At 56.4% G+C, this 57,671-nt stretch carries 44 protein-coding genes and 2 pseudogenes (1 of these 46 running past the window's edge); 33 read left to right on the top strand and 13 right to left on the bottom strand.

The features are described 5' to 3' along the window. A protein-coding gene (locus GOW98_RS20590; protein ID WP_170335568.1) for a LysR family transcriptional regulator crosses the window boundary here: on the bottom strand, nt 1-784 show its 5' portion. It extends 92 nt beyond the left edge of the window; 784 of the gene's 876 nt are visible here — the first part of the coding sequence; the start codon lies at nt 782-784; the stop codon falls past the left edge of the window. A gap of 126 nt (nt 785-910) precedes the next feature. On the opposite strand from GOW98_RS20590, the gene GOW98_RS20585 reads away from it, so the two are divergent. Next, the gene (locus tag GOW98_RS20585) at nt 911-1,993 is read left to right on the top strand and encodes an amidohydrolase family protein (RefSeq protein WP_170335566.1); all 1,083 of its coding nucleotides are present in this window, start codon (nt 911-913) and stop codon (nt 1,991-1,993) included. Between the two features lie 17 nt (nt 1,994-2,010). Continuing rightward, the gene (locus GOW98_RS20580; RefSeq protein ID WP_170335564.1) at nt 2,011-2,364 is read left to right on the top strand and encodes a Rieske (2Fe-2S) protein; all 354 of its coding nucleotides are present in this window, start codon (nt 2,011-2,013) and stop codon (nt 2,362-2,364) included. A 92-nt stretch (nt 2,365-2,456) separates the two neighbouring features. Here the strand turns inward: GOW98_RS20580 and GOW98_RS20575 are convergent, their stop codons facing one another. The 3 genes from GOW98_RS20575 to GOW98_RS20565 form a co-directional block, all read right to left on the bottom strand. Continuing rightward, on the bottom strand, nt 2,457-5,561 hold the full coding sequence (locus tag GOW98_RS20575) for an efflux RND transporter permease subunit (RefSeq protein ID WP_170335562.1): 3,105 nt from the start codon (nt 5,559-5,561) through the stop codon (nt 2,457-2,459). 56 nt (nt 5,562-5,617) lie between these two features. After that, the gene (locus GOW98_RS20570) at nt 5,618-6,652 is read right to left on the bottom strand and encodes an efflux RND transporter periplasmic adaptor subunit (protein WP_367646877.1); all 1,035 of its coding nucleotides are present in this window, start codon (nt 6,650-6,652) and stop codon (nt 5,618-5,620) included. A gap of 436 nt (nt 6,653-7,088) precedes the next feature. Then, nucleotides 7,089-8,603 (bottom strand): SGNH/GDSL hydrolase family protein, encoded by a 1,515-nt coding sequence (locus GOW98_RS20565; protein ID WP_170335558.1) that lies wholly within the window; start codon nt 8,601-8,603, stop codon nt 7,089-7,091. Nucleotides 8,604-8,796: 193 nt separating this feature from the next. Here GOW98_RS20565 and GOW98_RS20560 point away from each other — a divergent pair, with 193 nt between their 5' ends. Together GOW98_RS20560 and GOW98_RS20555 are read left to right on the top strand one after the other, a co-directional pair. Continuing rightward, nucleotides 8,797-9,483, top strand: coding sequence for a TetR/AcrR family transcriptional regulator (locus GOW98_RS20560; protein WP_170335556.1), 687 nt, complete (start codon nt 8,797-8,799; stop codon nt 9,481-9,483). Between the two features lie 87 nt (nt 9,484-9,570). Beyond that, on the top strand, nt 9,571-10,569 hold the full coding sequence (locus GOW98_RS20555) for a GlxA family transcriptional regulator (protein ID WP_170335555.1): 999 nt from the start codon (nt 9,571-9,573) through the stop codon (nt 10,567-10,569). 75 nt (nt 10,570-10,644) lie between these two features. Here the strand turns inward: GOW98_RS20555 and GOW98_RS20550 are convergent, their stop codons facing one another. Both GOW98_RS20550 and GOW98_RS20545 read right to left on the bottom strand, forming a co-directional pair. Beyond that, on the bottom strand, nt 10,645-10,839 hold the full coding sequence (locus GOW98_RS20550; protein ID WP_170335553.1) for a MarR family transcriptional regulator: 195 nt from the start codon (nt 10,837-10,839) through the stop codon (nt 10,645-10,647). A 186-nt stretch (nt 10,840-11,025) separates the two neighbouring features. Further along, nucleotides 11,026-11,970, bottom strand: a complete 945-nt coding sequence (locus GOW98_RS20545) for a PDR/VanB family oxidoreductase (protein WP_170335551.1) — start codon at nt 11,968-11,970, stop codon at nt 11,026-11,028. Nucleotides 11,971-12,106: 136 nt separating this feature from the next. On the opposite strand from GOW98_RS20545, the gene GOW98_RS20540 reads away from it, so the two are divergent. The 10 genes from GOW98_RS20540 (at nt 12,107) to GOW98_RS20495 (ending at nt 23,973) form a co-directional block, all read left to right on the top strand. Continuing rightward, nucleotides 12,107-13,012: a LysR substrate-binding domain-containing protein gene (locus tag GOW98_RS20540; RefSeq protein WP_170335549.1), complete on the top strand. Its 906-nt coding sequence runs from the start codon at nt 12,107-12,109 to the stop codon at nt 13,010-13,012. A 102-nt stretch (nt 13,013-13,114) separates the two neighbouring features. Beyond that, the gene (locus GOW98_RS20535; protein ID WP_170335546.1) at nt 13,115-14,272 is read left to right on the top strand and encodes an aromatic ring-hydroxylating oxygenase subunit alpha; all 1,158 of its coding nucleotides are present in this window, start codon (nt 13,115-13,117) and stop codon (nt 14,270-14,272) included. A 129-nt stretch (nt 14,273-14,401) separates the two neighbouring features. Further along, complete coding sequence (locus GOW98_RS20530; protein ID WP_170335544.1) at nt 14,402-14,641, top strand: hypothetical protein; 240 nt, start codon at nt 14,402-14,404, stop codon at nt 14,639-14,641. 690 nt (nt 14,642-15,331) lie between these two features. After that, nucleotides 15,332-16,882, top strand: coding sequence for a sugar ABC transporter ATP-binding protein (locus GOW98_RS20525; RefSeq protein ID WP_170335542.1), 1,551 nt, complete (start codon nt 15,332-15,334; stop codon nt 16,880-16,882). A gap of 23 nt (nt 16,883-16,905) precedes the next feature. Then, a complete protein-coding gene (locus tag GOW98_RS20520; RefSeq protein WP_217359667.1) occupies nt 16,906-18,192 on the top strand; it encodes an ABC transporter permease in 1,287 nt (428 codons plus the stop codon). Between the two features lie 82 nt (nt 18,193-18,274). Beyond that, complete coding sequence (locus tag GOW98_RS20515) at nt 18,275-19,234, top strand: substrate-binding domain-containing protein (RefSeq protein WP_170335540.1); 960 nt, start codon at nt 18,275-18,277, stop codon at nt 19,232-19,234. Nucleotides 19,235-19,346: 112 nt separating this feature from the next. Continuing rightward, the gene (locus tag GOW98_RS20510; protein WP_170335538.1) at nt 19,347-20,156 is read left to right on the top strand and encodes an IclR family transcriptional regulator; all 810 of its coding nucleotides are present in this window, start codon (nt 19,347-19,349) and stop codon (nt 20,154-20,156) included. 253 nt (nt 20,157-20,409) lie between these two features. Then, on the top strand, nt 20,410-20,874 hold the full coding sequence (locus tag GOW98_RS20505; protein ID WP_170335535.1) for a (2Fe-2S)-binding protein: 465 nt from the start codon (nt 20,410-20,412) through the stop codon (nt 20,872-20,874). Beyond that, entirely contained in the window at nt 20,874-23,048 is a 2,175-nt protein-coding gene (locus GOW98_RS20500; protein WP_437436871.1) for a molybdopterin cofactor-binding domain-containing protein, read from the top strand. Before GOW98_RS20505 ends, GOW98_RS20500 begins: the two co-directional genes overlap by 1 nt. Before the next feature lie 328 nt (nt 23,049-23,376). Then, nucleotides 23,377-23,973 (top strand): TetR/AcrR family transcriptional regulator, encoded by a 597-nt coding sequence (locus GOW98_RS20495; protein WP_170335531.1) that lies wholly within the window; start codon nt 23,377-23,379, stop codon nt 23,971-23,973. A gap of 251 nt (nt 23,974-24,224) precedes the next feature. Here the strand turns inward: GOW98_RS20495 and GOW98_RS20490 are convergent, their stop codons facing one another. From GOW98_RS20490 to GOW98_RS20475, 4 genes are all read right to left on the bottom strand, one after another. Beyond that, nucleotides 24,225-25,916 carry a BCCT family transporter gene (locus GOW98_RS20490; RefSeq protein ID WP_170335529.1) on the bottom strand — a complete coding sequence of 564 codons (1,692 nt, stop codon included), beginning with the start codon at nt 25,914-25,916 and terminating at the stop codon, nt 24,225-24,227. Nucleotides 25,917-26,051: 135 nt separating this feature from the next. After that, complete coding sequence (locus tag GOW98_RS20485; RefSeq protein ID WP_170335527.1) at nt 26,052-27,482, bottom strand: carnitine 3-dehydrogenase; 1,431 nt, start codon at nt 27,480-27,482, stop codon at nt 26,052-26,054. After that, nucleotides 27,479-28,408 carry a 3-keto-5-aminohexanoate cleavage protein gene (locus GOW98_RS20480; RefSeq protein ID WP_170335525.1) on the bottom strand — a complete coding sequence of 310 codons (930 nt, stop codon included), beginning with the start codon at nt 28,406-28,408 and terminating at the stop codon, nt 27,479-27,481. The genes GOW98_RS20485 and GOW98_RS20480 overlap by 4 nt, the downstream gene beginning before the upstream one ends. A gap of 16 nt (nt 28,409-28,424) precedes the next feature. Next, nucleotides 28,425-30,371, bottom strand: a complete 1,947-nt coding sequence (locus tag GOW98_RS20475; protein WP_170335523.1) for an acetoacetate--CoA ligase — start codon at nt 30,369-30,371, stop codon at nt 28,425-28,427. 113 nt (nt 30,372-30,484) lie between these two features. On the opposite strand from GOW98_RS20475, the gene GOW98_RS20470 reads away from it, so the two are divergent. The 9 genes from GOW98_RS20470 to GOW98_RS20430 all read left to right on the top strand — a co-directional run bounded on the left by GOW98_RS20470 (nt 30,485) and on the right by GOW98_RS20430 (nt 40,620). After that, nucleotides 30,485-31,426, top strand: coding sequence for a GlxA family transcriptional regulator (locus tag GOW98_RS20470; RefSeq protein ID WP_254438095.1), 942 nt, complete (start codon nt 30,485-30,487; stop codon nt 31,424-31,426). Between the two features lie 176 nt (nt 31,427-31,602). Then, nucleotides 31,603-33,090 carry a YfcC family protein gene (locus GOW98_RS20465; protein WP_170335521.1) on the top strand — a complete coding sequence of 496 codons (1,488 nt, stop codon included), beginning with the start codon at nt 31,603-31,605 and terminating at the stop codon, nt 33,088-33,090. A gap of 9 nt (nt 33,091-33,099) precedes the next feature. Then, nucleotides 33,100-34,473, top strand: coding sequence for an amino acid permease (locus tag GOW98_RS20460; protein ID WP_170335519.1), 1,374 nt, complete (start codon nt 33,100-33,102; stop codon nt 34,471-34,473). After that, nucleotides 34,470-35,696, top strand: coding sequence for an arginine deiminase (locus tag GOW98_RS20455; protein ID WP_170335517.1), 1,227 nt, complete (start codon nt 34,470-34,472; stop codon nt 35,694-35,696). Before GOW98_RS20460 ends, GOW98_RS20455 begins: the two co-directional genes overlap by 4 nt. Before the next feature lie 56 nt (nt 35,697-35,752). Then, nucleotides 35,753-36,751 carry an ornithine carbamoyltransferase gene (argF, locus tag GOW98_RS20450; protein ID WP_170335515.1) on the top strand — a complete coding sequence of 333 codons (999 nt, stop codon included), beginning with the start codon at nt 35,753-35,755 and terminating at the stop codon, nt 36,749-36,751. A gap of 3 nt (nt 36,752-36,754) precedes the next feature. Then, a complete protein-coding gene (gene arcC / locus GOW98_RS20445) occupies nt 36,755-37,693 on the top strand; it encodes a carbamate kinase (protein WP_170335513.1) in 939 nt (312 codons plus the stop codon). A gap of 234 nt (nt 37,694-37,927) precedes the next feature. Next, entirely contained in the window at nt 37,928-38,716 is a 789-nt protein-coding gene (locus tag GOW98_RS20440) for a DUF3604 domain-containing protein (RefSeq protein WP_170335510.1), read from the top strand. A gap of 57 nt (nt 38,717-38,773) precedes the next feature. Then, nucleotides 38,774-39,616, top strand: a complete 843-nt coding sequence (locus GOW98_RS20435) for a peptidyl-prolyl cis-trans isomerase (RefSeq protein ID WP_170335508.1) — start codon at nt 38,774-38,776, stop codon at nt 39,614-39,616. Further along, complete coding sequence (locus GOW98_RS20430; RefSeq protein ID WP_367646876.1) at nt 39,613-40,620, top strand: HupE/UreJ family protein; 1,008 nt, start codon at nt 39,613-39,615, stop codon at nt 40,618-40,620. Before GOW98_RS20435 ends, GOW98_RS20430 begins: the two co-directional genes overlap by 4 nt. Nucleotides 40,621-40,738: 118 nt before the next feature. Here GOW98_RS20430 and GOW98_RS20425 read toward each other — a convergent pair whose 3' ends face one another. Together GOW98_RS20425 and GOW98_RS20420 are read right to left on the bottom strand one after the other, a co-directional pair. Next, nucleotides 40,739-41,701: an ion transporter gene (locus tag GOW98_RS20425; protein ID WP_217359666.1), complete on the bottom strand. Its 963-nt coding sequence runs from the start codon at nt 41,699-41,701 to the stop codon at nt 40,739-40,741. A 210-nt stretch (nt 41,702-41,911) separates the two neighbouring features. Next, nucleotides 41,912-43,252: a tetratricopeptide repeat protein gene (locus tag GOW98_RS20420; RefSeq protein ID WP_170335504.1), complete on the bottom strand. Its 1,341-nt coding sequence runs from the start codon at nt 43,250-43,252 to the stop codon at nt 41,912-41,914. 181 nt (nt 43,253-43,433) lie between these two features. Between GOW98_RS20420 and GOW98_RS20415 the strand changes: the two genes are divergently transcribed. From GOW98_RS20415 to GOW98_RS20395, 5 genes are all read left to right on the top strand, one after another. After that, nucleotides 43,434-43,625 carry a hypothetical protein gene (locus tag GOW98_RS20415; RefSeq protein ID WP_170335503.1) on the top strand — a complete coding sequence of 64 codons (192 nt, stop codon included), beginning with the start codon at nt 43,434-43,436 and terminating at the stop codon, nt 43,623-43,625. Beyond that, a complete protein-coding gene (gntH, locus tag GOW98_RS20410) occupies nt 43,615-44,766 on the top strand; it encodes a guanitoxin biosynthesis MBL fold metallo-hydrolase GntH (protein ID WP_367646875.1) in 1,152 nt (383 codons plus the stop codon). Before GOW98_RS20415 ends, gntH begins: the two co-directional genes overlap by 11 nt. 68 nt (nt 44,767-44,834) lie before the next feature. Then, nucleotides 44,835-45,644, top strand: a complete 810-nt coding sequence (locus tag GOW98_RS20405; protein ID WP_217359665.1) for an OprO/OprP family phosphate-selective porin — start codon at nt 44,835-44,837, stop codon at nt 45,642-45,644. After that, a complete protein-coding gene (locus tag GOW98_RS20400) occupies nt 45,595-47,373 on the top strand; it encodes a hypothetical protein (RefSeq protein ID WP_170335498.1) in 1,779 nt (592 codons plus the stop codon). Before GOW98_RS20405 ends, GOW98_RS20400 begins: the two co-directional genes overlap by 50 nt. 4 nt (nt 47,374-47,377) lie before the next feature. Then, nucleotides 47,378-48,637 carry a HupE/UreJ family protein gene (locus GOW98_RS20395; protein WP_170335496.1) on the top strand — a complete coding sequence of 420 codons (1,260 nt, stop codon included), beginning with the start codon at nt 47,378-47,380 and terminating at the stop codon, nt 48,635-48,637. A gap of 168 nt (nt 48,638-48,805) precedes the next feature. Here the strand turns inward: GOW98_RS20395 and GOW98_RS20390 are convergent, their stop codons facing one another. Further along, on the bottom strand, nt 48,806-49,723 hold the full coding sequence (locus tag GOW98_RS20390) for a LysR family transcriptional regulator (protein WP_170335494.1): 918 nt from the start codon (nt 49,721-49,723) through the stop codon (nt 48,806-48,808). Between the two features lie 111 nt (nt 49,724-49,834). Here GOW98_RS20390 and GOW98_RS20385 point away from each other — a divergent pair, with 111 nt between their 5' ends. From GOW98_RS20385 to GOW98_RS20365, 5 genes and pseudogenes are all read left to right on the top strand, one after another. Next, entirely contained in the window at nt 49,835-52,297 is a 2,463-nt protein-coding gene (locus GOW98_RS20385) for a CoA transferase (protein WP_170335492.1), read from the top strand. A 406-nt stretch (nt 52,298-52,703) separates the two neighbouring features. After that, a pseudogene (locus GOW98_RS20380) lies at nt 52,704-53,399 on the top strand (GDP-mannose 4,6-dehydratase); the annotation flags it as partial. Between the two features lie 4 nt (nt 53,400-53,403). Then, nucleotides 53,404-54,301: pseudogene (locus GOW98_RS20375) on the top strand (GDP-L-fucose synthase family protein). A gap of 451 nt (nt 54,302-54,752) precedes the next feature. Continuing rightward, a complete protein-coding gene (locus GOW98_RS20370) occupies nt 54,753-55,802 on the top strand; it encodes an NAD-dependent epimerase/dehydratase family protein (protein WP_170335490.1) in 1,050 nt (349 codons plus the stop codon). 963 nt (nt 55,803-56,765) lie between these two features. Further along, a complete protein-coding gene (locus GOW98_RS20365) occupies nt 56,766-57,431 on the top strand; it encodes a sugar transferase (RefSeq protein WP_170335488.1) in 666 nt (221 codons plus the stop codon). Nucleotides 57,432-57,671 lie beyond the last annotated feature (240 nt).

Genomic DNA, 57,671 nt, shown 5'->3' with positions numbered 1-57,671 from the left:
GTACGATGGAGTGAATGGGCTGCGGGATCACCGGAGCATCCGTTACCCGTTGCAATGTCGGATACTCTGCGCACAGACCCGGGGCGGCAAAGCCGGGGAAATAGGCGGTTCCACCATTGGCTTTCAAGAAATCCAGCGCAAGATCATCGCTGCCCACCAGGGTCGAGCTTTGCGGTTGATCCGAAAAGGCCTCGTCATGCTGGCGATCGAAATAAGACGTGTAGGCGACCTGAATGTAGCGTGACCAGGGGACATCCTGGACCCGGTCACAATCGGTGGACAGCATCACATAGCTTTCGCTGCCCAATTCACTGACAAACATGTCCGGCGCCTGCTGCGGGACAAAAACGATGCCGATATCGGTCTCGCCAGTCAGAACATCCCGCTGAATTTGTTGCGAGAAGTTCGCCTCGAGATACAGGTCCAGATGCGGGGTGCGTTCCCGGACCACCTTGGTCCAGTCGATCAGCACCGATCGCGCGAGGCTAAACTGAACCGAAATCCGCAAACGCTGCCTGTTGCCACCGCCACCAGCCTCTACATCGCGCCGCGCCAGACTCCAGGCGGCCAGCAGTGACCGGCAATGAGTTTCAAAACGCCGCCCCGAAGCCGTGGGTTCGGCCCCGCCCCGCCCGCGCTCGAACAGGCGCGTGTCCAGCTCTTGCTCCAACTGGCGGATGCGGGCGCTGACCGTAGATTGGGTCACATTCAGACGTTCGGCGGTGCGGTTGAAGTTCCGCGTCTCCAGAACATCCATGTAGGTCACTAACAACTGACGGTTCATTTAATCGGAAATCTCGATTGATAGATGAGTTTCAATTGCATTTATTTGTCAAAAATTCGCAGATATCAAGCGTCGTTGAACAAGCTAAAAAGCCCGCCCTTTTGGCGCCAGCAACAGGAGAAGTTCATGTTCATCGTCGATTGCGACTGCCACAATTATTGGTGCAGCGCCACGGTTCTGGAACCCTATATGGAAGGTCTTTTCAAGGACATGTTTGTCCGCGGTGAGCGCACCGGCCCACGCGGCGCTTTCCCCCACGGCCACCGCCCCTGGTTCCACCCCGAGGGCTTTGCCCGCCATGATGTGAACCCGGTTGAGGAAGATGATAACTATCTGATCATGAAAGAAAAGCACCTTGATAAATACAATATCGACGTTGCGATTCTGACCGGCGACGAGCCGATCGAAGCCTCGACACTGGCCAACCCCTTTTACGCTAATGCGCTGTGCAAAGCCTATAACGACTACATGATCGATTACTGGCTGCCCAAGGACGAGCGGTTCTGGGGTTCAATTGTAGTTGCGCCGCAGGACCCGCACCTCGCCGCTGCTGAAATTCGCCGCGTTGGCGGTCATCCTCGCATTGTTCAAGTCTTGGTGAGCCACGGCGCCGCGCGCCCCTATGGCGACCCGTTCTATCACCCGATCTACGAAGCCTGTGCCGAAATGGGCTTGCCGTTTGCCATGCACCTTGGTGGACAGGGTGGCATCAACTCAAACCCTGTTGGGGCCGGGCCTTCGACCTTCTTCTGGGAAACCCACGCGATCCTGCCACAGACGGCAATGACCCACATGGCCAGCCTGATCGCTCATGGCGTGTTCGAGAAATGGCCCGAGTTGAAAGTGGTGATCATCGAATGTGGCGTCGCCTGGGTGCCGTCGGTTCTGTGGCGTCTGGACGCGAACTACAAGGCGCTGCGCAAAGAAACGCCGTGGCTCAAGCGTCTGCCGTCCGAGTACTTCAAGTCGAACATTCGTATGTCGACCCAACCGCTGGAGCAACCCCAAAACATCCAGCACCTGTGGGCCACGCTTGAGGCGATGGATGGCGAAAACACCCTGATGTTTGCGTCGGACTATCCGCACTGGGATTACGACGACGTCAACAAACTGCACGTCCCGCCTGCATGGCGCGAGAAGATCTTCGGGCTCAACGCTCTGGACGTCTACACCCGCCTGCCGCGCCCGATGGCGCACGCCGCTGAATAAAGAAGGAGCCTTCGACCATGGCAAACAAGCTTTTCGCCTGCAAAACCGATGAGGTTCCCACCGACGCGGCCAAAATCGTGACCGTATCGAACATGCCCATCGGCGTGTTCAAACTGGATGACGGCTATCACGCCCTGCTGAACATCTGTCCCCACAAGGGTGCCGCCCTGTGCGAAGGGCCGGTTTGCGGCACCACCCGTGAAACCGACTCGACCGAGTTCGTCTATGACCGGGCTGGCGAGATCGTCCGCTGTGCCTGGCACGGATGGGAATTCGACATCCGCAGCGGCGAGTTTCTGGTGGACTCGTCCATCAAGACGCGCCGCTTTGACGTCTCGCAGGAAGGGGACGAGCTTTACGTCCACATCTGACGACTCGCGTCTGAGCTTCCTCCGAACTGAGCAACTGTCTCCCTGTCAGTTGTGACTTACTGGCGCTGCCCAAGACTTCGGGTAGCGCCTTTTTAATCAGCCGTTACTCGTCTGGCCACGCGGTAGGTCATCACAAAGAAGACCGGCACAAAGACAACGCCAAGGACAGTGGCCGAAATGACACCGCCCATCACGCCGGACCCCATAGCCGTGCGTCCCCCTGCCCCCGCGCCCGAGGACAGGACCAGTGGTAGAACCCCCAGTGAGAACGCCATCGAGGTCATAAGGATTGGCCTGAACCTCTGATGCGCGGCGTCCTTGACCCCTTGCAGCAACGGCTCTCCGGCGGCGACCTTGTCACGGGCGAACTCGACGATCAGGATCGCGTTCTTGCCGGTCAGGCCGATTACCGTCAGCAGCGCGACCTGAAAGTACACGCCGTTTTCGAACCCACCGAGCCAGGCCCCGACCAGTGATCCGGTGACGCCAATCGGCATCGCCAGCATCACCGCAAAAGGAATGGTCCAGCTTTCATATAGCGCCGCAAGACACAAGAACACGGCGGCAAGGGACAACGCATAAAGCATCCCCGCCTGATCCCCGGATTCCCGTTCCTCAAGCGACAGGCCCGTCCAGGCGATCTGGTAGCCCGGCGGCAATTGCTGCGCCAACGCCTCGATCTCGGCCATGGCTTCACCAGTGGTGAAACCTGGTGCAGGGCTGCCCTGCAGCTGAATGGCCGACAAACCGTTATAGCGATACAGCCCTTGCGGACCGAATTGCCAGTTCGCAGAAGAGAAGTTCGACAGCGGTACCAGCCCGCCTGAATCGTTGCGGACCCGCCAGGCCTCGATATCCTCGGGGACCATGCGATAGGGTGCGTCGCCCTGAACGTAGACGCGCTTGATCCGACCTCGATCCAGGAAGTCGTTCACGTAGCGACCAGCCCATGCTACAGACAGAAGCTCGCCGACTTCCTGTGCGGACAGTCCCATCGCACCAGCGGCGCGCCAGTCCAGATTAATGTTGAACTGAGCTGCGTCTTCAAGCCCGTTTGGGCGGATCGAACCGATGGTCTCGCTTTGGGCGGCAAGACCCATCAGTTGATTTCGCGCCTGCATCAGCTCTTCATGGCTTTGGCCATCACGGGCCTGCAGGTAGAAATCGAAACCGCTGACGTTACCAAGTTCAATCACCGCAGGAGGAACAACGGGAAACACGAAGGCTTCCTGAATCTGTGAAAATGCTCCAAAGGCCCGGCCCGCGATGGCCTGAGCGCTGCGATCCGGGGTCTTTCGCTCGTCCCAATCCTTCAGGCTGATAAAGGCCAGACCCATGTTCTGGCCCAAACCGGAAAAGCTGAAACCGCGCACGGTAAAGACCGAGGCAACGTTTTCCGCCTCGTTTTCCATGTAGTATTGCTCGATCTCTTCCAGCACGGCCTCGGTGGCCTCAGCGGTGGACCCGGTTGGGCCCTGAACCAGAGTGAACAGGATGCCTTGATCCTCTTCAGGCAAAAAGCCGGTCGGCGTGCGGGCAAACAGGAACACCATGGCGGCACCGATCAGCAGATAGATCAGCCCCACGCGCAGCGGACGCCGGATCGAAAAACCGACCAGAGACGAATAGCTCTCGGTCAGTTTGTCGAAGCCGCGGTTGAACCACCCGAACAGCCCGCGATTGCGCTTATCATGATCAGGCTTGCGCAACAGCGTCGCGCACAAGGCGGGCGTCAGGGTCAGTGCCACCACAACCGACAGCATCATGGCCGAGACGATGGTGATTGAGAATTGCTGGTAAATGACCCCGGTAGAGCCGCCAAAGAACGCCATCGGGATGAACACGGCGGACAGCACCAAGGCGATCCCGACCAGCGCGCCGGTGATCTGGCCCATGGATTTCTTTGTGGCCTCGTATGGAGAAAGTCCCTCTTCCTCCATGATCCGTTCGACGTTTTCGACCACGACGATGGCGTCATCCACCAGCAGACCGATGGCCAGAACCATTGCCAGCATGGTCAACGTGTTGATCGTGAAACCAAAGGCCGAGATGATCGCAAAGGTGCCCAATAGTACAACCGGTACCGCGAGGGTCGGAATGATCGTCGCGCGCAAGCTCTGCAGGAACAGGAACATGACGAGGAAAACCAGAACGATCGCCTCAATCAGCGTGTGAACCACTTCCTCAATGGAAATCTCGACAAAGGGCGTGGTGTCATAGGGAACGACGTATTCCACGCCGTCCGGGAAAAAGGCCGAAACTTCTTCAAGCTTGTGCTTCACACGTTCCGCCGTATCCAGCGCGTTGGCGCCCGAGGCCAGCCGAATGGCCATGCCTGCGGTGGATTTGCCGTTGAACCACGCGGACGTAGTATAGCTTTCGGCCCCAATCTCGACCCGTGCCACGTCACGCAGCAGGACAAGCCCCCCGTCAGTTTCCGCGCGCACCACGATCTGTTCAAAATCCTCGGGTGTGGACAGTAGTGACTGCGCCGTGATCGTGGCATTCAACGCCTGCCCTTCGACCGCAGGCAATGCACCGAAAGACCCGGCCGAGACTTGGGCGTTTTCTTCCGACACAGCCTGCACAATGTCCGTAGGTGTCAGTTCGAATGCCGCCAACTGTTCGGGGTTCAGCCAGATCCGCATCGCATATTGCGCACCAAAGACCTGAACGTTGCCGACACCCTCCAAACGGCTGAATTCATCGACCATGTTCGATACCATATAGTCTGACAAATCCACCGCATCGAGCCGATCATCGGTTGAAACAAGCGCCGCGACCAGAAGGAACCCGCCCGAGGATTTCTCAACGATAACCCCTTGCCGTTGAACAGTTTCCGGCAACAGCGGGGTTGCCTGGCTCAGCTTGTTCTGCACCTGCACCTGCGCAATGTCCGGGTCGGTACCGGTTTCAAAGGTCAGCGTCACAGTCGATGACCCGGTCGAGGTCGAAGACGAGTTGATGTATCGCAGCCCATCCAGCCCGGTCATTTGCTCTTCGATCACCTGCGTCACGGTGTTGTTTACGGTTTCGGCGGACGCTCCGGAATATGAAGCGGTGACCTCAACCGTAGGAGGGGCGATCTGCGGATATTGCGCAACCGGCAAGTTGAAGACAGCCAATGTGCCGATGCCCATTAGCAGGATAGAGATGACCCATGCGAAAACAGGTCGGTCGATAAAGAAACGTGCCATGGGGAACTTTCACATCTGGTTGCGGGACACTGAGCGTTTCAATCCGGCAGCGCGGTTCAGGACTCGGGTTCCTCAGTTGGCGCAACCGTCACGCCGACCCCGATCTTTTGCAGCCCCGCGACAATCAGTTTGTCACCGGCCTCAAGACCGTCAGTTACGATCCATTTGTTGCCCTCGGTTCCTCGAACAGTCAGAATTCGCTCGGCCACGGTATTGTTCTCGTCCACAACCATCGCCGTTGGCTGCCCGCGCCTGTTGCGCGCAACACCCTGCTGGGGTGCAAGCACCGCGCCCCGTAGAACTTCGACCGGAAGGTGCGCCGTGACATACATGCCCGGCAGAACAATCTGATTGGGGTTGGGGAATTCGATCCGCAGAACCGAAACACCCGTCTGCGGATCAACTTGCGGCTCGGCTGCAAGAACCGTTCCGGTCTGATCAAAGGTCGACCCGTCCGCCAGCGACACTGTCACCGTCGGGTCGATCGACTGCAGCGCTGCCGTCTGCGATGCAATGGCTCGGTTGAAGCGCAGTACATCCTGCGTCGAGACGGCGACGTCCACGTAAACCTGTTCAATCTGCCGGATAACTGCCAGCGGTTCAGCCTGTTGAGCGGTGACAAGCGCGCCCTGCGTTGCCAGAGCCCGACCGACGCGACCAGAAAGTGGCGCGCGGACAACTGTATGTTGAAGGTCGATTTTTGCGGTTTGAAGCTGCGCTTTTGCCACCAGCAACGCGGCCCGTGCTGCGTCCCTTTCGGCCACAGCGCTATCGACCGCCTGTTGGCTGGCCACATTGCGCGAGAGCAACTCTGCCACGCGTTTTTCTTCCTTTTCAGCCGCAGTCAAACGGGCCTCGGCCTGAGCGACACTCGCGCTGGCCTGCTGAACCTGAGCATCATAGACGCCGTCGTCGATGCGGTACATCGCATCGCCTTCCTCGACCGTCCCCCCCTCCTGGAACAGGCGCTCAACGACAATCCCGGACACTTGCGGCCTGACCTCGGCCACCCCTAACGCGGCAACGCGGCCTGGTAGTTCGGAAAACAGCGTCACATCTTGCGCCTCCAGCGTCACAACTGTCACTGGCACGGGGTTGCTTGATTGTGCAGCCGCCAATGAAGTTAATCCGGAAAGCAATACAGCCAATGACGTAAACAGGAAGCCTCGGGTTCTGAGCATCTTTTGCGTCTCCGCTCGGTGTCTTGTGTCTTAAATTACGGTCGTGCGTTGGTTGGTGTTTCGAACCGCGCAGGATCCATGGCGTTTTTGGTCTGGTGAGGCACTACAGAGAGCCCATATGTCGAACTGACACTCCGTGGTACTCTGCTTTCATGAAGTTCCAGATTTAAATTTGCAATAAGCATTTTACAAAGAACATGTCCATTTTCCCGTCTTCACATGTCCTTGTGCATTTTCGAACACCCTAACATATCTCGATCAGGCGAGATGCAATTTAGTACAGTTCAATGCCTAAAAAGTTACGGAGCCCCATTTGTGTAGGGCTCCGCTTTTGACGTGTCGAGTTTTATACGAAACCCCAGTCCTGCGCGTCTGCGACAAGCGGGTTGTCTACGAGGTATTCCGGAAGGTCCAGACCGACAACGACTTCGACACTCTCGATGCCACGTGCCTTGATACCGAGATCCTCTAGGCTGATGTCACCGGCCTCGTAGGCGGCTGCCGTGTCCTCTTCCAGACGCAGCAATAGATGATCGTCTCCTCTGCCGCCGACGAACAGATTGCTATCCGCTGAGTCATCAGCGCCATACAGCGATTGTTCGGTAAAGATAAACACGTCGTCACCGCGACAGCCCAGGTGAACGTCCGACCCCAGCCCATCAATCAGAACGTCGTCGCCGCGGCCACCTATCGTACGGTCGTCACCGGCCCCATCCGCGATCACGTCGTCGCCACGACCGCCTTTCAACAGGTCAGCACCACTGCCGCCGGAAATCAGATCGTCGCCGCGATCACCTTTGATGATGTCAGCACCCAGACCGCCCAGACCAACATCGTCACCGCGGCCCAGATTGATGAAGTCGCTGCCGTCGCGACCAAGGATCATGTCCTTGCTTTTCGTACCTTTCAGGAAGTCCGAGCCAGAGGTGCCGATCTCGCTGTTGCCGTTCAGCAAGCCCAACTCGAACTGCAGCATAGCCTCGTTGAACTTTTCTGCTGGGTGGATGACATCCGTCATAGCGATCTGATCCTCGGGGATACCATCCACTGCGGGATTGAAGTTTGCAAAATCCAGAGTTTGCGGATCGTCGAATGCCTGGAAGCCGAACGTGGTAAAGTCCCCACGCACCTCGTCAAACAGTTCTGCGAAATCAATCACCTTTACGTTCAGTCCAAGATCTTCGAAGGTGTTAACCTCGTTCAACAGTCGGTCATTGAAATGCGCAGATGCGATGTCAGATGCGGCGAGAACATCGGCTGGGAAAAAGCCAAACTGTAGCGGCAGATCGCCCTGTTTGGGTATTGTGTAGAGGATCAGGTTATCGACGCCCGCGTCGGCGAGACGCTCGGCCTGGCGTTGAACCTCATCATACAAGCGGTCACCATACGCCTTGGCATCAGCTTCCACTGAATCACCGGTGACGGGGTAATCCGGCGCGTTCACGTCATTGATGCCCATGAAAAGGGACGCCGTCGCATTATCCGGGGCCTCACCCTCCGGCAACGAAGCCAGATAGTCCGAAACCTGAGCGTCCAGATCAACCCTGACGGACGATTCCGGTGCATCCGGACCGGTTTCTAAACCAACTGCACTAAGGAATTCTGCCACATCGCGGTCAACCAAAGCGCGCGCTCCACTGACCGCGAAATTCTGTACGTTGCTGTCATCCAGCCCCAGTTCTACGGGCAAAAAATTGGCATAGTTGAACCCGTTATTTGCCTGACCTTCGGTAAATATCTCCGGATTCAAAAGTGGGTTAAAGCCAAGGCCCGTTGCCGCTGACACCAATTGTGTCAGTCGCCCACCATCCGTGTAGCTATCTCCGAAGAAGACAATGCTATCGGTTTGAAAGTTGCTCATCTAGTTCTTCTCCTCCAGTTTCCGCAGGCGGAATCTTTCGAAGCCAAGGCATTCACCCGGTTTCCTCTAAAAAAACGGCGCACTCTCCCCTTTCGTTGCGTGATGGCTCATGCAAATGTCGGGAAAAAAGGAACAGACAACCGATACCGGAACTTGGCTAAACAGCACTCCACATGCAGTTTAGGTTAACCGTATGTGCACTACGGTATGCACACGCATACCAATAAAACAAACGCGGAAAAAGAAAATTTTTACTTTACTCGAGAACGGAATGGGCGAGACACTTAGCGATAGGAAAAAAAGGGACATTCTCCGTGCATCAATGGAGGAGTTTGTTCAAAAGGGCTATGACGGCGCGCGGATTGAGCGAATCGCACAGCGGGCAAAAGTCTCGACCCGAACGCTTTATAAGCACTTCGCTGGCAAAGAGGCGCTTTTTGAATCCATAATTGAAACAGCGCTTGGCAAACTGTCCGATATCCCATCGACGCCTTTCCAGCCCGATGTGCCGATCGAAACCCAGTTGATCGAGGCGGTGGAAATACATTTCAGAACCGTGACAGACCGCGAGTTTCTGGACCTGATGACAATTCTGTTGCCCGAGTACCTTCACGACCGCGAACTTGCCAAAAGAGTCATTCACATCGCACTGGAACAAACGCAGCAGGTCTACGAGCTTATCGAAGGTGCGATGGAAAACGGAGCATTGGCGGCTGGAAATGCCGACCAGGCTTCAATTCAACTCCTCTCTATGCTGTATGGGTTGATCTTTTGGCCCATTCTTCTGATGGGAGAACCTGATCCAAGATATTCCAGTCAGCGGGAAACGATTGAGGATTGCGTCAAAACTTTTCTGTCCCGCTATAGAGTCGGTAGTTGAGCGGATGGATCAGGTAACACTCGCTGGACTAAGCTGACAGGACCAATCATTATTGAAGAAAAACAACAAATCACGCTCCTGGCCTGAATGAAACCGTCTGTTTCACAAGACCGCCCAGTTACAGATTCCGGCCCGAAACCGCATCTGTTTCACTTTGTTTTGCTGCCGCATTTTTCGCATTTGTCGCTGATTTCCGCTATTGAGACGCTGCAAAACGCGAACCTTGTTGCGGATCAGAGGATTTATGACTGGACCATTTGTGGCACCACGAAACAGGCTGTTCGGTCCAGTGTTGGATGCGAAGTCGATGTTGATGTTGCACTGAAGGATGTCCCATCAGCCCGGGACATTGTCGTAGTTTCTGGCGAGCACGTCTTTGAGCTGGACAGTTTCGAGCTAGAAGTCGGCCTTGCGCGTTTGGCACGTGGCAACGTGCGCGTCACCGGACTGGGCACCGGGGCTATACTGATGGCTGAGGCAGGGTTGATGGATGGCGCAACCGCTGCAATTCACTCCTGGTACCGGGCCGGTTTCAAGGAAACGCATCCGCGGGTGGAACTCATCCGACAGACCCATGTCTCTGACTCCCTGCGGTGTTCCAGCTCAGGCGGCGTTTCCGCCATCGACCTATTTCTGGACTTCATTGAGCAGGAGCATGGCACGGACTTCGCGAGCAGCGTAGCGGAATGCATGTGCTATACGCCGCTGAGGCAGCTTCAGAAGTCCGTGGACACAAGCATCCCCAACAGTCTGACTGTACCAAACCGTACCGTGTCGCGCGTAATCGCCGCGATGGAAGAACAGATCGAAGAGCCCGTTTCGCCCGCCGTTCTGGCGGATCAGGCAGGTATATCGAGAAGGCAAATCGAGCGGTTGTTCAAGAAGTATCTGGGTATCACTCCAAAACAGCATTATCGGAAAATTCGATTGAGAGAAGCATATCGGCTGCTCATTCAGTCGTCGCAGCCGATCATCGACGTCGCCTTGGCCACAGGATTTGAAACGCCAAGCCATTTCTCAAGGTGTTTCAAGGCGGAATTCGGTGAAACCCCCTATCAACTTAGAAACAAAAAGAGAACCGATTGAGCGTTCGGTAATTCTCCGGTCAGACGCTTGATCGCAAACGCGCCGTGAGCGTCAGGATCTGATCTCGCAGCGCACTTAACTCGGCATCATCCTGCCGCGTTCGTCTTGCGGGTTGCGAAGCCGTCGTACAAGATCAGCACTTTCCATCCGTTTGAGAAGTGGGGTCGCCGTATTGCTTTCCAAGGCAAGCGCGTCGCCCAACCCGCCTACTGAGCGGTTGTCGGCTTTTAAGAGCGCTAGCGATAAAGGAGGGCAAAATATCCGTATCATCTGCTTATACAGCTCATCGTTCCGCTAAGGGTGGCCGCGACGGAAAAGGCACAATCGACGTTGCCAAGTTAGTACTGGATCTGGCCACGCCCAAGGAATTGGGCGGCAATGTCTGTGAGGAGCAGATTGCTGTGGCGGCTCTGATCCAAAATGTCGAAACGATGCGGGTCCGGAGCGCGCCTGTTACTACAGTGCCAGCACCAGACGATTGGATTTTGCGCGCGAAACACAAGTACAAAGAAAGCTGTTTGTGGCCTGCTCCTCGGGCGTCAAAATGCCATCGCGATGATCCACTTCGCCTTCGACAACATCGACCATGCAGGATCCGCAGAGCCCCTCGGAGCATCCGAAATCCACATGGACGCCGTTGGTTTTGAGAACCTCAAGAATCGTTTCATCCTTTGATACCGTGTAAACGGTTCCGGTGGACTGAACTTCGACTTCAAAGCTGTCATTGGGCGCGTGTTCGATATCCGATGCGGGGGCGAACCGTTCGAAATGGATCGCGCCGCCGCGCAGAGCGGTGCCAGCTTCCAATACGGCGTTCAGCATTGGTTCGGGGCCGCAGGTATAGACGTCTGCTCCCATCGGCATGGATTGCGTCACCGCTGCCAGATCGAACGGGCCGTCGGTATCGTCGCAATGCAGGTGATACCACTCATCCAGCCCCAGCGCGCGGAACTGTTTATCCATCGCGGCGTAATCCCGAGATCGCACAAGATAGTAGACCCGAAAATCCTGTCCACGGTTGAGCAACTCGCGGGCCATTGCCACCAGTGGGGTGGCACCGATCCCGCCTGCGATCAGGGTGACGTGTCGGTCATGGCTTTCCAGCGGGAAGTGATTTCGCGGCCCGCCAATGGCAAGCTCGACGCCCTCCTCCAATTCGTGCATGGTCCGAGACCCTCCACGCCCGTCATCCTCGCGTTTGACGGCGACGTTGAGCATGCGGCCATCCTGGCTCCAGCTCCACAGCGAGTATTGGCGCACCAGATCGTCACTCAGATGGACATCCACATGCGCGCCGGGCTCAAGGCTGGTGAACCGGCCATTGAGAATTTCGAAACAAAAATCCGAGGTGTCCGGGCTCAGTTCCGTTTTTCTGACAAGGCGCGCGACTTGTGTGTTCATCTGGCTTCCCATCATTGTGATTTGCCGGTTTCGAAACCATGGTCAAAGCTGCAGAAAAAAACATGGTTTTCAATTGCAAAATTTCTCATATTCGGTTGAAGCAAGCTCAAGTTAAGCCCAAGGCAACGCAGCATCTATGTCACGACGCCACTACAATCTGCCCCCTCTTGCGACCCTGTCCGCCTTTGAAGCAGCCGCACGCCATCTGAGTTTTAAGGAAGCGGCAAGCGAATTATCCGTCACCCCCGGCGCGGTCAGCCACCAGATCAAGGCACTGGAGGCCGAACTGAGCGCGCCGCTTTTTGTTCGCAAGCATCGGGGTGTTGAGCTGACTGAAGATGGCGCGGCGCTGCACAAGGTTTTGGGAACATCCTTTCTCAAGGTCTCCAAAGTGCTGGAGCAAATTCGCACCGGTGATTCCGAAAACCATGCAACCGTCGGGTCGACCACCGCAGTTGCCGCCTTATGGTTGTCGCCCTCCGTCATCCGGTTCTGGCAGGACCATCCGCAGGTGAAAGTGAACCAGATGGCGCAGGACACAGCCTTTGTGGATCGCCCCGATCTGGATTTCTTCATCCGCTACGGACAGGACCCTAATTCCTCACTGCCGCATACAAAGCTTTTTCGCGACACTCTGACCCCTGTGTGCAGCCCCGAAATGGCGACTGAGCTGAAGGGGGCCAGCCTCAGCGATCTGACACAGCATCGGCTGATCCATCTGGAAACCAAGGACAACACATGGACCACTTGGCCAGAATGGTTTCACGAACTTGGGTTTACCGGCAATATACCGGCGCAATCTCGGGTCAATAGTTATGCGCTGGCCCTGCAGGTCGCGCGCAAAGGCGCCGGTCTGGCGCTGGGGTGGAAGCGTCTGGTTCAACCGATGCTCAGCTCGGGCAAACTGGTGGCACTTGAAGAGTTCAGCATTCCCGCCCCGAACAACTTCTATCTGGTGGGGCGCGAGGATGAGCACCTTTCCGAGGGTGCGCTGGCCCTCAAAAAATGGCTGTTGGACGAAGTACAGGAGGGGTCGGTTTAGCCAGCCTCACTTTTCGGTTAGGATTTTTAGTATTGAAGACGTACCTGTCGCGCTGCCAATGGGAGATGACGCCACAGCCATTGAAAAACTCAGGAGTGACTGATGAATAAGCACGCATCGCTTTCGTCCGTTCTGACCCCGGTAAACACAGCGAAGGGGCTGCCGAACGCGCATTATATCGACCCCGCCGTTTTTGCCGAGGAACGTGAGGCCGTCTTGTTTGCCAACTGGTCCGGTATCGGATTTGGCAAGGACATCCCCGAGGCAGGTGATGCGAAACCCGTTGATTTCATGGGAATGCCCATCCTGATGGTCCGCGACCGCAATGGCGAGATCGGTGTGTTCCAGAACACTTGCCGCCATCGTGGCATGATCCTGGTTGACAAACCTCAGAAAATCCGCGGCGCGATCCGCTGCCCCTACCACAGCTGGTGCTATGGCCTGAATGGTGAGCTGCGCACTGCCCCCCATGTCGGTGGCCCAGGCCAGAACACCCACGAGGATCTGGATTTTTCTGAACTTGGTCTGATGCGCATTCGATCATACGTCTGGCGCGACGTTGTGTTCGTCAACGTAGACGGCAACGCACCAGAGTTCGAAGAGGTCCATTGCGAGTTAATGGAGCGCTGGAAAGAATTCGAACAGCCGATGTATCACGGTGGCGCCGGTGCTTCGGTGCGTCTGGAACTGGACGCGAACTGGAAACTGGCCGTCGAAAACTTCTGCGAAAGCTATCACCTGCCCTGGGTACACCCCGGTCTTAACAGCTATTCCCGTCTCGAGGATCACTACAACATCAACGAACTGGGCAAATATTCCGGTCAGGGCACCTATGTCTATCGACAGTTCGAAGGTCAGGACGGCGAGAAGCTTAACGATTTCGACAACCTCAGCGAAAAGTGGACCGAAGGCGCAGAGTATATCGTAGTCTATCCGAACGTCATGCTGGGTGTGCAGCGCGACCACGGCTTTGCCTTTATCCTCGAGCCAGTGACGCAGGAAAAGACGATCGAGCATATCGAACTTTATTACGCCAAGAAACCTGAAGATGCACCACAGCACGAGGCGCTGCGCGCAAAGAACTCGGCGTTGTGGAACACCGTGTTTCAGGAAGACGTGTTCGTGGTCGAAGGGATGCAAAAGGGACGCCACGGCGTTCTGTTCGACGGCGGTCGTTTCTCGCCAGTGATGGATGGGCCAACACATTGCTTTCACCATTGGGTCGCGACCCAGGTCGAAAAAGGTCGCGCCGAAGCATGAGCGAATTCCTGAACGACGGTCTGACCAGGAACTTTCTGGTCAGATCGTGGTTTGAAGCGGACAAGTGCTTGAGGCGCTTTTTAACTACGTCCGTACCAAGAACATTTCGATCTCGCTGAAAGGCTGACCGTGGATCAGGACGCGCTGGATAAACAATTGCTGCAGGCACATGCGGACAATGATGTGCCTGCCTTGATTTGCCTGTATCACGAGGCGGCAAATCAGGCAGAGCAGCGTCAGGATCATGACGCCGCCTGTTTCTATCTGACTCATGCTTTTGTCTTTGCGCTGGAATACGGTGCACCCGAAGCGGATGAATTGAACCAAAAACTCTTTGAACGCGGCCGCGCGCACCGTTTGGAGTTTTGAGCCCACAGCAGCGTAAAAACTGCGCTCTGATGCAATGCACCCGTTTTGCTTCCGTCAACCCCGGGGTTCAGGTCCCCTCACCTTACCTTGAATTATGTGGACATTGTCGACAGTGCCCGGTTCGTGAAAGAAATCCAACGACACGAAAACGCGCAAGACAAAAATATGCGAATTCGCGTAAGACTCTGCAAAGATTGACCAATGCGCCACTGGCGACCGAGGATTTCTCCTTCATGCGCTCGACCAAGATTGAACTGGCGGGTGTTGAGAATCTGGCAGTGAACAGATTGTGTGGAAGCACCGTGATATGGACTGCGCCGCGCGGTATGCGGACCTTCGCGACATGTTGTTGTCCCGCGCAAAAAACCGTCTGGTGTTTTGCTAGGATATGACCTGCTACGTCTTGCCCGGCGTTATAGAATACACGGCGTTTCTCAATCGCTTGACCGATGAGATTTTGGCTAGCCACTCAAATTGCACGCTCCTCACCTATCCTTATCGGCTCCCCGTAGACATAGCGGCCTAGTTAAAGCCTGCGGCACCCATCAACTTTGCAGTCTAGTAAATTGCAGCTGTTTCAACTGTCCAATACCGAATCCAGAAAAACACTTGACGCTTCACTGGTACACGTGGTTTCGTATATGAAACGATCCATGGAGGCTCGTTTGCACAGCGTGGGGAGGCGCCGTGATGACGACACACCAATCTGCCTTGCGGGCGAGGCAGGGTACAGAAAGCCAGATTACGTTATCCCTGGATGGGATCGGAATGTCCTTTTCAGGTGTTTCTGTCCTCCGTGATGTGACGCTGGAATTCGAAGGCGGTGAAATTCACACGCTGATGGGCGAGAATGGGGCTGGTAAAAGCACGCTGGTGAAAATCATCAGCGGCGTGCAGAAACCGACCTTCGGAACGTTTCAGATTGACGGAGAAACCGTTGAATTCGATGCGCCCCGGGATGCCGAGAAACATGGCATCGTCATCATGCATCAGGAACTGAGCCTGATCCCCGAGATGACCGTGGCCGAGAACGTGCTGTTAGGTCATGAGCCTAAGAAGTTTGGCGCTTTCATCGACCGCAAAGCGCTGCGGGACAAGGCCAGCAAGGCTCTGGCCCGTTTTGGGTTCACATTGGACATCGATACACCTGTCAAAGACTTGCGTGTCGGCGAGCAACAACTGGTTGAGATAGCTCGCGCCTTGCTGATGAACGCGCGGCTGCTGATCATGGATGAGCCCACGTCCGCCCTGTCGCAGGCCGAGGCTGACATTCTGATGGAAGTCGTGCGTGACCTAGCCCTGCAGGGTGTTGCCGTTGTCTATATCTCTCACCGCATGGATGAGGTGTTTGAAATCTCGGATCGGGTTACGGTTTTGCGTGATGGCGACCTGATCGGCACTCGACTTGCAACCGAGACGACCTCGGCCGAACTGATCCGAATGATGGTGGGACGCACGGTCGAGATCAATGCGGTCAAACGGCAGAACCCGGCAACGGATGAAACCGTATTGCAGGTTGCGAACCTGTCGGCGTGGGACGGCAAGCGTAGAGTGCTAGACGACGTTTCGTTTGATCTGAAGCGCGGAGAAATTCTGGGTATCGGCGGTCTTTTGGGGGCCGGCCGGACTGAGTTGCTGGAAACATTATTCGGCGCAAGAGGTGCCAGTTATCAGGGTGAGATAACGCTGGCAGATAGTCAGCTACGACCTGTTAATCCTCAGGATGGGGTACGAAACGGATTGGCTTTGATCACCGAAGATCGCAAAGGGAACGGTCTGATCCTTGATCGCTCAATCGCATCAAACGTGGCGTTGCCGCTGATGCCGTTGCAGTCCCGTTTTGGACGGTTTTCCGAGGCCGAACAGCGCAAACAGGCGCTGCAGGCAATCGAAACGCTTAAGGTTGCGGCCACCGGCCCCGAGCATCCGGTCGGAAAGCTCAGCGGCGGTAACCAGCAAAAGGTTGTGCTGGGTAAATGGCTGGCGACGCAGCCTCGCGTCTTGCTTTTGGACGAGCCCACCCGAGGCATCGATATCGGCGCAAAGGATGAGATTTACGATCTCGTAGGACGGCTGGCGGATCAAGGCATCTCGGTGCTGTTTGCCAGTTCCGAACTCTCCGAATTCATGGCCGTGTGCGACCGGATGATTGTCCTGTGCGAAGGACAGTTGGCCGGAGAGTTGTCGCGTGACGAGATGAGTGTGGACGCAATCAAAGCCCTGGCGATGCAATTTCGCTGACCGATCCGGATATGAGAAAAGACATGACCGTTATGGAACCCAACAGCCATACAGTAAAGAAAGAACACCAGACCAGTTCGGTGTTCATACACTTGCTGAACAAGACGAAACTCTACTGGGGTTTGTTTGCCCTGATACTGTTCGGGGCGCTGACCTCTCCGCTGTCGTCGAAAGGCAACAATATCTTCCTGTCGCTGGGTAACCTGACGGATGTTCTTCGACAGGTCTCGGTCACCGGGATTGTGGCCGTAGGCATGACTATGGTGATTTTCATCGCCGGAATCGATCTTTCGGTTGGGTCGGTCATGGCACTGGGGACAGTGATCTGCGCCATGTTACTGACGCAGGAAGGCTGGACGGCCGCCAGCTATTTCGGCGTCCCAGCGACCGGGATTGTCCTGTTCGTCGTCATCGGCGCGCTGATCTATTTTGTACAAAACAACCTGACCCGGGAAGCTGAGACGGCGGCAACGACAAGCGCGCCTTCGCGGATGCTCAGCCGGGTTGTGGCCGCAGCAGTAGCGATTGGCGTCATGATCTGGCTGGCAGGTCAGGTCATGCCAAAATTCGGCGTTCTGGCCGTCCTGATCGTGGTGCCCTGTATCGGGGCCGTTATGGGGACAGTGAACGGTGCCCTGATCGTTTATGGCCGGTTGCAGCCTTTTATTGTGACGCTGGCAATGATGGTCGGGGCCTTGGGTCTGGCCCGTGTCATCGCCGGACAGGATACTGCGGTGTATCCGGTCTATACTGGTAGCAATGCCACCGAGAACTTTGAAGCCCTTCGCGAATTGCTGTGGGGCGTGGTGCCAGTGCCTGGCCTGTTCTTTCTGGGCGTTTTGCTGGTGTTCTTTCTGATCACCCGGTTCACGACTTTCGGCAGTTACCTGATGGCTATCGGCGGCAATGAAGAAGCCGCGCGTCTTGCGGGCATTAATGTGGGTCGCAACAAGATTGTAACCTATGCCATCGCAGGCTCACTGTCTGCGTTGGCAGGTGTTCTCTATGTCGCGCAGTTTCGGCAAGGCAAACCGGATGCTGGGTTGGGGCTGGAACTGGATGCGATCGCGGCCGTGGTTATCGGCGGAACCAGCCTGATGGGCGGTCGCGGGGCCATCATGGGCACCTTTGTTGGGGTACTGATTTTCGGGTTCCTCAGCAACATCCTGCAGCTCAACAACATCGACAGCAACACGCAGCTGGTGCTGAAGGGCATCATCATCGTGGTCGCCGTCCTGCTTCAGGGAGGGCGATTTGAAGAGATCTTTGTCATGGCGAAAGAGCGCCTGGGCAGAGGGAGGAGGCTCTGACCTCAGATCTTGGCGGACCAAGGTCAGAGCAATCAGTACGCGGGAATTTGGAGAAACCCGCATCATGACTAAGGAGTAGACTATGAAAAGAAGAACATTTGGCAAGAGCCTGATGGCTGCCACCGCGCTCGCAACCTCGTTTTCGGCCTCGATGGTGCTGGCGGCTGACAATTATGTAATCGGTTTTTCGCAAGTCACCACGGTTGAGCCATGGCGCGTTCAGTTCAACAAGGACCTGCGTGCCGAGGCGGACGAGCATGCGAATGTCGAACTGATCATCGCCGACGCGAATGACCGGACGGAAAAGCAGGTGGCCGATGTTGAAAACTTCATTCGGCAGGAAGTCGACGCGATCCTGATCTCGCCCAAAGAATCCGCTGGTCTAACCGGTGTAGTCGAGCAAGCGACCGACGCGGGCATCCCCGTATTTGTCTTGGACCGCAACGTGGACACCGACAAGTTCGTCCAATGGGTCGGTGGCGACAATGAACTGATCGGTCGGGAAGCCGGCAAGTTCGCGCTCGATCAACTTGGCGGAGCGGGTGCCGCGAAAGGCACTATCGTGGAAATCTGGGGTGGGTTGGGGACACAAGCTGCACATGACCGGGCCAATGGTTTCCATGAAGCTTTCGAAGGTGAAGACGGCGTTTCTTTCCTGCTGGACCAGCAATCCGGCGACTGGAAGCAGGATCAGGCTTACGACATTATGTCGACGGCTCTGCGCAACTTTGAAGACATCACCATGGTCTACGGACACAACGATCCGATGGCCTATGGGGCATATCTGGCAGCTAAGGATGCAGGCCGGGCGGATGACATCATTTTCATCGGTGTTGACGCGCTTCCGGGCGAAGGTGTGACTTGGGTTGCCAATGGCGAACTGTCGGCCACCTTCCTGTACCCCACTCCTGGCGCCGAAGGTCTGCGTCAGGCGCTTAAGCATCTCAAGGGTGAGGAAGTTCCGAAAGAGGTTGTCATGGGCACCGAGGCAATCACTTCGGAAAACGCTGATGACGTCCTGAAAAAGAATGGTCTGAAATAATCAGGTAAGGCCGACGATCTTTCTCCTCCCTGTCGGGATGGTCGGCCGGGCAGGCAAGGGCTTGCGCCCCTGCCCTCTTTTTTGAGAAAGCAGACGAAACGAGGTGAATTGCATGACCGAGCCAAAGACAAAGCTTCAGAAATATTCAGCGCCCGCACTGGAAAAGGGTCTGGATATTCTCGAGTTTTTGTCGCTTTCGGACGTGGCCCCCACCCTTTCGCAGCTCGCCAATGGCATTGGTCGGTCGAAGAACGAAATCTTCCGCATGATGATCGTGCTGGAAGAGCGAGGCTATATTGAGCGGCAGGAAGATGATCTCTTCAAACTGACCGGCAAGCTTGCACTGCTGGGAGGTGAACGCACAGACAACAGCAAACTCGCGGAACTGGCCGAGCCATATATGGAGCGCTTGGCTGAGGAAACTGAGTTGTCCAACCATCTTTGGGTGCCTAGCGGCACGGGCGATCTGGTTGTGATCAACAGCGTTTCGTCGTCGCAAAACTATGGTGTGACCGTGCAGGTCGGATATACCAACCCGATCTTTCCAACTTCGGCCGGGGCCTGTTTCTTGTCGGAAATTGAATTGGAAGCCGAACGTTTGGCGTTGCTGCAACGCATTGCCCCGGACCAAAACGCGGAAGGACGGAAGGAATTCTCCGACCATGCTGGGACTTGTGCGGATCAGGGGTTTATCTCGCTCAGTAGCCCTGAGAGCAACGCAATCAATGAGATTTCGGCCCCCATTCGGCATGGCATGGGTCAATCCGTGATCGCATCTCTGACCATTCCACATTTTGCCAGTGCTCTCATTGATAATCGGTGCGACTTGGTAATCGAGGCACTAAAAACAACTGCTTCGCAGCTTCAGGCCAGTATTGCGACCAGAATGCCCCTGCCCCGTACTCCTTGGTATCAGGCATAGTCACTCAAAAGTGACCCAGAGCATCACAGCATGCGCGTAAAATAGTACAACTAAAAGTTTACAAAATGGGCGAAACCCAATAGTAAACATTTAAATGTTCTTTTGCACATCTCCCGAACAATCCGACGAATCCTCGTGAGGATGGATTGGTCGTTCGCTCGGTGCTTGGCAGGAGTTCGATATCCAGGCCTTGCACGATTCGTCTGCAGGGTTCCCAGAAACGCGACACCTTTGGCAGAGGGGAGAGTGGCTTATGGCCTATTCATTGAAAATCAACGGCGCAACCCAAGAGGTTGAAGCCGAAGCCGGGACACCTTTGTTGTGGGTAATCCGGGACGAACTGAAGATGACCGGTACAAAATTCGGCTGCGGTGTAGCTTCGTGCGGGGCCTGCACTGTGCATTTGAACGGAGAGCCCGTGCGCTCGTGCCAGACCTTCATCGAAGACGTTGAAGACGCTGAAGTCTCGACAATCGAAGCCATCGCGGAAGACAAGGTTGGCGCCGCGGTTCAGCAAGCCTGGGTCGAGCTGGACGTAGCGCAATGCGGATACTGCCAGTCGGGACAGATCATGTCGGCCGTTGGCCTGCTGAGCGAAAACGCCAAGCCAACCATTGAAGAGATCAACGACTATATGCAAGGCAACGCCTGCCGTTGTGCCACCTACCAACGTATCCGCGCCGCCGTCCAGCGCGCATCAGAAATTCTGGAGGCCTGATCATGACGACTCTTTCCCGTCGAGGTTTTCTGAAATCAGCCGCTGCCGCAGGTGCCGTTCTGGCCGTTGGCGTTCATCCGAATGGTGCAGTAGCCGCAGGTGCCGAACCGGCTGTCATGAACCCGTTCCTCAAACTGGCTACAAATGGCCGCGTGACGGCAATCGTTAAGCACGCAGAAATTGGTCAGGGTGCGGCCACGGGCCTGACAACACTGATCGCCGAAGAATTGGGCGTTCAGATGGACCAGATCGATTTCGAATTCGCGCCATCCAACCCGCAGTTATATAACAACCTGCATCTGGGCACGCTTCAGGGTACTGGTGGCTCGACCGCGATAGCAAACTCATATGTTCAGTATCGCACCGCAGGTGCTGCCGCCCGTGACATGCTGATCAATGCCGCCGCAAGTGACTGGGGTGTTTCTGCCGCTGACCTGAGCATCGAAAACGGCACCATTGCAGGAGCAGGCCACGTTGCTCCGTTGGGCGACTATGTGGTCGCGGCGTCTCAACTTGATGCGCCCGCCGAGCCGAAACTCAAAGATCCGTCCGAATTCAAACTGATCGGTCGCTCTGACCTGCGCCGAAAGGATGGCGCCGCCAAAACCAACGGCAGCGCGAAATTCGCGATGGACCTGCATCTGGACAACCAGATTTTTGCAACGGTTCTGCGCAGCCCGCGCATGGGTGGAAAGCTTGTCGATTTTGATGCAAGCGGAGCAGAAGGCATTCGCGGTTTCATAGGTGCTGAAGCACTGCCTGCGATCAATTCGGTCGCTATCTACGCCGAAAACACATGGGCTGCCTTCCAAGCCCGCAACGCGATTGAAGTCACTTGGGACGATTCCGAGGCCGAAACTCGCAGTTCGGACCAAATTCAATCCGAAATGATGGCGCTTTTGGATGCTAAACCAACATATGATGTTACCGGTGATGCGGGCGGTGCGACTTCCAAAATCGACGAGGCGACGACGGTAGTTGAAGAAACCTTCTACTTCCCGCTGCTGGCCCATGCGCCGATGGAGCCGCTGAACTGCATCATCGAGCCCGGCGAAGATGGCGGCGTTATTCTCCACGATGCGGCCCAAGGCACCACAATCGTCCATAATTCGCTGTCTCAGGCGCTGGGACTGCCGTGGGAGAAAATCAAAATCAACGTCACACTGGCAGGTGGCTCTTTCGGTCGCCGCACCACATCAGACAGTGACTATCAAGTCGAAGCCGCGCTCGCCTTTGCCGCAACTGATCGAACCCGTCCGGTCAAACTGGTCTGGTCGCGTGAAGACGACATCACCGCGGGTTTCTATCGTCCCGCCGTCGCGCACCGCGTCAAGGTCGGACTTGATGCCGAAGGCAACGTCCTGGGTTGGGATCACCGTATTGCGGCGCAATCGTTGATCAAAGGCACCGTTTTTGAGGACTTCGTCATCAAGGACGGGATTGATGCCACCTCGGTCGAAGGTGTGAACGATACACACTACATGGTTCCCAACTTGTATGTCGGTCTAAGCGACGCGCCCAAAACCACAACTGTTCTGTGGTGGCGTTCGGTTGGGCATACACACACAGCTTATGTCATGGAGAGCATGATCGACGTTGTTGCCAAAGCAGCAGGGCGTGATCCGCTAGAATTCCGCCTGGAGCTGCTGGAGGGTGGCGACAAGGATCAGGTGCGTCTTGCCAGGGTTCTGAAACTGGCTGCCGAAAAAGCAAATTGGGGACAGGCAGCTGCGGGCCGCAGCCAGGGACTGGCCGTTCACAAAAGCTTTGGCTCCTATGTGGCTGAAGTTGTCGAAGTCTCAGGCACGGCTGAAAACGGCATTCAGGTCGAGCGCGTGACCTGCGCCGTAGATTGCGGCCTCGCCGTCAACCCGGACGTCGTCAAAGCTCAGATGGAAGGCGGTATCGGGTACGGTTTGGGCCACGCCATGCGTAACGAAATTACTCTGACGGATGGAGTCGTGGATCAATCCAATTTCCCCGACTACGAACCCCTTCGGATTGGCGACATCGCAGCGATCGACGTTCATATCGTGCCGTCGGCCGAAGCGCCTTCGGGGGTAGGTGAGCCGGGCACACCCCCGTCCGCCCCCGCTCTGGCCAATGCCATCGCCGCAAACGGCCCACGCGTCACCGCCTTGCCGATGATCAACAACGGCGTTGAATTTCTGTAACCTCTGGTAGGTTTCAGCAGCCACGCCCAAATCGAAAGTGCTGGGGGCCATTCGCGCTCCCAGCACGCGCGACAGTCAAAGTGCAGCAACAGGCACCACGCGCACTGCTGTGAGGTGATTCCCGACTGTCAGGTAGCTGCAAGGATACGTATGCCGCATTGATGCGACTTACTCCACTGCCAGTATCATTTACGCAGCTTAGACCCGTACGTCAGTCAACAAGAGACTTTACGGTTAGTCGTTTCCATACAGTGTATCAGGGAGTTGCGCACTTCACGTAATCGGCGCATGGTGACAGCAAATACAAGCGCATCCTCCAGGCCGCCAAATGAAGCTGACAGAAATAAAAAGACAAAACATCATTGAAGCCGCGGTCAAAGAATTCCGCGAGCATGGGTTTCATGGTGCCAATACGACAAGAATTGCAAAACGCGCCGGTGTGTCGAGCCGAACGCTGTATAACCACTTCGAAAGCAAGGATGCGTTGTTTGAGGCGATTGCCCAAATCATGATCGACAGAAACAGAGTCATGGCGCCAGTTCCCTATGATCCTGATCGCGACCTGAAAGAACAACTTGTAGACGCGCTTGAGAAATACGTTGTGGTTATTACAGACAACGAAACCTTGGGATTGAACCGCATGGTCAATGCGGAACTTCTTCGGGACCTTGATCGCTCAAAGGCCTTCTACGCCGAGCTGATGTGTCATGATTACCCCATAACTCAGCTCATCGCCGATGCCATGGAAGCCGGGACCATTCGCAAAGCTGATCCCTCGTATGCGGCCAGCCAACTTCTGGCGTTGGTCAAGACCTTTTTCTTTTGGCCGGTGTATTTGCTTGGCGAACGTCAGGATACAGTCGGCATCATGGAAGACTGTGTGGACATGTTTATTTCGCACTACGTTGCAGGCGAAGAAAAATAAACGCACTGACGGAAAACCGGGCCTCAGGCAAAAGCCTCGACTTTCCATAGAGGGTTTGTAAACCAATCGGTTTCGCTCCTAATCCGTGACAGATCGTGGCACAAAGGCTGGAGATGCGATCCAGCTTGTTCAAAATTCATGGGCAGCAAAAAACGGACCGTTCGGTGATTGTGGCCATCCCGATGGGTCAGATCTTTGCTTTGGGCCACTGGGCGAAACCGCCCAGTGGAGTTGAATAATTCTTCAGGCTTTTACGCGTGAAGGTCTTGTTTCAGCCTTGTTCCGTCAGGCGCAACACTCTGTGTCTGGATCGGAGCGGCCGACGGATCGTCGTTCAGCGACTTCATCAGGCCCCAGACCATTGCGATCAGCACGAATGAGATCGGGAAGGCCGCAGCGATCGAGGCTGTCTGCAATGCGCTCAGACCGCCTGCCAACAGCAAGGCAATCGCGGTGGCACCGATCCCGACACCCCAGATGATGCGGAACTTTTTCGGTGGGTTGTCGTCCCCCATCGAAAGCATGGTGGTGATGACCAGAGTGCCCGAATCCGCCGAAGTCACGAACCACGAGAACAGCAGGATGGTTGCCAGAGCCGACATCGGCCACGCCATCCAATCCAGAGCGCCCATCCACGAGGTGGCACCCAGATTTCCGATGGTCCCGTACAACGCAGCTGGCAGATCCCAGTTCCGCACTGTTTCGACCACACCTGCACCATTTTCCGAAGCCGGACCCGCGCCCATGTGCAGCTCTTGCCAAATGGCGTTGCCGCCGAACATGCACAGCCAGAAGAACACCATAACGGTCGGTACAAACAGCACGCCCACCATGAACTCACGGATGGTACGCCCGCGCGAGATACGCGCGATGAACATGCCGACCATTGGTGCCCATGCGATCCACCAGCCCCAGTAGAAGATGGTCCAGCCACCCTGCCAGGCGATGTGCTCGTCAGAGGATGCCGCCCAGAAGCCCATCGGGACAAAGTTCCACATGTAGTCGCCCATGGACGTCACGAAAAAGCCCATCAGCCATTGGAACGGACCGATGATGACAAACATCGCCAGCAGCAGGATCGACAGCCAGATGTTCCACTCCGAAATGATACGGATGCCCTTGCCCACGCCCGATACGGTCGAGAAGATGGCGATGATGCTGACCAGAACGATCAGACCGATCTGCAGCGCCGTCGACCCTTCTATGCCAAACAGCACGTTGAGGCCCGTCACCATCTGGCTGGACCCAAGGCCCAGCGAGGTGGCAATCCCGAAGACCGAACCGAACACCGCCAGCAGGTCCACAGCGTGACCCCAGGGGCCGTAAATGCGTTCACCGATAAGCGGGTACAGAGCCGAGCGCATGGTCAGCGGCAGTTTCTTGCGAAAACCGAAATAGGCGAGGCTCAGGCCCACCAGAACATAGAGCGCCCATCCGTGCAGACCCCAGTGGAAATAGGTGACACGCATCGCGTCAATGGCGCGCTGCATATCCATTTCGGTGTGGCCCGCCAGATCGGCGTGGGGGTTATTCGGATAGCCCCAGACCTGAGAGTTGTCGAAATAGAAGATCGGTTCCGCCACCCCGAAGAACAGGATACCGATACCGATACCGGCCGAGAACAGCATGGCGACCCAGCTGAAGTTGCCAAACTCGGGGCGCGAGTCATCGTCACCCAGACGCAGGGTTCCGAATTTCGAGAACATCAGCCAGAGACAGAAAAAGAACGCGATGGCAAACAGAGTGATGTAGTAAAAGCTCAGGCCGTTTTCGATCCAGCTACGGATTGATTTATACAGACCGCCTGCAAATTCCACGTTCATAACCGTGAAAATGACAAAGGCGGCGATCATGCCTTTCGCCGCAATGCCCATTCCCGGGTGAAGGCCGGTGAAGAACCCCTCCTTCGCCACAAGATGTGAGTTTTGATGTTGCTCGTCCATCGAGCCCTCCCTTTCTGACCAAGCTATGCCGTGGTGAACAGGTTCTCCTAAAAAACGGATCGGGTTCTGTTGACCCGATCCGCCAGTGAATGCCGTCTCAAAATCGGGGAGAGGAAGAGGCGGCACATGCGTTTCTTAGCCCTTCAGGCCCACGTGACGACCGACGCCCTGAGGCGCTGGCAGTTTTGCGTGCTCCTGTGCGTAGGTTGCGAGATTTGCAGCCACGGCCTCGGACGGCAGCGACGTCTTGCGCGCGTTCAGGTCCATGTGGATCAACAGGGTCTCGACAGTGGCGGCCAGTTGGCCGTTCTCGCCATAGAGGCAATGGAACAGCTGCATTTTCTTGCCCTCACCCTGCAACACATGCGTGGTGATTTTCAGCCGGTCGCCCGCGTGCAGTTCGTCCAGGAACTGCATGTGGTTTTCGACGGTGAAATAGCTGTTGCCTGCCGCGACATAGTCCGCATCCGCACCGATCATCTCCATGAAACGATCAGTCGCCTGAGCCGAGGCCGCAAGGTAGTGGGCCTCGTTCATGTGGCCGTTATAGTCGGTCCAGCTTTGCGGGATGGTACGGTCCACGGTGACGGGCAGATCATCAACCGCCGGTTCGGGCATGGTGGCTTCGTGCGTGTTCAGCACGCCGCCCGCGCCGCTGCCGGTTTTCTTCAGCGCGCGCATCATGCCGATCAGGTTGTCATCACGCAGCCGTTCCAGTTCGCGGATCGACATGTGGCCGGATTGCGCATCCGATTGACCGGCGATCAGGTCAACCAACTCGTCGGTGAACTCGGGCACGTCCATCAGCTTGGTCCAGGGCCACTGCAGGGCCGGACCGAACTGCGCCATGAAGTGCTTCATGCCTGCCTCACCACCGGCGATCCGGTAGGTTTCAAACAGGCCCATCTGCGCCCAACGCAGGCCAAAGCCCATGCGGATGACTTCGTCCAGCTCTTCGGTGGTGCAGATGCCGTCCTTGATCAGCCACAGCCCTTCGCGCCAGACGGCTTCCAGCAGACGGTCGCCGATATGGGCGTCGATCTCTTTGCGGACGGTCAGCGGGTACATCCCGATCGAGCGCAGAATGTCCGACGCCTTGGCGCAGGTGTCCGCGTCGCCCACCAATTCCGCCAACGGCAGCAGGTAGACCGGGTTGAACGGGTGCGCCACGACAACACGACCGCCGTGTTCGTTCAGCTCGGACGGTTTGAACCCCGAGGTCGAGGACCCGATCACCGCATCCGCAGGTGAAAATTCGTCGATCTGTGCGTGGATCTTGTGCTTGAGGTCCAGACGCTCGGGTACGCTTTCCTGAACCCATGCAGCACCGGTCAAAGCCTCGGCCATATCATCATGAAAGGTCAGGGTCCCCTCGGCGGGCATCGCCTTGTCATAGAGCGCAGGTAGGGCGCGGCGCGCGTTGGCCAGCACTTCGCCAATCTTGCGTTCCGCTTCGGGATCGGGGTCAATAACCGATACGTTCCAGCCGTTCAGCAGGAACCGGGCAACCCAGCCCCCGCCGATTACGCCACCGCCGACGATGGTTGCTTTTTGCGGGGCGCTCATGCTGCGGCGCCTGTTGCAACGGGTGCGCGCTTGATCAGACCCAGCTTTTCGCGTACGGCGTCGGGTCCGATGATCTTGGCGCCCATGTTCTCGATCACAGTCACGGCGCGCTCGACCAGTTGTGCGTTGGTGGCCAGAACACCTTTGTCCAGGAACAGGTTGTCTTCCAGACCGACGCGGACGTTGCCGCCTGCCAGAACCGCTTGTGCCGCGTACGGCATCTGGTCGCGGCCCAGCGAGAAGGCCGACCAGGTCCAGTCGGACGGAACCGCGTTGACCATCGCCATCAGGGTGTTGATGTCGTTCGGAGCACCCCACGGAACACCCATGCACAGCTGAACCAGCGCGTTGGGCTCCAGGATGCCTTCCTTCACCAGTTGCTTGGCGAACCACAGGTGGCCGGTGTCGAAGGCTTCGATTTCAGGCTTCACACCCAGATCGGTCATCATCTGACCCATCGCCCGCAGCATGCCGGGAGTGTTGGTCATCACATAATCGGCCTCGGCAAAGTTCATGGTGCCGCAGTCCAGGGTGCAGATCTCGGGCAGACACTCAGCGATATGCGCCATCCGCTCGGTCGCGCCGATCATGTCGGTCGCAGCTGCGTTAACCGGGAACGGGCTCTCGGTCGAGCCGAACACGATGTCACCGCCCATGCCGGCGGTCAGGTTCAGAACCACGTCGACCTCGGCGTCGCGAACACGCTCGGTCAACTCGCGATACAGGCCCAGATCACGCGAAGGCGCGCCGGTTTCAGAGTCACGCACGTGGCAGTGAACAACGGCAGCACCCGCCTTGGCCGCGTCGATGGCCGAGTTCGCGATCTGCTCGGGTGACCGCGGCACGTGCGGAGATTTGTCCTGCGTACCACCCGAACCGGTGACGGCGCAGGTGATGAAAACTTCACGATTCATTGCGAGAGGCATGATGAGTATCCTTCGATCAGCATTTAAGGTCAGGGTGGTCGGTGAACTGCGCCAGCGCGCCGGGATTGATCAGGCCGGTCAGGTCACGGATGGGTTGATTGTTGACGGCATCCCGAACGGCCAGTTCGGCGGTTTTGCCGGATTTCGTACGCGGGATATCCGCGACTTTGATAATTTTCGCCGGAACGTGCCGTGGTGAGGCATTGGTGCGGATATCCGACTTGATCCGCGCGATCAGATCGCCATCCAGCGTCACATCTTCAGGGGTGGTCACGAACAGAACGACACGCACATCGTTATTGATATTCTGGCCAACAACGACCGAGTCCTCGACCTGTTCGATCTTGTCCAACTGCCGGTAAATCTCGGCCGTGCCGATCCGGATACCGCCGGGGTTCAGCGTCGCATCCGACCGGCCCAGAACGACATAGCCGCCTTGGCCTGTCTGGATGGTAAAATCGCCCTGACGCCAGATATTCGGGTAGGTCTCGAAATAGCTGGAGCGATAACGCGTCTGCCCCGGATCGTTCAGGAAACGGGTCGGCATCGACGGATGCGCATTGCGGCACACCAGCTCACCTGCCGCGCCTGCCACCGGGTTGCCGTCAGTGTCCAGCGTGGCGACGTCCAGCCCCAGCATTGGCGCCTGAATCTCGCCCTTATGCACCGGCAATGTCGGACAGCCACCGATGAAGCAGCCCAGAATATCCGTGCCCCCGCAGATCGAGGACAGCTGCACATCCGCTTTCCAGTCCCGATACACATATTCAAACCCGTCCGGCGATAAGGGAGAGCCGGTCGACAGCACAACACGAAGGAAGGGAAGAGAGTGGCTGTCGACCGGCCGAACACCGCGTTTGAGCGCGGCATCAATGAATTTCGCTGAGATTCCGAAATGGGTGACCTGCTCTGCCTCGACTAGATCGAGCAGGCGGGTGATGCCCGGATAAGCCGGGTTGCCGTCAAACAGGATGATCGCGGCCTCGGAGGCCAGCGCGGCAACCTGCCAGTTCCACATCATCCAGTTGCAGGTGGTGTAATAGAACATCCGGTCGCCAGCGCGCAGATCGCAATGCAATTGCTGCTCGACCAGCATACGCAGCAAGGTTCCTCCGCCCGAATGTTCGATACATTTCGGTTTGCCGGTCGTGCCGGACGAGAACATCACGTAAAGCGGATCGCGGAACCCCATCGGGCGGCACTCCAGTGCCGGGGCCTCAGCCAGTATGAAGCTGTCATAGGCGGTCATACCCTCGGGCAGGTCGGCACCGTCCTGTGCATAGGGCCAGACGATGACCTGTTCGATCGTCGGCACGCGCGATGAAACTGTCGCGATGGCCTCACGGGTATCAAAGACCTTGCCATTGTAGAAATAGCCGTCCGCCGCGAACATCAGCTTGGGTGCGATCTGACCAAACCGGTCCACAACCACATCCGGCCCGCTTTCCGGCGCACAAGAGGACCACACAGCCCCCAGTGACGCCGTGGCCAGCATGGCCGCCACGGTCTGCGGCATGTTCGGAACGTAGCCCACAACGTGATCGCCGGCTACGATGCCCGCGTCTTGCAGGGCCACCGTCAGACGCTCAACCTCGTACTTCAACTCAGCGCGGCTCCACCGTAGGCGGCGGCCATCTTCGCCGTAAAAGATGATAGCGTCCCGGTCGTCGGGGTTCTTCAGGAAGGTCTCTACAATGTTCAGGCGCGCCTTGGGGAAGAACCGGACATTCAGAGGATCGGCGTCAGGGATCAGCGTTGTATCCCCGGCCTCACCGACCAGACCGCAGAACTCCCATGCCAGACGCCAGAATGCATCGGTCTGATCCACCGACCACCGGTGCAGATCGACATGGGTGTCGAGCGACTCTCCTGCCCGCTGGCTTGCAAGGTCGCGGAACGCGGCAAGCCGGGTCTGCGAAATGTGTTCGGCACTGGGTGTCCAGAGAAGGTCAGCATCCAGCATGGTGAAACGGCCTCCACTCGGCGAAAGGGGTGAGTCGTCAGGTGACGAAGTGACGCGAAGTTACTTTCAACTCTCTGGCCAAAACGATACAGTTCTCGTCAGGAGGAATACTTTTGTCGTCAGTTTCGCATGAAAGATTCGAATTCCTGTTACTGGACGGGTTTTCAAACATGGTTCTGGCGAGTGCGCTGGAACCCCTGCGCGACGTCAAAATGCGCGCGATGTTCGCCAGTCTGGATTGGGAAGTGACAACCCTGAATGGCCGGACCGTCACCAGTTCCAGCAAGCTGAAACTGTCGCCGGACAGACGGTTTGACCCCGAACAGGCCAAAGGCACACTAGTCATCGTGGCGGGCTACAGCGTGCGCGAACAGATCACCCGGGAACTGGTCTCGCTGATCCGGGTGGCGTCCCGGAACGCGCGACGCGTGCTGGCGCTGGATACGGCGTCGTGGTTGCTGGCCGAGGCCGGGGTTCTGGACGGTCACAGCGCAACCATTCACTGGCAGGAACTGGATGCGTTCGAAGAGGCCTTTCCGAAAGTTGATGTGTCCAATGCGCGGTTTGTGCGGTCGGGGCCGTTCTTGACATGCGGCGGGGCCAGTACCGCGTTGGAGATGGTTCTGGAACTGATACAGGACACGTTTGGTCCGGCCGCGGCATTTGATGCGTCGAGCATGTTCCTCTTTGATCCGGCCCGCCAAAAAGAACAACAGCGCGGCGCGGCCTGGCTGCGCGACCGCGGATCGCCCAAACTGCTCAACGCACTCAACATCATCGCCGAGAATGTCGAGCGCCCCCTGACCACGTTTGAATTGGCCGAACGTGTTTCATTGTCTGAACGGACGCTGAACCGGGCGTTCGCGCAAGAGCTGGGGATGACGACCGGGAAATACTACAAGCTCTATCGCCTGCAACACGCACGATATCTGGCGCAAGAAACGCGGTTGAGCACCGAGCAGATCGCCCTGAGATGCGGTTTTTCCTGCGCGTCAGCACTGGGTCGTTCATTTACCAAAGTGTTCGGCAAGCCGATCAGCACCTTTCGGTCGTAACGCGCCGTCCTACTGGTCGGGCACAAGACTGAGGTCGCGGCCGTCAAACTACTCCCACGTCAGCCTTACAAACAGTTGACGTGAATAGAAAACTGTCATTTTAGTATTAAATTGAGAACATAAAATTCGAATGTTTGAAAAATGATCGCATAACACCCAAGCAGGGAGAGTTTCCTATGTCGAAGTTCAAATTCCCTACTGCTTTCACGATCCTGTTCATCCTGATTGCTGTCGTCGCAGCCCTGACTTGGGTTATCCCTGCGGGTGAATACGAGCGTCAGATGAATGAGGCGCTTGGCAGCGAGGCGCCGGTTCCGGGCACCTATCACGAAGTTGAGGCGAACCCGCAGGGCATCACCTCGGTCATTTTGGCCCCCATCGCCGGAATGTATGACCCGGGCCTTCTGGGCAGTTCGTCCAGCGCGGCGATCGATGTGGCATTTTTTGTTTTGATTATCGGCGGGTTCCTCATGGTTGTAACCAAAACGGGCGCGATCGATGCGGGAATCGGGTGGTTGCTGCACCGGCTTGCGGGGCGAGAGATCCTGATGATCCCGATCCTGATGACAGCCTTCGCCTTTGGTGGAACCAGCTATGGCATGGCCGAAGAGTCTCTGGCCTTCTACGCGCTGATCATTCCGGTGTTCATCCGGGCGGGCTATGATTCATTGACCGGAGTCGCCGTGATCATGCTGGGCGCGGGCATTGGCACTCTGGGTTCGACCTTCAACGCGTTTGCGACCGTCGTGGCCTCGCAAGGTGCGGGAATTCCCTTCACCAACGGGATCGTCCTGCGATTCATCATCCTTGCCTTGTGCCTTCTGGCCGGGATCGCGTTCGTCATGCGCTATGCGTCTCGGGTCAAGGCCGATCCCTCGCTGTCCGTGGTGGCGGATCAGGCTGAATCCAATCGGACCCATTTCCTTAAAGGGTCCCAAGACGACGACGCCTTCCCCGAGATGACCCGCATCCGGTCGGTCATCTTGATGCTGTTCGGTCTGACCTTCGCCATCATGATCTATGGCGTGGTCGCGCTGGGGTGGTGGATGGCTGAAATGTCGGGCCTGTTTCTCGTCATGGCGATCATCGTCTGGTGGGTCGGCAAACTGGACGAAGGGTCGCGCATGGATGAGGCGACCTTTGTCGACACCTTCGTTGATGGCGCCCGCGATCTGCTGGCCGTTGCGCTGATCATCGGTGTGGCCCGCGGTGTGGTCGTCATCATGGATGCAGGCAAGATCACGGACACGATCCTGGCCAGCGCCGAGGGGTTCGTCTCGGGGCTCAGCGAGTTCGCCTTTATCAATGCCATGTTTGGCATTCAGATCCTGATGTCGTTCCTTGTCCCCTCGTCCTCGGGGCTGGCGACGCTGTCGATGCCGATCATGGCGCCGCTGGCCGATTTTGCGGGTGTCGGGCGTGATTTGGTTGTAACGGCGTATCAATCGGCAAACGGATGGGTAAACCTGTTTAACCCAACCTTTGCAGTCGTAATGGGAGGCTTGGCCATCGGGCGCGTGTCCTATGACCGTTGGCTGCGTTTCGTATTCCCGCTGCTGCTCATTCTGGCTGTGATCATCTGCGCAGCGTTGACGGTCGGCGCGATGGTCGACCCGGGCATAGACGGGCCCGCGACTGAAACCTCGGAAAGCACAGCGAACTGAGGTTTCGCCATGACCGATCAATCCTCAGCCAAGACGACATCTGGCGCCCTCGGGCTGACCGCATGTATCGCCTTGGTCGTGGGGAACATGATCGGGTCCGGAGTGTTTTTGCTGCCAGCCTCGCTGTCCCCGCTTGGCCCGATTGCAATCGGCGGATGGGTTCTGACCTCGGCTGGTGCGCTTGTGCTGGCGATCATTTTCGGGCGGTTGTCACGCGTCGTCTCGAAGCCCGGCGGGCCTTATGCCTATTCGCAAGAGGCCTTCGGGGATTTCGCCGGGTTCATTATCGCGTGGGGGTATTGGATCGCGCTTTGGACCGGAAACGCGGCTGTGGCGGTCGCCCTTGTGGGATATCTGGGATTCCTGTTCCCGATCATCGTCGAAGTGCCAATGTACGGGCTGGCCACCGCGCTGGTCGCGATCTGGTCGCTGACGCTGATCAACATTCGCGGCGTCGAAGGTGCCGGAGCGGTGCAGGTCGTGACCACAGTTCTGAAGCTCGCGCCCTTGCTTCTGATCGGCATTCTGGGCGTTTTCTGGATCGAGCCCGCGAACTACACTCCGATCAATCACAGCGGAACAACGGCTTTTTCGGCAATCTCGGCGGCGGCGGCTTTGACACTCTGGGCTTATCTGGGGCTGGAATCCGCAACCGTGCCCTCGGGCGATGTGGTCGAGCCGGAAAAGACTATCCCCCGCGCCACCGTCATCGGCGTGATCATCGCCGCGGCGGTCTATATCTCGGTCACCGCCGTTTCGATGGGGGTTCTTCCTCCACATCTCCTCGCGGAATCGTCAGCCCCTCTGGCGGCGGTCGCAGAGGTCATGTTTGGCCCATTCGGGGCAATTCTCATAGCTTGCGGAGCGGTGATCTCGACATTCGGCACCCTCAATGGGTTCACATTGCTCAGCGGCCAGGTTCCGTATGGCGCTGCGCTAGATCGGGTCTTCCCCGCCACGTTTGCGCAGAAGTCAAAGTTCGGAACGCCTGCCAACGCGCTGATCCTATCAAACGTGCTGGCCTCGGTTCTAATCATTCTGAACTACGCCCAAGGCCTCGTCGCTGCGTTCAATTTCGTCATTCTGCTGGCGGTCGTGGCAAGCCTTCTTCCCTACGCTATATGTTCCGTTGCCGAGATCATGATCCGTCTGAAAGGCGGTGAGCTGCTGCGCGGCCCTGAACTGGTCAAAGTGGTCGTGCTTGGCGCGCTGGGGTTCATCTATTCGGTCTGGGCCTTCATCGGGTCAGGCGCTGAAACGGTATTGATCGGCACGGTCCTGTTACTGGCCGGTGTGCCGATCCACGTCTGGGTTCGATGGAACCAGGCCAGAGAAGCGGAAGACATTCAGAAAAATGATGCCTCGAAAGGAGATTTGCCATGAAATTTGGCGTTCATTCCGAGATCGGAAAGCTCAATAAAGTGATCGTGTCGCGCCCGTCGCTGGCGCATGACCGCCTGACACCGCGCAATTGCGAAGAGCTTTTGTTCGACGACGTCATCTGGGTTGAACAAGCCCGCAAGGACCATGCCGAATTCTGCTCGCTGATGCGCGAACGCGGGGTTGAGGTGTATGATATTCAGGATCTGCTGGCGGACGCGATTGCAACGGACCCGGCAGCGCGCGCCTTCCTGCTGGACCGCCTGATCACCCCGAATATGGTCGGACTTGGCTTTTCGGTCGAGATGCGCGCGTGGTTGGATGAAATGGACGCCAAATTGCTGGCACGGCACATGCTGGGCGGGATCATCTTCGCCGACCTGCCGAAAGGCATGATCGATGAGCAGTTTGGCGATCTGGTGACGCTTGGTGACTTCATCCTGCCCGCCATTCCCAATGCACAGTTCCAGCGCGATCCGTCCTGCTGGATCTTCAACGGCGTTACAACGAACCCGATGTATTGGCCCGCGCGCAAGCCGGAAACCCTGATCATGCGGACCGTCTACCGACACCACAAGATGTTCAAGGACGCCGAGTTCGAGTTCTGGTGGGGCGACAGCGACGGGGATTTCGGGCTCGCTTCAGTCGAAGGTGGTGACGTGCAGCCGGTCGGCAATGGCACTGTTTTCATCGGCATGGGTGAGCGCACCACGCGGCAAGCGGTGGCCCAAGTTGCCGAAGCCTTGTTCCGCAAGGGCGGGGCCGAACGTGTGGTGGCCTGTGCAATGCCGAAAAGCCGCGCGGCAATGCATCTGGATACGGTCTTTACCTGCCTCGACCACGACAAGGTGACCGCGTTCAAAGAGGTCGCCGATCAAATCACCTGCATCTCGATCCGCCCCGGCGATCGCGGAGATTTGGATATCCGTGTGGAAAAAGGACATCTGTTCGATGTCTACCAAGAAGCATTGGGGCTAAACTCGCTGGATGTCATCTCGACCGGGGGCAATGAATTCCAGGCCGAGCGCGAGCAATGGGACGACGGCAACAACGTCGTGGCCCTCTCACCCGGTGTGGTGGTGGGCTATGCGCGCAACACGTTCACAAACGGCAAGATGCGCGCGGCTGGGATCGAAGTCATCGAAATCTCGGGTCAGGAGCTGGGGCGCGGACGCGGTGGCGGGCACTGTATGACCTGCCCGATCGACCGCGACCCCGCCTATTGAATTTACAAAGGGCGCAGCCCCCTGCGCCCAAGGACTTTTTGTTATGGAGAAACAAAATGGCATTCAACCTCAAAGGCCGCAGCTATCTGAAAATCGCCGATTTCAGCCAGCGTGAAATGCTGTACCTGCTGGATCTGGCCCGCGACCTGAAACGCGCGAAATACGCCCGAGCAGAACAACAGTCGCTGAAGGGTAAGAACATCTGTCTGATCTTCGAGAAAACCTCGACCCGCACCCGCTGTGCGTTCGAAGTGGCGGCATACGATCAGGGCGCGAACATCACCTATCTCGATCCGTCGGGATCGCAGATCGGCCACAAGGAATCCATGAAGGACACCGCTCGCGTGCTGGGCCGCATGTTCGACGGGATCGAGTTCCGTGGTGCTGGTCAGGACATGGTTGAAACCCTGTCGGACTACGCCGGTGTTCCGGTCTATAACGGCCTGACCGACGACTGGCATCCGACCCAGATGCTGGCCGACATGCAGACCATGATCGAGCACGCCGACAAGCCCCGCAAGGACATCGTCTATGCCTACTCAGGCGATTGCCGCTCGAACATGGGCAACTCGCTGCTGATGCTGGGCGCAATCATGGGCTGTGACGTCCGCATGATTTCACCCAAAGAAACACAACCCCATGACGATGTGCGGGAACTGGCCATGGAACGCGCGGCGAAATCGGGCGCGCGGGTGACGATCACCGACGACACCTCGGCCGTCGAAGGTGCGGATTTCATCCATACCGATGTCTGGGTCTCGATGGGTGAACCCAAAGAAGTCTGGGCCGAGCGGATCAATCTGCTAAGCCCCTATCAGGTCAACATGGACATGATGAAGAACACCGGAAACCCCGGCGTCAAGTTCATGCACTGCCTGCCCGCTTTCCACAATCTGGAAACCAAGGTCGGCCAGGACATCCACGAACAGTTTGGCATCACAGAAATGGAAGTGACCGAGGAGGTTTTCGAAAGCGACATGAACATCGCGTTCGAGCAGGCCGAAAACCGGATGCACACCATCAAGGCGATCCTTGTCGCCACGCTGGGGGCGTGATCCATGGGACGCGTTGTTGTAGCCCTCGGCGGCAACGCGCTTCTGAAACGGGGTGAGGAGATGACGGCGGACAACCAACGCAAGAATGCGAAGATTGCCGCCAAAGCCCTCGCCCCGCTGTGCGAAGCGTATGAGACCGTTATCACCCACGGCAATGGCCCGCAGGTCGGGATGCTGGCCCTGCAGGAAATCATGTACACTGATGTCGAGGAATATCCTCTGGACGTTCTGGTTGGTGAAACCATGGGCATGATCGGCTATATGATCGAACAGGAGCTGGGAAACATCCTGCCCTTCGAGCACCACATCGCCACCCTGCTGACGATGATCGAGGTCGACCCCAACGATCCCGCCTTCGACAATCCAACCAAGTTTATTGGTCAGGTCTATTCCGAGGCCGATGCCAAAAATGAAGCCGCTGAGAAAGGCTGGACGGTTAAACCGGACGGGGGGTATTGGCGCCGTGTAGTACCCTCGCCCCGGCCAAAACGCATCTTTCAGGTCGAGCCAATACGCTGGATTCTGGAAAAAGGCGCCACGGTGATTGCCGCCGGCGGCGGTGGCATTCCGACGATGTATGACAAGGAAGCCGATCGGAAACTTGTGGGCGTCGAAGCCGTCATCGATAAAGACTTCGCGTCCTGCCTGCTGGCGCAGAACCTTGGCGCCGATTTCTTTGTTATCGCAACAGATGCCGAGGCCGTATTCCTGAACTGGGGGTTGCCCGACCAGAAAGGCATCCGGTCAATTACGCCGGACGCCTTGGACGCTTACGATTTTCCAGCAGGTTCCATGGGTCCGAAAGTGCAAGCCGCGCAGGATTTCGTACGAGCAACGGGTGGCCGGTCTATTATCTGCGCTCTTGCCGATGTCCCCGCAGCGGTTCGAGGGGAAAAGGGCACCACCATCTCAATGGATGCTGGGGATACGCTCTTCCATTGATAGAGGCGCAAAGGACCTTCATCTTCAGAAGCTGAAAAGCGGTACCTGATCGTTCTGCAGGACCGTTTGCAGGAACAAAACGACCAAGGCTATGCTACAAATCTCGACCGCTGCTGGAAATGGCGCATTGTATTAGAGTGCTAAGTTCATTCTAACATGCGAATAACAAAGAGATCAGATGTTAAGCGCGGTGTTCTTGTGCAGCGCGCTTACATCTAGACAGCGGAGGCCAAAATGTGTCGAAAACTTATACTGAAGACCGTCCCCTTTGTTCTTGCGCTTTCGCCGGTTACTGCTCAGGAATTTATCCAGGTTCCGCCGGAAAGCGCCGGGTATTCGCCCTATTTGGATCACGATTTTCCCAATCAGGTGTTGTTCGGCGACACGCACCTGCAAACGGCTTATTCGGCCGATGCCGGTCTTGCTCTGGCCACCCTGTCCCCCGACGATGCCTTCGCGGATTTCGAAACCTGGGACAAGGGCAGCTTTGGAACCCAGCTCAAAACCCCCGAGATGCTACCGCGCGAATATGCGCGCAAAGCGCTGAAACGGGGGCTGGCCTATCAGAACGATCTGGGCGAGAACCCGTTCAAATTCGGGATGCTTGGGTCAAGCGACAGTCACACCGGTCTTGCGACATCGACCGAGGACAATTTCTTTGGCAAGGTTTCCGCTCTGGAGCCCACCAACGACCCCATCCGCATGAAAGAGGCGATCACCGGCGCAGGCAATCGCGGCCCGGCTGCGGATCATCGCTGCGATGCTCCCGTCGGCAACACAGTCGATCCGGAAAATGCCACCTACGCCAATGCGATTGGCGCACCGATGCTCGAGGTCTTTTGGTCGGATACTGACTTCGACCCGGACCAACACGCCTTTTATTACGTACGGGTAACCGAGATTCCGACGCCGCGCTGGACAACTTATGATGCCAAGGTTTTTGGAGTCTCGGTTCCGGACGACATTCCGACTTCGGTGCAGGACCGCGCCTATACGTCGCCCATCTCGTACACTCAAAGTTAACCCGTGCGGGTGGATGAGTTTCATCTGCCCAAGCCTCAACTCAAAACACGGTTCCGCATGTCCATTCTCAAAGAGCCACTATTCCACTTTTTCCTGCTGGGAGTCGCGATCTTCGGCTGGTTCAGTTACCTCAATCCATCGCAATCCGAACCCGCCAGCGGAGATCAGATTGTTGTCGATATGCAAGACATCAACCGCCTTATCGACCAGTTTCAGTCCACGTGGCAACGCCCGCCCACGCCGCAAGAACTGGAGGAACTACAAGAGGCGTTTCTGCGGCAAGAGGTTCTGGTCCGCGAAGCGCGCGCACTTGGTCTTGATTGGGGCGACAGCATAATCCGCAGCCGGCTAGCTCAAAAGATGGAGTTTCTAACCCTTTCACTGGCTCAGGCCTCGGAACCGGATGACGCCACCCTACAGGCACATCTGGCGGAAAACAGCGCACGTTTCCTGCGTCCCGAGAGGGTGGCGTTTCAACAAGTTGCGATGGGTCCGTCACCCGATGCCGAACGGATCAACGAGGTGTTGGATGCTTTGAACGGGGGCGCAGACCCGGCACTGTTTGCTGGGCCGAGCATGCTACCGAACGCATTACCGCTCAGCTCACCGCAGAAGGTTGATGCAACAATGGGGCGCGGGTTCCATGCCGCGCTGATTGAAATGCCCGAGGGCCAATGGGTCGGCCCAGTCCCGTCCGGTTTTGGCTATCACCTGGTGTGGATCGAAAGCCGTGAACCGGCCCATCTCCCTGCTTTTGACGACATCCGCGAAGAGGTTCTGTTCGATTGGCGAAGTAATCTGAAATCCGATCTATCAGAGGCCCAGTTCGACACGCTGAAGGAGAAATATGACCTGATCACGCCGTCGCCGGAAGACATCACTCGGAGGCTGAACCAGTGACGAAACGCCTGCTGCTGGCCCTATTGCTGGTTCTGCTGCCTGCCATTCAGGCCTTTGGTCACGCGTTGGAGCCTGGATTTGCGGATATCCGTCAGCTGACCTCTCAAACCTGGCAGGTCTTCTGGCGCAAACCAGACGTTGCGGGCCAGCCTATGACCATTGCACTGCAGCTTCCCGACAATTGCACACCGCAAACCGGTCCCGAGCCCCTGTTTGACGGGTCTGCCTGGATTTCAGTTTGGGTTGCGGACTGTCCCGAGGGGTTGGCTGGCAGCAGGGTGTTTATCGAAGGCCTCTCCAGCCAGCGCACGGATGTTCTTTTGCGTCTTCAGATGCAAAGCGGAGCGACGGACACAATCCGTTTGACGCCTGACCAACCTGGCCACCGGATCCCTGAGCAAGCAGGAGGTTGGGGAATTTTCGGCAGCTATCTGGCGCTGGGTTTTGAACATATTCTTGAGGGGTGGGATCACCTTCTGTTTGTGTTTGCCCTGCTGGTATTGATCCGGGATTTCTGGCGTCTGGTCGGCGCGATCACGGCCTTTACCGTCGCGCATTCCATCACTCTGGCGCTGGCCGCACTGGGGCATCTTTCTGCGCCCGGCCCTCCGGTCGAGGCGATCATTGCGCTGTCCATCGTGTTTCTGGCGGTCGAGGCGCTCAAATCCAATGCCGGTGATATCCGCCTGTCCGAACGCTACCCATGGCTGATTGCGTTTGCCTTCGGCCTGTTGCACGGGCTGGGCTTTGCTGGCGCCCTGCGCGAGATCGGCTTGCCGGAACAGGACATAGCCACCGCCCTTCTTGCCTTCAATCTGGGTGTCGAGGCCGGTCAACTTGCCTTTGTTGGTGTTGTTCTGACAGCCGCGACGGCACTGCGCTTTACCCTGCCACGCCTAGCCACACACTGGCGCAGCCCCGGAGATATCACGACTACCGTCGTCAGCTATGGGATCGGATCGGTCGCAACCTTTTGGTTCGTGGAGCGGATTTTGTCTTTCTGATCCGCGCGTATCCGAACAGTCCACACTCGCGCAGCATCCCTCGGGGCATCCTTATCAAACAGGCGGATTGCCCCGCTTGAGTTAATATCGACACTAAGTGATGCCTAAACAATTTGACCTACCTCTCTTCTGGTATCGGTAGGGATTGCCCGCAGGTTTTGCACCGGCCAGTCTCTGATTGCGTCTCGGAATGGATATGTTCGCGAATGTGATTTGCGGCGCGGTGCGAAAGACCCAGTTGCTTTCTCAGCGTCTCGATTTCCTTTTCTTCATCCTCGCAGATACCGCCATCTTCAAGGGCTGCCCGAAACTCACGTTCCAGCCTTGCCCGCCGCCGGTGCAACTGATCGTTGAGACCGCTGGCGATGATCCCTGCAGGTAATGCAGCCATCCCGATACCGATCACTGTAATCGCAGCACCGAACACTTTTCCCGCCACTGTGACCGGCGTTACGTCGCCGTAGCCCACGGTGGTCAACGTCGCCATGGCCCACCACATGGCTGCAGGGATCGAGCCGAAGGCTTCGGGTTGCGAGTCATGTTCTGCAATCCATGCCCCGCTGGCCGCAAAAATCAGCATGACCATCAGAATGAAGAAGCCAGCAAAGAAAGACCCCGCCTCTTCCTCGAATACCGCAAACAACATCCCAAGCGCTGGCGAATATCGGGTCAGCTTGAGCAGCCGCAGCATGCGGAATGTTCGCAGGATGCGAAGGTCCATCGGGAAAATCAGGTAGAGCAGCGCTGGTAAAATCGCCAACAAATCAATCACGGCCAGTGGAGATCTGATCCAGGCCAAACGGGACTTGTAATTCGGATCTTCCGGCGCAACCCACAGGCGCGCGGCATATTCTGCCACGAAAACAACCAGCGAAACCGTCTCAAACAGGTCAAGGGCCGTGTGCCACTGCGAGTAAATGGATGCGACCGTCTCAAGAATGACCGCCGTTACATTGAGCGAAATCAGAAGAATCAAGGAAAGCTCAAGCAGCCATGGACCGGTAGCACTGCGATCAGGGCGTTCTAACCACCAGTAGAGTTTCGCCCGCAAGCTCGTGTGCTCTGATGTTATGTTATTCATCGCAATACGTCATCCAAGCCGGGTCAAGAGAAATGCAACCTGCGAAAACAACGCTGCGCCCGGTTAAAGTTACCCTCCAAAGAAGGCACATGCAGCAGGATATTGAAACAGGAAATGGTCCTCATGCAGGCGCACGGGCGTATACTTCATCGCTCAAATTCAAGATCAGTCATTCTTTGATCAGATGCATGGCAAGCAGAGAATTCTCAACTATTGATTGTCGCTTCGCAAATTCGAGGGTTTTTCCCAACCCAATTGCGTCAACTGTTGAACTACAGCTTCAGCGTTTGCTTCTTCGCTATGAATGTTCTTAAGCATCATATCAACTGGCGCATCAGGCCAGGCTCGTTCGAGTTCGGCAAGCTTTGCGCGGGCCTCCTTTTCAAGGCCAAGTGCTGACATTGCGGCGGTAGCGTACGCGAGCGATGGGGCACTCAAAGGATCTCCGAATTGTTTTGCAGCTTCGAAGCTTTCAATCGTTTGATGGTAGTCGCCAAGATGGAAATGTGCTGCTCCGGATAAATTTCGGTTTGCAAACCTCTGATTGCTCGAACCAAGCAAAGATTGCCGATCCGCGATTTCGACTGCCTCTTCAAATTCGCCAGAAAACAGGGCTACTGCACCAAGAAAGTCCAGAACGGCACCATCCGTTGCATCCAGTTTAGACGCACGTCTGCCCAGCGTGATGGCAGCTTCGTAATCACGGTTCGCAAAGTAAGCCCAACTTTTAGCGGATTGGCTCCAGGCCTGATCTGGCGAAAGCCTTACGGCCTCGTCGGCGAACTCCATGGCGGCCTTTGCATAGGTGTCCTTTTCGTCAGATGGCGCGGACAAAACTGCCAGCGTCGCCGACGCCTGTGCAGCACCCGCGTAACCTCCAAAATAGTCAGGGTCCAATTCAATCACGCGCTCGAATACAGACAGGACAAGTAGCTGGCGCGGGCGGTCAAAGATCGGGAAAATCATCGACCTCGCCTGATTGGCAAGATTGAAAGCTTGTAGCGCCGCGGGTGACTTTTCATAGATAGCAGCACGCTGTACTAAGTTTGGGTCGGAAGAAATGTTGTTTTCCGACACAGGCACCTGAACCACGGCTGGCTCATTCTGAACCAAGTAAACCGCCAAGATTGCGCCAACGACCCCACCCAAAGTGAATGCTGCAAAGGGCAGCCAAGGGTTCCTGACGTTTGCCTGCTCAGGCTTTTCCCGGTTTTCTGGAGCCATATCAAACCGGGGACGATACCCGCCGGTGTCTATGTGCAGACGAATGGGGTCGTGCTTGCCGATACCTTCGTAGTGCAACTCCAGCAGCTGCCGAAGGCGCCGCGCATCAACGCGGACAACATTCTCAGGATCTACCCCTTCTGCCGGGTCCCGGCCATAAACATCCTGCGCAATGGTTTTGCCGCGAATTTCCGCGCCTCTCCCGGCCAGTTCTTCCTCGACAATGTATGTCAAAAACGCCCGCAGCCGCTCAGCACCTTCCAAATGGGGATCATCCAAAAGGCGCGCGAGGGCTTCGCGTTTTTGTTGATCTGAAAACTGGCTCACAGAAACTGTCACATTCTGATTTTTGCAATTAAACTGGCGTGAGTCACCTTAATTTTCACCGTGAGTCACTTACGTGTGTGCGGGGTAAGTCGCACAATCGCCTGAGATTACACCGGTTGTGTGACATTTCCGACAAAAGCTCATGCCGCCATCTTGTTCGTCCAAAAGGGGGAAAGAGACTATGGTACGACTTTCGCACTTTCCGGTATTTAGCAAACATTTCGCGATTGGCATGGCTTTTGGCGCTTGGGCTGTTGCCCCGCAATCCATTACCGGGGCTGCTATTGAGCTTTTGTCACCAAGCGCTGCCTACGCACAAGAGACCGAAGAGGTCTCTCCGACCAAGGTTCGCGACCGTCCGCGTGAAGCGTAATTACCCGAACACAGAAGATCTCGCCGAGGACGAGATGCGGGTAATTGCATGCGGAACCGGCATGCCCACAACACGAGCGGCACAGGCTGCGGCGTGTTTCCTTGTTGAGTTGGGCAATGGAGACAAGTTCTTGTTCGATATCGGTTCCGGTTCGGCCGAACGGATCTCATCCCTACAGATTCCCTATAATTATCTGGACAAGGTCTTTATTGGTCACCTGCACACCGACCATTTCGGCGCGCTGCACGATCTGTTCATTGGCGGTGCATTGATGGGCCGGAACGTACCGCTTCGCGTCTGGGGACCGAGCGGCCCAGCCGAAGAATTAGGTACCGCATATGCGCTTGATCACATGCAGAAAATGTTGACTTGGGACCTTGCTGGCCGCGCAGGAAATGTCGATTTCCGAGGCTATTCGATGGACGTGACCGAGTTTGACTACAAGCTGGAAAACGAGGTTATCTACGACGAAAATGGGGTGCAGATCAGGACCTTTCCGGCCATTCACTCAATTGACGGTGCTGTCAGCTATGCTCTGGAATGGAATGGTTTGAAGTTCGTCTTCAGTTCGGACACCTATCCCAACAAGTGGTTTAAGGAATATGCGAAAAACGCTGACCTTGCGATTCACGAGTGTTTTATAGCGGTGCCCGAACTGGTTACTAAGATGAAGTTCACGCCCGAGTCTGCTTTGCTTGTGGGGACTCAGGTGCACACAGCCCCCGAAGCTTTCGGCAAGGTGATGAGCGACATCCAACCTCGTATGGCGGTTGCCTATCACTTCTTCAACGATTTCGACACATCTTCCGGCGTCTATGAACGCATTCGGTCGACCTATGATGGCCCCCTTAGCATGGCCGACGATTTCATGGTCTGGAACGTAACCAAGGACGACATCACGGTTCGTATGGCGGTAACTGAAGAGCGTACCTGGTCACCTCCGTTGGCCGCCCCCGCAGAAACACCGTCGCAGGACGACAAAGCGGAGTTTGCAGAGCGTTCAGGCATTTCTTTGGAAGCAATGCAATTTTCAGACTTTACGAAACAAGGATATGACGACGTGGACGATGTCCTTCGCCCGATCTTCGAGGAAGCCTCGGAAGCAGTAGGGCAAGAGTTTCCGTACCCGGGCGACGAATAAGATGATTAAGAACCGGCACATGACTTTGAAGCGCTCCGGTCAATCGGACTCTGGCTTGAGATATACCCATGCAAACAATCAGGAAATTGGCGTCACTACAGATGTTCGTTGTTGGGCTGACTATCGCTGCAGCCCCAATGGCAAGTGCTCAGTCTTTGGCACGCTCACAGGAAGACGAAGGACGTTGGCGGCATTCGATTACGCCTTATTTATTCCTTCCGCTCAGCACTAGGGGCACGTCCACAATAGCCGGAACAAGTGTCGATTTGGACCTGAACCTGAGCGAAGTTTTTGACGTTTTACAAGGCGCAGCCTCGGTCCGTTACGAGGGTTGGAACGGAGATTTCGGGATCATCTCCGAGGCGTATTATGTTCGGCTTGGTGATGACGGAACTCTGCCCGGCGGCAGGGCGGACGTCGATGTTGATGTCCGGCAAACCTTTGTCAACGTTCAGGGAGCCTACCGGTTCGCGCATGGGGCTAATGCGTCTGGGCGGCGCTATGCAGCAGACGCCGCAATCGGTGTTCAGTGGAACCGTCTAAAACAAGAGATCGACATAGCTGGTCCTGGCCCCGGTGTAACCCTGGGTGGAACAGAAGACTGGTTCGAACCGATGATCGCGCTGCGTTATGCGGTCGAAATCAACGATAAATGGAGCTTTGCCAGCCGCGCCCAACTGAGCGGCTTTGGTGTGAACGGAGATGACCTACAATACCTGGTTCTGGCCGGTTTCGACTGGAAAGGTTGGGAAAACACGTCCCTGCGGTTTGGTTATCAGTTTTATGGAATTGACTATTCCACTGACCGCTCGGATGGGGAGTTCGCCTATGATGTTGATCAGAACGGTTTATACGCTGCTGTCGCGTTTCATTTCTGACGCTGCCAAGCGTAGTTCAGCTGGGCTATTTGGTCTCGCGAGCATGATCTTTGTGGCGTTCACCCCGAAGCCCCTCCTGGCTGACCTTGTTTCGCCATACGGTGGTGAGACAGCACCGAACTTTGTTGAACTTTCAGTTGAAGCGGACCATGTCAGGGTTGCCCTCGAAATTGATCTGAATTCCTACCCGCTGTTCGTGGTGGCCGATGATGGTTCCGGCATATCCTTGGCCGAACGTACGGCGCAAAACTTCCATGTTGAAGCTGACGGTTCTGAATTGCCGCGTGTAGTTAACACAATAGATGTTCGCCCACGGGTCCTGCGCCAAACTGCGGCCAGCACATTCGTATCCCCGCGACCACGCAGCGAAAAAGTCGTCTTCGTGGAAATGGAGTTTCCATTCGAGCGCCCTCCGGAACGGATCACATTTACTCCGCCTCTCAACAATGATGGGATTCCGTTAGCTTCAATTGGCGTAGTCGCCGAGCACCTCGGCGTACCGGTGACGGATTACCGTTATCTGTCGCAAGCCGAAACAATGTTGCCTGATTGGGATGATCCCTGGTTCACCGTATTTGAAAACCCGAACCTGACCCGCCACCACAAGTCCCCGCTAATGTCATTTCTGACCATGGAACCCAGAGAGGTGCGGCACGAGATCATCTTTCGTCTCCAGGATTTTGAGGCGTGGTCCGGCCTTGACCTTGGTGGAACGCACCGATTGACGCGTGAAGATGTGGCAAGCATCAAGTCCGCAGCCGCCGCATTCTTCAAGAACAAAATCCCCGTAACCATCGATGGGACATTAGTGCAGCCTGAGGCCGTGAAAGTGTCACGCATCAAAGTCGGTGCGGAAGGTTTGCTAGTTCTACCGGACGAGGCTGAAGCAAAGCGCAAGACGATGCTACTGGGCGTCGTTTTATCCTATCCAAACCGATCACTGGCCAATCGCGTTGAAATGACTTGGCAGCTGTTCCCCGAGGGTTTGGACGTCATTCCAATAACATTAACTGACCCGGCAGGCGGCGTACCATCGCAGGTTTACCGTTCGGATCCCACAGTGGTCTGGCAAAACCATCTGACGAAGTGGGAAGATCCAAAAACGCGTCCGGTGATCGTGAAAACGGCAGGCTTACCCGAGATGCCGCTAGTCGCAATGGCATTGGGCATCGCAGCGTTCATCTGTGCCGCTCTTGCAAGTCAGAGCACGGCAAAAAAACGTCTGTTTCTTATTGGCGTGTGCGGCGCTGCCAGCGCAGCTGCGATTGTAACCTTTCCTCAAAAACAACCCTTACCATTCGTACCTGCACCCACCCAGGACGAAGCCGCGTCTCATCAAGTGATGCATAGTTTCCTGACCAATATCAGCGCCGCGATGCTGGAACCTCGGGATGTGCAGTTCAAAGACGCGCTTGAGCCCTTTGTTGACGTTAGCAATCGCAACGATGTCGGAACAGAAATGCGTCGCGGACTGTCGGTCACTCTCCCATCGGGCGCATTGGCACGGGTGGACGATATTTCAGATCTGCAAGTAGAAAGATTTTCTGCTGACACAGGCAATAATCAGCACCAAGTCCTAGCCAATTGGACAGCTGAGGTTAGCGGAGGACATTGGGGACATCTGCACAGGCGGGCGGTCCTCTACCGCGGTATGTTCGACATCTCGAGATCTGGTGATCGGTGGAAGCTTGATGGCCTGACGATCATCAGTGCCAAAGCAGAAGGATAAACCCATGCGAAATCTGAAGTGTCTCCTTCTTGCAATACTGGCGGCCTTTACCTTCGTGTCTCCTGACAAGGCAGCGGCGCATTTCAACCTGAATCAGAATGTACGCATCCATCACGTGGTTCATTCTGACGATGGTCTTGACGTCTATCTTCGGTTGCCGATGCCTTATCTGGTGGCCGAACTTGTTGGCCCCGAAGGTCCGGATGGGTTGCCCATGCCCGCGCCGTACACGTACAACCAAATCGAAGACGGCGTATTGATGCATTATGTAGATCAGAGTGCGGTACGGAGTGATCCGAGCGGTCTGGCACGCATTGCCATCAAGGCCTTTTCACTAACGGTACATGGTCAGGAACAGGACGCAAATCTTGTTGCAATCCGCCTGCATCCATTAGGTCAGGAACCCGGCTTTGCGTCGTTGGACGAAGCACGCGCGGCATTGGCTGCCGGAGACATTTTTTCCACGACCGAAGAAACCTATGTCGGTGCTTTCATGGTAGATCTGCACCTGCATTTTGCAACGGGGCAAGTTCAGGAATACGGCGTGTCGTACAACTCGAACCCCGGTCTGGAGGGACAGGAGGATACTGCGAACCTGATCCTGGATTACAACGGACAGGACGTTCGAACATTTCGGGCAACCGGCCTTATGCATGATCCGGTAAATATATCCGGGTCGGTCACCGCTGCTGCATCGACGTTTTTCGTTGAGGGGATACGCCACATTCTGGAAGGCCCCGACCATGTTCTGTTTGTACTCTGCATGATCATCGGGGCTCTGAACCTGCACAGTCTTCTGGCGCGCGTCACCGGATTTACCCTTGGCCACACGGTGACATTGATCCTTGGCTTCTTTGGTTTCGCGCCGAGTGGTGCGTGGTTTATCCCCACTGTCGAATTGGCGATTGCGCTGTCGATCATCTACGCTGCGGTGATGGCCGTCCGACCACCAGAGCGTGGTCACGGGGACCTGAGGGCTTTTGCTATCACTTCGGGGATAGGATTGCTGCACGGGTTCGGCTTTTCTTTCATGCTGCATCAGATTCTGCGTGTTGACGCACCGAACGTCTGGCACAGCCTTCTGGCATTCAATGTCGGTGTAGAGTTTGGGCAATTGATGATTGTTCTCTTGGTCTGGCCGCTGGTGCTGTTTTTGCGTAGGCAACCCGGTCGCATCTGGGCCAGCTCTCGCGCTGCAGTCGCCGCCTGTGCCTGCCTGATCGCAATGGTCTGGGTCGTTGAGCGGGCCGAGTATTTCCTGTGATGCGTTTCACGGGTGAGTTTCTCGATAGTCCGCGAAACCTGCGATGTTTCGTAGACTGCCACCGCAGATTGGGGCGGCAGTGCAATTCCACTGGTGGGGAACCCTTGCGAAGGGCGGACGCAAGAGATGTTTAAGGGACCTTTTCCCGGCAATCCCCTAAGCTTCGATTTAGGAACCGTCGGAAACTTCCGCTTCGAACCAAGCCGTCAGACGCGCCAAAGCGCCATTTTCATCGCGAAATGGTCGGTGCTGTAAAAAATAGGAATAGTTCCGGTCGGAAATGGCTGGCCCGAGCTGTAGAATTTCACCATTGGCCAGTGCTTGATCGACGAGACCATGCCAACCCAAGCCGACGCCTTCCCCGCGCCGGACTGATTGCAACAGGAAAGGATAGGCATCGAATTCGGGTTTCCGATCAAAAAACGGTGTTTGCAGTCCCATACGGTCAAACCACCCTTGCCAAGTCAAAAAGCCGGACTCCCTGACATCAAAATGCAGGAAAAGCGACGGCGGTAGCTGTGAGATGTTGTCCTTTGCTTCCGGGTAGGCAGCGAGAAAATCAGGGCTGCAGATGGGGAACACTTCGGACTTGATCAGCGGAATGAACGGCCGATCCGGCAATCCGTCAGTATCCCAGACCACGGCGGCGTCCAATCGGCTCAGGTCGATATCGCCCAACTGGTCGGTTGTGACGACCCGCACTTTTGATCCACCCAAATACTCCCGAAGGTCCGAGAATCGCGGCATCAACCATTGGTCGGCAAAGCCGAAAGAGCAGGCCAGCGTCACCTCCTGCCGGTCGGGGGGCGCCGAAATCTCGGTCCAGACCTGATCCAGATGACCAAAGCCCAGAGCCACAGCGTCGGCCAGCCGGACGGCGGCGGTGGAGGGAACAATCTGGTTGTTGTTGCGTTCGAAAAGTGCCTGCCCCAGACGGCTTTCGAGCGTTGAAATGTGCCTTGAAACAGCAGGTTGACTGAGCCCAAGTTCCTCGGCCGCGCGGGACAAGCTGGCATGGCGCACGGCGACCTCAAGAACCAGCAAGGCATTCAGTGAGCCAGAGATTGGGCGAATTACTCTTTCCATAACAATTTGTTATACACTGCATGATGTTTTGACCAGTGTACTTTCAGCGGGTTTGCCGTTCATCTGAGCCGAAATCGCAAGCCCCTAACGAAAAGTCTGTGTGAAGCTCTCATGACCCACCGTCCCCTGTCCCACATTCGCGTCCTTGATTTCGGGCAATATCTGGCCGCCCCTCTTGTCGGCATGATGTTGGCCGACATGGGGGCCGAGGTCATTCGGATCGACCCGCCAGACAGCCCTGCCTTTGACGACCCGGCCTTTCAGATGATTTCGCGCGGGAAGAAAACCCTGACATTGGATCTGAAAACAGATCAGGGACGAGAGACCGCGATAGAATTGGCCAAACGTGCCGACGTGGTGATCGAGAATTTTCGACCGGGGGTGATGGATCGTCTTGGTCTGGGGCCAAATGTGCTTCGGTCCGCCAATGATCAACTGATTTATCTCTCCATGCCCGGCTTCGCCTCGACCGATGCGGAACTGGCCAAACTGCCCGCGTGGGAGGCCGTGATCGCCGCTTATACCGGGCAATTCACCGATATGGGCCTGAACCGACGGCTGATGGGGATTAACCCGTCCTTCACGCCGCTGACGCTGGCCTCGGCCTATGGCGCCAGCTTTGGGGCCATGTCGGTTCTGTTCGCCCTGAATGCGCGTGAACGTAACGGCGGGGATCATATAGAGGTGCCGCTGGCCGCCGCATTGCTGGAAGGCCTGATCTACAATTGCGAACAGATCGAGGACTACCCAGAGCGTTACAAGTCCCCGCGCGAAACTGAGCTGGACCGGCGCGCGGCTGAAGGCTTGCCAATGAATCTCGAGTTCGATGAGCTGTCCGAATTCCTCGATCCGTTTTACCGCACATATACCTGCGCCGACGGGCGAGGGTTCTATGTTGTCTCGGGCTCGATCTCCACGCACCCGCGTCGCGTGCTGGAGACGCTGGGGCTCAAGGATCTGGCGGATGAGTTGCCTGATTTCTCTGCTTATCTGGACACCAAGGACTGGCCCGCTGAATGGTCGATGCGAAACTACCCGGTTGGGGCCTCTGACCGTGCACGCGTATCCTCGGCGATGAAAGAGGCATTTCTGACCCGCCCCGCGCATGAGTGGGAAGAGCTGTTCGGCACAGCCAAAGCCCCGGCCACCGCGCAGCGGTTCAGCAAGGAATGGTTGGCCGATCCCCACGCACTGGCCTCTGGTCTGGTTCTGCGGGTCGCAGATGCGCGCCACGGCGAGATGCGCCAGATGGGCAACGTGGCTTGGCTGTCAGGGGATGACGCGGCGGCAGACAAGAGCGGGCCGACGGCTGCGGATTTGGACGCGTTGCTTGCCGCGGCACCGCGCGCCAGCGGCACCACTGGCAGCAGTGGTTGGCTGGACGGCCTCAAGGTTCTGGACCTGGCCAATGTCATTGCGGGGCCGACCATCGGTTCAACTCTGGCGCGCTATGGGGCAGAAGTGACACTGGTACAACCGGTTGAGCCCTCGGTCGATCCCTGGAACACGGTCGTATTTGGCATCCACGCCCAAAGAGGCAAGGAAAGTATCCTGCTGAACCTGCGCAGTGACGAAGGGCAACAGGTTCTGGCCAAGCTCATAGCCGAATCCGACGTGATCACGATGAACGGCACGGATGAGCAGCGCGACAAGCTGGGGCTTTCCCTCGAACGGCTCAGCGCGATCAACCCGCGCCTAATTCTGGTTCAGTTGGACGCGTTCGGCGGGCCGATGCGGGGGCCGAAATCCGATCACCTGGGCTATGATGACCTGGCGCAGGCGGCGACCGGCGTCATGGTACGCTTTGGCGGCGGCATGGATACACCCGAAGAACATGCTCACTTCGGAACAATCGACGTTCTGACTGGTTTTTGCGCCTGTGCGGCGCTGGGTGGTGCGCTGCTGCGGCTACGCGAGACCGGGAAAGGTGGCATTGCGCGCGCGTCTCTGGCAGCGGCGGGTAACCTCATTCAGGCGCAGTTCATGTATGACTATGAAGGCCGCGCGCCGTTTGACGAACCCGCGGGCCGCGAGGCGCTGGGTTGGGGGCCGTTCTATCATTGCTATGAAGCTGCGGATCAGTGGTTGTTCTTCGCCGCACCAATAGAACAGCGGACTGCGCTTGCCCGTGTCCCGGAGCTGGCGGACCTGGAAGAGGTACCGCTGGACGATCTACATGAAGCCTTGGCAGAGCGGTTCAAAACGCGGCCCCTTTCGTTCTGGGAAAAGGCATTCTCGGTAGGTCAGAGCACGGTTGTCCCGCTCGCGTCCCTGCACGAAACACGCGACAAAGCTCTGCAGCTTGAAAGCTCGGGTGACATCGATCTTTCAGATGCGACCTTCCGCGTCATCCGGCACGATCAACACCCTATGGGCCGCTGGTGCGATCTGGTTGCCCCAAATGCGGTGCGGCCGCAATCTGGAAAGATCCGTATTCCGGGGCCCATGCCGAAGTACGGGCAGCACACACGGACCATTCTGGAGCGGCTGGGCTTAGAAGGCCCGCAGATTGACGAACTGATCGCTGCCGGGGCCGCAGGCACAAGTTGGTCGGAAAAATATCTACCCGAATAGCCGGTCCTTAACGGGCGGACCCAAGGGGGCCCGCCCGCTACCACTTCCAAAGGAAAAGTTTGCGCTTCATCCAAGCGGGATGATTTATGCCCAAACAAGCAATGGCTGTCAGTATGGAAGGATTTCCCGACCCATAAGGCTGCATTCTTCAGCAGACAGCGCTGGTGCCGCCATGGTTTTAGTTCATTTGCTTCCAACCGCTGAAGGCTCTGCCATGTGACGCCCACCGTCACCTGCGTCGGATCGGCGTTCGGCAGATATGTGCCCCTGAAAGGGGGGGCGTGGATGCCTGACGGATAGTTCATCGGATACGTGATACCAATCAGATGGAATAACATGGGGTCAGGGCTGATTGACTTGCGGTTCCCAGCATGGGTGACGGTCAGAAAAAAAGAATTTGACTGTAACCCCGAAACGCGAGACGACGCCGTTTTATCCGCGCTCTCCCTACGCGGTGGCCAAGCTCTATTCCTTTTGGATCACCGTGAAAGATCGCAACGCGTATGGCATGTATGCCTGCAATGGCATCCTGTTTAATCACGAAAGCCCGCGCCGCGGTGAGACCTTTGTCACCCGCAAGATTACACGGGGTTTGGCCAATATCGCCCAAGGGCTCGAATACTGTATTTACATGGGCAATATCAACAGCCTGTGCGACTGGGGGCACGTGAAAGACTATGTTCGGGTGCAGTGGATGATGCTGCAACAAGACCGGCCCGAGGATTTTGTTATCGGCACTGGCAAACAGTACGCCGTGCGCGAGTTCATCACCTGGTCCGCACGTGAGTTGGGAATAGATCTGGAATTCAGCGGCGAAGGTGCAGAAGAGATCGCGACCGTTTCTGCCGTTACTTCGGACATGGCCCCAGCCATAAAACCTGACGATGTCGTGATGCGCATCGACCCGTGCCACTTCCGGCCTGCAGAGGTGGACGCGTTTTTGGCCGATCCCTCAAAAGCCAAAGAAAAACTTCGCTGAGTACCCGAGATAACCGCCCAGGAAATGTGTGCAGAGATGGTGACCGAGGACCTCAAGGCGGCCCGTCGCCATGCGCTGCTTAAAACACACGGCATGGACGTCCCTGTGAATGTCGAGGGCTGATGCGATGAAAATCTACGTCGCAGGCCACCGCGGCATGGTCGGCAGCGCGATCTGCCGGACGCTTGAAACCCGCGCAGGCGTGACGCTGGTCACGCGCACCTCGTCCGAGTTGAACCTGATCAATCAGGCGGAAGTCGCGGCCTCCATGGCAAAGGAGCGCCCCGATCAGGTGATCCTGGCCGCAGCCAAAGTGGGCGGGATACTGGCCAACGAAACCTATCTTGGACAGTTTATCTATGAAAACTTGATGATCGAGGCCAATGTGATCCATCAGACCCACGCTGCAGGCGTTCAATCGCTGCGGCAATTGGGGTCAAGCTGCATATATCCCAAACGAGCCCTATGCCATCACCAAAATCGCAGGAATCAAGCTATGCGAAAGCTATAACCGTCAATACGGGCGGGATTATCGCTCGGTTATGCCCACAAACCTCTATGGGCCAAGCGACAAATTTCACCCATAGAATTCCCATGTCCTGCCTGCCCTGAGCCGCCGTTTCCACAAAGCCAGGGAAGCAGGCTCAGACGAAGTCTCTATCTGGGGCACATGAACACTATGACGCGAGTTCTTGCATGTCGACGACATGGCTGCCGCCAGCCTTTTTGTGCTGGACCTGCCCAAGACTGTATATGACCGCGAAACAGAGCCGATGCTAAGTCACATCAATGTCGGGACTGGTACCGACGTGACAATCCTGAAATTGGTCCAAACAGTCGCCCGCGCTGTTGGATATTAAGGTTCAATCAACACTGACCTCAGCAAAGCCGACGGCACGCTGTGCAAGTTGATGGATGTCAACCGTCTTGAACGTTTGGAATGGAAGGCAAGTATCACCCTGCAAGAAGGGATCGCCGAGACTGATCGCTGGTTTCTTGATAACTCCACCGCCTTTAGAACATAGTGGATTCAATGAGTTCGCTCATTCATCCCGTTCTACGGCGGCTCTTCCACACGGTTGCAGCCGCTGCCGCGCAAGCCAGCTGGAACGATCATGGTCCGCAAGGGGTCATGATGGAACATTCCTCCCAATTTATATGACTGCCAATCGGTCGACAAAAGTGCGAGCATCCTTCACAATAAAGCCCTATGACACGCCCACTGATATACCGGGCTATCGCAACGTTGTGGCTGAGGAACCAAACAGCCTTCTTCAACAACTATGCGGCGAAAACAGCCTGACGCAGCCTTGCAAACGTTTTCTGGATATGCCTTATCCGCAGAAAGCGGAAATTGGCTAGGCAAGCCACGCAAAATGACGCCTGAATGTGACCCACCTTTCGTGGTTTCTGAATACTTCGACGCCTTGAAAAGAGTTTCTTACCAAATTGATATCTCCAGAAAACGGAAAACGAATGTCGGACAAGGAATTTAACGTGCCCAATGGCAATCAGCGACGGGTTCTCGTGACTGGCACAGCCGGTTTCATCGGTTTCCATCTGGCAAAGCTTTTGCTTGCAGAAGGTTTCCGCGTGCATGGCTTCGACGGTATGACCGATTATTACGATGTCGCCCTCAAGCGGCGGCGTCACGGGCAATTGTTGCAGCATCCAAGCTTTGCCGCGACCGAGGGGATGTTGGAAGATGCCGCTCTTGTCGACCGCGTGGCAGATGATTTTCAACCAGACGTCATTGTTCACCTGGCTGGGCAGGCAGGCGTGCGCTACAGCCTCGAAAATCCGCGCTCGTATATCGACAGCAATGTTGTTGGTACATTCAACATCATGGAGGCTGCACGGCGACTTGAGGTACAACACTTGCTGATGGCCTCAACCAGTTCGGTTTATGGCGCCAATGAAGACATGCCTTTTGTTGAAACAGAAAAGGCCGACGCGCAGCTCACCATCTATGCCGCAACAAAAAAAGCTAATGAAAGCATGGGCCACTCCTATGCGCATTTGTGGAACCTGCCGACAACGATGTTCCGCTTTTTTACTGTTTACGGCACATGGGGGCGGCCCGATCTGGCGCTGTACAAGTTCGTGGATGCTATCCTGGATGGTCGTCCTATCGACATCTACAACCACGGTGAAATGTATCGAGACTTCACCTATGTCGATGACTTGGTCCGCGGCATCCGCCTTCTGATCGACGCGGCGCCAGAACGGCCTAACAGCCGGGATGACATTCCTGAATGGGATAGCCTTTCACCGGTTGCACCGTACCGTGTGGTAAATATCGGAAACTCGGACAAGGTGCGGTTGTTGGACTTCGTGGATGCAATCGAAGACGCGTTGGGTCAAAAGGCCATTCGCAACTACATGGAAATGCAAAAGGGTGACGTCCCAGCCACTTGGGCAAATGCAACGCTATTGCAGGAACTGACCGGCTACCGCCCTCAAACGGATTTCAAAGACGGTATCGCCCGATTTGTTGCGTGGTTCCGGGAGTATTACGGGAAATAACGGTGTTTTCTTTCTGAAAGAACGCGAGCCCTTGGGAAATTAAGATATAAACGCCCTTGCTGGCTTGGCTTTTGCGAAGACCCCGGGTGCCCGGAGCAGATCACACGGATCACGTGGCTCCGCAGGAGGCCTGCAACATTCGCAAGATCGCGCCGTAGCAGCGGGATTAAGAAACGAGCACCGTGACCAAGGCCGGGGATGTCAATCCGAGGTGAGCATTGTGTCAGGCTGCAACTCCTCTCGGCAGATTTGCTTTGCAAATCGCCTGGCCGGCTGTGGTCATGATAAGTCGCGACCGGTCGACATGGCTCCAAACATGGGCAGCCCAGCTCGCCCAACGCTGAGGCCGGAAAACAACAATGGTCGCCCTCGCGCATCGCAGTCATTCTCCGTCGAATGTGGATCGATGGCACCGTATTCCAGCCCGGCGCGGCACCGAACACCGCCTTTTGATCTATACTTTGCCTGCCAGGCAGCAGACCTTCGAGGTCCCGCAGGGACGTGGTTCCGATGATGCCGAGATCTGGACCGTCGCTGACTTCCGTCAAGCTCGCCTATGAGATAGGCACATCGGAAACACATCGAACCAGCATCATGTTGGCAGCCGTCGCGCTGACCACGAACCGAAGCATGTACCCGAAGGATCTCAATCGAAGGCCGTGACAGAAAGCAGGGCGGACACTAACAAGGAAAAGCTACACTGCATTGGCGGATCAATTATTCTGCGCAGTACAGCTTGACTGAGACGGCTCCGTTACCGAAGTCCTGACCCCAATAAGCCGGGCAGATCATACGCTGGTTTTTTTAATCACTCGTAGGTCGAATGCATAAATTATACAAAATTTTTTCAAAATGTAATTCAGCACTGTTGACGATCCAAAGAGAAAATTACTAAAGACTTAGTGAGAACTCGATTCTATTTATGCGTGTCTAAAGCGACGGCGCTTAGGACCTTCAACCGTTATGTTTGATTTCGACTCACCTAACCAAGAAGCCCCAGAATCTGACACTTTCCAGCGTTCCGCATCGCCAGGCCCTGGTGTCTTCTTCACTCTGGCAAAACGTGTGTTTGATCTCGTGGTCAGCGCACTGGTCCTTTTACCACTCACGATGCTGTGCGGAATTGTCCTGCTCATCTTGAACCCATTTTGGAACAAAGGGCCATTGATCTTCTCACAGGAGCGAATGGGACGGAAATGCGTACCCTTCACGGCATACAAGTTTCGGACAATGCGCCCGACCGAAAAGATCACACGAAGTGCGAACTGCCCATTGGAAGAAGATAGGATCACTCCGCTTGGCCGTTTCCTACGCAAGTCCCGCATTGATGAGCTTCCGCAAATTATCAATGTTTTTAAGGGTGAAATGAGTCTAATCGGCCCACGACCAGACTATATCGAGCACGCCCGAAATTACCTGTCGCACGTGCCCGGATATCAGGCACGACACTACGTACGGCCGGGAATCAGCGGTTGGGCGCAAGTCGAACTAGGATACATCGAAGGCACGGACGCGACCCGTCAGAAAGTTAAAGCAGACCTGTACTATATCGCCAATACTGGATTATCTATGGAGGTTCGGATCGTGTGGCGGACCCTGTCGATCATGCTACGTCGCGGCGGGGCTTGAACTAGCATCAATCCGGGTCTAAACCCCGGGCTCAAGAGTTCTTGATAGAGGCCGGTCTTGCTATCGCTGCAGTTCAGGTGGGCTAAATAGGCAAATCCCTGCCTTACACATCCTTATGGCGCGTTCTTGCGTCAACCCTGATCGCGTGGTGCAATGTAATCGTCCCTTGGTTGCAAAACGAGACACTTACTCCCTGATTAATTTGAGTGTATTGATTTTGGGTTTGTCAGAGGGGTTTAT

The sequence above is a fragment of the Ruegeria arenilitoris genome (genome assembly GCF_013032445.1).
Classification (GTDB): Bacteria; Pseudomonadota; Alphaproteobacteria; order Rhodobacterales; family Rhodobacteraceae; genus Ruegeria; species Ruegeria arenilitoris_F.
Note: the sequence above shows the minus strand (reverse complement) of the source record. Positions and strands in the feature narration are given on the sequence as shown.

Excerpts from the sequence above, each read along its gene's own strand:
- GOW98_RS20395 (WP_170335496.1), top strand. The coding sequence starts at position 47,378 with ATGCGAAATCTGAAGTGTCTCCTTCTTGCAATACTGGCGGCCTTTACC.
- GOW98_RS20440 (WP_170335510.1), top strand. The coding sequence starts at position 37,928 with ATGTGTCGAAAACTTATACTGAAGACCGTCCCCTTTGTTCTTGCGCTT.
- GOW98_RS20465 (WP_170335521.1), top strand. The coding sequence starts at position 31,603 with ATGTCGAAGTTCAAATTCCCTACTGCTTTCACGATCCTGTTCATCCTG.
- GOW98_RS20560 (WP_170335556.1), top strand. The coding sequence starts at position 8,797 with ATGTGCACTACGGTATGCACACGCATACCAATAAAACAAACGCGGAAA.
- GOW98_RS20415 (WP_170335503.1), top strand. The coding sequence starts at position 43,434 with ATGGTACGACTTTCGCACTTTCCGGTATTTAGCAAACATTTCGCGATT.
- GOW98_RS20425 (WP_217359666.1), bottom strand. The coding sequence starts at position 41,701 with ATGAATAACATAACATCAGAGCACACGAGCTTGCGGGCGAAACTCTAC.
- GOW98_RS20505 (WP_170335535.1), top strand. The coding sequence starts at position 20,410 with ATGGCCTATTCATTGAAAATCAACGGCGCAACCCAAGAGGTTGAAGCC.
- GOW98_RS20520 (WP_217359667.1), top strand. The coding sequence starts at position 16,906 with ATGACCGTTATGGAACCCAACAGCCATACAGTAAAGAAAGAACACCAG.
- GOW98_RS20540 (WP_170335549.1), top strand. The coding sequence starts at position 12,107 with ATGTCACGACGCCACTACAATCTGCCCCCTCTTGCGACCCTGTCCGCC.
- argF (WP_170335515.1), top strand. The coding sequence starts at position 35,753 with ATGGCATTCAACCTCAAAGGCCGCAGCTATCTGAAAATCGCCGATTTC.
- GOW98_RS20485 (WP_170335527.1), bottom strand. The coding sequence starts at position 27,482 with ATGAGCGCCCCGCAAAAAGCAACCATCGTCGGCGGTGGCGTAATCGGC.
- GOW98_RS20550 (WP_170335553.1), bottom strand. The coding sequence starts at position 10,839 with ATGATACGGATATTTTGCCCTCCTTTATCGCTAGCGCTCTTAAAAGCC.
- GOW98_RS20370 (WP_170335490.1), top strand. The coding sequence starts at position 54,753 with ATGTCGGACAAGGAATTTAACGTGCCCAATGGCAATCAGCGACGGGTT.
- GOW98_RS20580 (WP_170335564.1), top strand. The coding sequence starts at position 2,011 with ATGGCAAACAAGCTTTTCGCCTGCAAAACCGATGAGGTTCCCACCGAC.
- GOW98_RS20585 (WP_170335566.1), top strand. The coding sequence starts at position 911 with ATGTTCATCGTCGATTGCGACTGCCACAATTATTGGTGCAGCGCCACG.
- GOW98_RS20455 (WP_170335517.1), top strand. The coding sequence starts at position 34,470 with ATGAAATTTGGCGTTCATTCCGAGATCGGAAAGCTCAATAAAGTGATC.
- GOW98_RS20390 (WP_170335494.1), bottom strand. The coding sequence starts at position 49,723 with ATGGAAAGAGTAATTCGCCCAATCTCTGGCTCACTGAATGCCTTGCTG.
- GOW98_RS20435 (WP_170335508.1), top strand. The coding sequence starts at position 38,774 with ATGTCCATTCTCAAAGAGCCACTATTCCACTTTTTCCTGCTGGGAGTC.
- GOW98_RS20545 (WP_170335551.1), bottom strand. The coding sequence starts at position 11,970 with ATGAACACACAAGTCGCGCGCCTTGTCAGAAAAACGGAACTGAGCCCG.
- GOW98_RS20535 (WP_170335546.1), top strand. The coding sequence starts at position 13,115 with ATGAATAAGCACGCATCGCTTTCGTCCGTTCTGACCCCGGTAAACACA.
- GOW98_RS20515 (WP_170335540.1), top strand. The coding sequence starts at position 18,275 with ATGAAAAGAAGAACATTTGGCAAGAGCCTGATGGCTGCCACCGCGCTC.
- GOW98_RS20575 (WP_170335562.1), bottom strand. The coding sequence starts at position 5,561 with ATGGCACGTTTCTTTATCGACCGACCTGTTTTCGCATGGGTCATCTCT.
- GOW98_RS20495 (WP_170335531.1), top strand. The coding sequence starts at position 23,377 with ATGAAGCTGACAGAAATAAAAAGACAAAACATCATTGAAGCCGCGGTC.
- GOW98_RS20490 (WP_170335529.1), bottom strand. The coding sequence starts at position 25,916 with ATGGACGAGCAACATCAAAACTCACATCTTGTGGCGAAGGAGGGGTTC.
- arcC (WP_170335513.1), top strand. The coding sequence starts at position 36,755 with ATGGGACGCGTTGTTGTAGCCCTCGGCGGCAACGCGCTTCTGAAACGG.
- GOW98_RS20460 (WP_170335519.1), top strand. The coding sequence starts at position 33,100 with ATGACCGATCAATCCTCAGCCAAGACGACATCTGGCGCCCTCGGGCTG.
- GOW98_RS20510 (WP_170335538.1), top strand. The coding sequence starts at position 19,347 with ATGACCGAGCCAAAGACAAAGCTTCAGAAATATTCAGCGCCCGCACTG.
- GOW98_RS20475 (WP_170335523.1), bottom strand. The coding sequence starts at position 30,371 with ATGCTGGATGCTGACCTTCTCTGGACACCCAGTGCCGAACACATTTCG.
- GOW98_RS20405 (WP_217359665.1), top strand. The coding sequence starts at position 44,835 with ATGCAAACAATCAGGAAATTGGCGTCACTACAGATGTTCGTTGTTGGG.
- GOW98_RS20385 (WP_170335492.1), top strand. The coding sequence starts at position 49,835 with ATGACCCACCGTCCCCTGTCCCACATTCGCGTCCTTGATTTCGGGCAA.
- GOW98_RS20480 (WP_170335525.1), bottom strand. The coding sequence starts at position 28,408 with ATGCCTCTCGCAATGAATCGTGAAGTTTTCATCACCTGCGCCGTCACC.
- GOW98_RS20525 (WP_170335542.1), top strand. The coding sequence starts at position 15,332 with ATGACGACACACCAATCTGCCTTGCGGGCGAGGCAGGGTACAGAAAGC.
- GOW98_RS20365 (WP_170335488.1), top strand. The coding sequence starts at position 56,766 with ATGTTTGATTTCGACTCACCTAACCAAGAAGCCCCAGAATCTGACACT.
- GOW98_RS20400 (WP_170335498.1), top strand. The coding sequence starts at position 45,595 with ATGATGTTGATCAGAACGGTTTATACGCTGCTGTCGCGTTTCATTTCT.
- GOW98_RS20555 (WP_170335555.1), top strand. The coding sequence starts at position 9,571 with ATGAAACCGTCTGTTTCACAAGACCGCCCAGTTACAGATTCCGGCCCG.
- GOW98_RS20565 (WP_170335558.1), bottom strand. The coding sequence starts at position 8,603 with ATGAGCAACTTTCAAACCGATAGCATTGTCTTCTTCGGAGATAGCTAC.